This is a genomic window from Nitratireductor pacificus pht-3B (genome assembly GCF_000300335.1).
In the GTDB taxonomy this organism is placed as follows: domain Bacteria; phylum Pseudomonadota; class Alphaproteobacteria; order Rhizobiales; family Rhizobiaceae; genus Nitratireductor; species Nitratireductor pacificus.
Genome location: NZ_AMRM01000016.1, coordinates 55926 through 110287 on the forward strand (window position 1 = coordinate 55926; position 54362 = coordinate 110287).

Annotated in this window: 60 protein-coding genes (2 of these 60 cut by a window edge); 41 read left to right on the plus strand and 19 right to left on the minus strand. The window is 65.2% G+C overall.

Annotated features, from left to right (window positions below; all coding sequences use genetic code 11):
* On the minus strand, positions 1–542 hold the 5' portion of the coding sequence (locus NA2_RS14505) for a PDR/VanB family oxidoreductase (protein ID WP_008597738.1). 424 nt of this gene lie to the left of the window's left edge; only the first 542 of its 966 coding nucleotides appear in the window; the start codon lies at positions 540–542; its stop codon lies off the left edge, out of view.
* A 298-nt stretch (positions 543–840) separates the two neighbouring features.
* On the opposite strand from NA2_RS14505, the gene NA2_RS14510 reads away from it, so the two are divergent.
* From NA2_RS14510 to NA2_RS14565, 12 genes are all read left to right on the plus strand, one after another.
* Positions 841–1776 carry a TRAP transporter substrate-binding protein gene (locus NA2_RS14510; RefSeq protein WP_008597739.1) on the plus strand — a complete coding sequence of 312 codons (936 nt, stop codon included), beginning with the start codon at positions 841–843 and terminating at the stop codon, positions 1774–1776.
* Positions 1776–2285, plus strand: coding sequence for a TRAP transporter small permease (locus NA2_RS14515; RefSeq protein WP_008597740.1), 510 nt, complete (start codon positions 1776–1778; stop codon positions 2283–2285). Before NA2_RS14510 ends, NA2_RS14515 begins: the two co-directional genes overlap by 1 nt.
* The gene (locus NA2_RS14520) at positions 2285–3571 is read left to right on the plus strand and encodes a TRAP transporter large permease (RefSeq protein WP_008597741.1); all 1287 of its coding nucleotides are present in this window, start codon (positions 2285–2287) and stop codon (positions 3569–3571) included. Before NA2_RS14515 ends, NA2_RS14520 begins: the two co-directional genes overlap by 1 nt.
* Positions 3572–3581: 10 nt before the next feature.
* Positions 3582–4097 (plus strand): MarR family winged helix-turn-helix transcriptional regulator, encoded by a 516-nt coding sequence (locus NA2_RS14525; RefSeq protein ID WP_008597742.1) that lies wholly within the window; start codon positions 3582–3584, stop codon positions 4095–4097.
* A complete protein-coding gene (locus tag NA2_RS14530; protein ID WP_008597743.1) occupies positions 4094–4543 on the plus strand; it encodes a RidA family protein in 450 nt (149 codons plus the stop codon). Before NA2_RS14525 ends, NA2_RS14530 begins: the two co-directional genes overlap by 4 nt.
* 86 nt (positions 4544–4629) lie before the next feature.
* Positions 4630–5706 carry an NAD/NADP-dependent octopine/nopaline dehydrogenase family protein gene (locus tag NA2_RS14535; protein ID WP_008597744.1) on the plus strand — a complete coding sequence of 359 codons (1077 nt, stop codon included), beginning with the start codon at positions 4630–4632 and terminating at the stop codon, positions 5704–5706.
* On the plus strand, positions 5706–6689 hold the full coding sequence (locus NA2_RS14540; protein WP_008597745.1) for a 3-hydroxybutyryl-CoA dehydrogenase: 984 nt from the start codon (positions 5706–5708) through the stop codon (positions 6687–6689). Before NA2_RS14535 ends, NA2_RS14540 begins: the two co-directional genes overlap by 1 nt.
* Before the next feature lie 103 nt (positions 6690–6792).
* Positions 6793–7818: a TRAP transporter substrate-binding protein DctP gene (gene dctP / locus NA2_RS14545; protein WP_008597746.1), complete on the plus strand. Its 1026-nt coding sequence runs from the start codon at positions 6793–6795 to the stop codon at positions 7816–7818.
* 61 nt (positions 7819–7879) lie between these two features.
* On the plus strand, positions 7880–8377 hold the full coding sequence (locus tag NA2_RS14550) for a TRAP transporter small permease (RefSeq protein WP_008597747.1): 498 nt from the start codon (positions 7880–7882) through the stop codon (positions 8375–8377).
* Positions 8377–9693, plus strand: coding sequence for a TRAP transporter large permease (locus NA2_RS14555; protein ID WP_008597748.1), 1317 nt, complete (start codon positions 8377–8379; stop codon positions 9691–9693). The genes NA2_RS14550 and NA2_RS14555 overlap by 1 nt, the downstream gene beginning before the upstream one ends.
* 4 nt (positions 9694–9697) lie before the next feature.
* On the plus strand, positions 9698–10471 hold the full coding sequence (locus NA2_RS14560) for an aspartate/glutamate racemase family protein (RefSeq protein WP_008597749.1): 774 nt from the start codon (positions 9698–9700) through the stop codon (positions 10469–10471).
* A gap of 126 nt (positions 10472–10597) precedes the next feature.
* Positions 10598–11074 (plus strand): VOC family protein, encoded by a 477-nt coding sequence (locus NA2_RS14565; RefSeq protein WP_008597750.1) that lies wholly within the window; start codon positions 10598–10600, stop codon positions 11072–11074.
* A 46-nt stretch (positions 11075–11120) separates the two neighbouring features.
* On the opposite strand, the gene NA2_RS14570 is transcribed toward NA2_RS14565, so the two are convergent.
* Genes NA2_RS14570 through NA2_RS14600 form a run of 7 tightly spaced genes read right to left on the minus strand, consistent with a single transcriptional unit; the run spans position 11121 to position 19131 of the window.
* Positions 11121–12926: an ABC transporter ATP-binding protein gene (locus tag NA2_RS14570; RefSeq protein ID WP_008597751.1), complete on the minus strand. Its 1806-nt coding sequence runs from the start codon at positions 12924–12926 to the stop codon at positions 11121–11123.
* 10 nt (positions 12927–12936) lie between these two features.
* The gene (locus NA2_RS14575; protein ID WP_008597752.1) at positions 12937–13881 is read right to left on the minus strand and encodes an acetamidase/formamidase family protein; all 945 of its coding nucleotides are present in this window, start codon (positions 13879–13881) and stop codon (positions 12937–12939) included.
* Positions 13871–15499 carry an ABC transporter substrate-binding protein gene (locus NA2_RS14580; protein WP_008597753.1) on the minus strand — a complete coding sequence of 543 codons (1629 nt, stop codon included), beginning with the start codon at positions 15497–15499 and terminating at the stop codon, positions 13871–13873. The genes NA2_RS14575 and NA2_RS14580 overlap by 11 nt, the downstream gene beginning before the upstream one ends.
* 45 nt (positions 15500–15544) lie before the next feature.
* Positions 15545–16465: an ABC transporter permease gene (locus NA2_RS14585; RefSeq protein WP_008597754.1), complete on the minus strand. Its 921-nt coding sequence runs from the start codon at positions 16463–16465 to the stop codon at positions 15545–15547.
* A complete protein-coding gene (locus NA2_RS14590; RefSeq protein WP_008597755.1) occupies positions 16465–17370 on the minus strand; it encodes an ABC transporter permease in 906 nt (301 codons plus the stop codon). Before NA2_RS14590 ends, NA2_RS14585 begins: the two co-directional genes overlap by 1 nt.
* Entirely contained in the window at positions 17360–17977 is a 618-nt protein-coding gene (locus NA2_RS14595) for an ANTAR domain-containing response regulator (protein WP_008597756.1), read from the minus strand. Before NA2_RS14595 ends, NA2_RS14590 begins: the two co-directional genes overlap by 11 nt.
* Positions 17974–19131 (minus strand): transporter substrate-binding domain-containing protein, encoded by a 1158-nt coding sequence (locus NA2_RS14600; RefSeq protein ID WP_008597757.1) that lies wholly within the window; start codon positions 19129–19131, stop codon positions 17974–17976. The genes NA2_RS14595 and NA2_RS14600 overlap by 4 nt, the downstream gene beginning before the upstream one ends.
* A gap of 254 nt (positions 19132–19385) precedes the next feature.
* On the opposite strand from NA2_RS14600, the gene NA2_RS14605 reads away from it, so the two are divergent.
* The 7 genes from NA2_RS14605 (at position 19386) to NA2_RS14635 (ending at position 26864) form a co-directional block, all read left to right on the plus strand.
* Positions 19386–20144, plus strand: coding sequence for a FadR/GntR family transcriptional regulator (locus tag NA2_RS14605; protein WP_008597758.1), 759 nt, complete (start codon positions 19386–19388; stop codon positions 20142–20144).
* Positions 20137–21294 (plus strand): PLP-dependent transferase, encoded by a 1158-nt coding sequence (locus tag NA2_RS14610; RefSeq protein ID WP_008597759.1) that lies wholly within the window; start codon positions 20137–20139, stop codon positions 21292–21294. Before NA2_RS14605 ends, NA2_RS14610 begins: the two co-directional genes overlap by 8 nt.
* Before the next feature lie 41 nt (positions 21295–21335).
* On the plus strand, positions 21336–22598 hold the full coding sequence (locus NA2_RS14615) for an ABC transporter substrate-binding protein (protein WP_040678033.1): 1263 nt from the start codon (positions 21336–21338) through the stop codon (positions 22596–22598).
* Positions 22595–23530 (plus strand): carbohydrate ABC transporter permease, encoded by a 936-nt coding sequence (locus tag NA2_RS14620; RefSeq protein ID WP_008597761.1) that lies wholly within the window; start codon positions 22595–22597, stop codon positions 23528–23530. Before NA2_RS14615 ends, NA2_RS14620 begins: the two co-directional genes overlap by 4 nt.
* 10 nt (positions 23531–23540) lie before the next feature.
* A complete protein-coding gene (locus tag NA2_RS14625) occupies positions 23541–24377 on the plus strand; it encodes a carbohydrate ABC transporter permease (RefSeq protein ID WP_008597762.1) in 837 nt (278 codons plus the stop codon).
* Between the two features lie 8 nt (positions 24378–24385).
* Positions 24386–25462: an ABC transporter ATP-binding protein gene (locus NA2_RS14630; protein ID WP_008597763.1), complete on the plus strand. Its 1077-nt coding sequence runs from the start codon at positions 24386–24388 to the stop codon at positions 25460–25462.
* 148 nt (positions 25463–25610) lie between these two features.
* The gene (locus tag NA2_RS14635) at positions 25611–26864 is read left to right on the plus strand and encodes an AGE family epimerase/isomerase (RefSeq protein WP_008597764.1); all 1254 of its coding nucleotides are present in this window, start codon (positions 25611–25613) and stop codon (positions 26862–26864) included.
* Between the two features lie 138 nt (positions 26865–27002).
* On the opposite strand, the gene NA2_RS14640 is transcribed toward NA2_RS14635, so the two are convergent.
* Positions 27003–27746, minus strand: a complete 744-nt coding sequence (locus NA2_RS14640; protein ID WP_008597765.1) for an NAD(P)H-dependent oxidoreductase — start codon at positions 27744–27746, stop codon at positions 27003–27005.
* Positions 27747–27836: 90 nt separating this feature from the next.
* Between NA2_RS14640 and NA2_RS14645 the strand changes: the two genes are divergently transcribed.
* From NA2_RS14645 to NA2_RS14670, 6 genes are all read left to right on the plus strand, one after another.
* Positions 27837–28694: a LysR family transcriptional regulator gene (locus NA2_RS14645; protein ID WP_157188244.1), complete on the plus strand. Its 858-nt coding sequence runs from the start codon at positions 27837–27839 to the stop codon at positions 28692–28694.
* A gap of 762 nt (positions 28695–29456) precedes the next feature.
* A complete protein-coding gene (locus tag NA2_RS14650; RefSeq protein WP_008597767.1) occupies positions 29457–30059 on the plus strand; it encodes a DsbA family oxidoreductase in 603 nt (200 codons plus the stop codon).
* Between the two features lie 79 nt (positions 30060–30138).
* Complete coding sequence (locus NA2_RS14655; protein ID WP_008597768.1) at positions 30139–30459, plus strand: DMT family transporter; 321 nt, start codon at positions 30139–30141, stop codon at positions 30457–30459.
* 59 nt (positions 30460–30518) lie between these two features.
* Positions 30519–30890, plus strand: coding sequence for a DMT family transporter (locus NA2_RS14660; RefSeq protein ID WP_008597769.1), 372 nt, complete (start codon positions 30519–30521; stop codon positions 30888–30890).
* Complete coding sequence (locus NA2_RS14665; RefSeq protein ID WP_008597770.1) at positions 30890–31375, plus strand: nucleoside deaminase; 486 nt, start codon at positions 30890–30892, stop codon at positions 31373–31375. Before NA2_RS14660 ends, NA2_RS14665 begins: the two co-directional genes overlap by 1 nt.
* Before the next feature lie 145 nt (positions 31376–31520).
* Positions 31521–31964 carry a MarR family winged helix-turn-helix transcriptional regulator gene (locus NA2_RS14670; protein ID WP_008597771.1) on the plus strand — a complete coding sequence of 148 codons (444 nt, stop codon included), beginning with the start codon at positions 31521–31523 and terminating at the stop codon, positions 31962–31964.
* A 46-nt stretch (positions 31965–32010) separates the two neighbouring features.
* Here NA2_RS14670 and NA2_RS14675 read toward each other — a convergent pair whose 3' ends face one another.
* Positions 32011–32937, minus strand: coding sequence for a LysR family transcriptional regulator (locus tag NA2_RS14675; RefSeq protein WP_040678076.1), 927 nt, complete (start codon positions 32935–32937; stop codon positions 32011–32013).
* Between the two features lie 102 nt (positions 32938–33039).
* Between NA2_RS14675 and wrbA the strand changes: the two genes are divergently transcribed.
* The 6 genes from wrbA to NA2_RS14705 all read left to right on the plus strand — a co-directional run bounded on the left by wrbA (position 33040) and on the right by NA2_RS14705 (position 37356).
* Positions 33040–33666, plus strand: a complete 627-nt coding sequence (wrbA, locus tag NA2_RS14680) for an NAD(P)H:quinone oxidoreductase (protein ID WP_008597773.1) — start codon at positions 33040–33042, stop codon at positions 33664–33666.
* On the plus strand, positions 33663–34862 hold the full coding sequence (locus tag NA2_RS14685; protein WP_008597774.1) for an MFS transporter: 1200 nt from the start codon (positions 33663–33665) through the stop codon (positions 34860–34862). Before wrbA ends, NA2_RS14685 begins: the two co-directional genes overlap by 4 nt.
* A gap of 46 nt (positions 34863–34908) precedes the next feature.
* A complete protein-coding gene (locus NA2_RS14690; RefSeq protein ID WP_008597775.1) occupies positions 34909–35298 on the plus strand; it encodes a VOC family protein in 390 nt (129 codons plus the stop codon).
* A gap of 99 nt (positions 35299–35397) precedes the next feature.
* Entirely contained in the window at positions 35398–35826 is a 429-nt protein-coding gene (locus tag NA2_RS14695; protein WP_008597776.1) for a carboxymuconolactone decarboxylase family protein, read from the plus strand.
* Position 35827: 1 nt separating this feature from the next.
* Entirely contained in the window at positions 35828–36718 is an 891-nt protein-coding gene (gene sigJ / locus NA2_RS14700; RefSeq protein ID WP_040678039.1) for an RNA polymerase sigma factor SigJ, read from the plus strand.
* Between the two features lie 83 nt (positions 36719–36801).
* A complete protein-coding gene (locus NA2_RS14705; protein WP_008597778.1) occupies positions 36802–37356 on the plus strand; it encodes a GNAT family N-acetyltransferase in 555 nt (184 codons plus the stop codon).
* 48 nt (positions 37357–37404) lie between these two features.
* Here NA2_RS14705 and NA2_RS14710 read toward each other — a convergent pair whose 3' ends face one another.
* Complete coding sequence (locus tag NA2_RS14710; RefSeq protein ID WP_008597779.1) at positions 37405–38310, minus strand: LysR family transcriptional regulator; 906 nt, start codon at positions 38308–38310, stop codon at positions 37405–37407.
* A gap of 128 nt (positions 38311–38438) precedes the next feature.
* On the opposite strand from NA2_RS14710, the gene NA2_RS14715 reads away from it, so the two are divergent.
* From NA2_RS14715 to NA2_RS14725, 3 genes are all read left to right on the plus strand, one after another.
* Positions 38439–38984 (plus strand): carboxymuconolactone decarboxylase family protein, encoded by a 546-nt coding sequence (locus NA2_RS14715; RefSeq protein WP_008597780.1) that lies wholly within the window; start codon positions 38439–38441, stop codon positions 38982–38984.
* 78 nt (positions 38985–39062) lie between these two features.
* A complete protein-coding gene (locus NA2_RS14720) occupies positions 39063–39539 on the plus strand; it encodes a nuclear transport factor 2 family protein (RefSeq protein WP_008597781.1) in 477 nt (158 codons plus the stop codon).
* Positions 39540–39570: 31 nt separating this feature from the next.
* Positions 39571–40197 (plus strand): pyridoxamine 5'-phosphate oxidase family protein, encoded by a 627-nt coding sequence (locus NA2_RS14725; RefSeq protein WP_008597782.1) that lies wholly within the window; start codon positions 39571–39573, stop codon positions 40195–40197.
* Positions 40198–40366: 169 nt separating this feature from the next.
* On the opposite strand, the gene NA2_RS14730 is transcribed toward NA2_RS14725, so the two are convergent.
* The 7 genes from NA2_RS14730 to NA2_RS14760 all read right to left on the minus strand — a co-directional run bounded on the left by NA2_RS14730 (position 40367) and on the right by NA2_RS14760 (position 46904).
* Positions 40367–41158 (minus strand): aspartate dehydrogenase, encoded by a 792-nt coding sequence (locus tag NA2_RS14730; RefSeq protein WP_244423654.1) that lies wholly within the window; start codon positions 41156–41158, stop codon positions 40367–40369.
* 25 nt (positions 41159–41183) lie between these two features.
* Complete coding sequence (locus NA2_RS14735; protein WP_008597784.1) at positions 41184–41885, minus strand: ABC transporter ATP-binding protein; 702 nt, start codon at positions 41883–41885, stop codon at positions 41184–41186.
* On the minus strand, positions 41879–42637 hold the full coding sequence (locus NA2_RS14740) for an ABC transporter ATP-binding protein (protein WP_008597785.1): 759 nt from the start codon (positions 42635–42637) through the stop codon (positions 41879–41881). The genes NA2_RS14735 and NA2_RS14740 overlap by 7 nt, the downstream gene beginning before the upstream one ends.
* On the minus strand, positions 42634–43620 hold the full coding sequence (locus tag NA2_RS14745) for a branched-chain amino acid ABC transporter permease (RefSeq protein WP_008597786.1): 987 nt from the start codon (positions 43618–43620) through the stop codon (positions 42634–42636). Before NA2_RS14745 ends, NA2_RS14740 begins: the two co-directional genes overlap by 4 nt.
* Before the next feature lie 9 nt (positions 43621–43629).
* A complete protein-coding gene (locus NA2_RS14750; protein ID WP_008597787.1) occupies positions 43630–44544 on the minus strand; it encodes a branched-chain amino acid ABC transporter permease in 915 nt (304 codons plus the stop codon).
* 73 nt (positions 44545–44617) lie between these two features.
* Entirely contained in the window at positions 44618–45787 is a 1170-nt protein-coding gene (locus NA2_RS14755) for an ABC transporter substrate-binding protein (protein WP_008597788.1), read from the minus strand.
* Between the two features lie 172 nt (positions 45788–45959).
* Positions 45960–46904: a LysR family transcriptional regulator gene (locus NA2_RS14760; protein WP_008597789.1), complete on the minus strand. Its 945-nt coding sequence runs from the start codon at positions 46902–46904 to the stop codon at positions 45960–45962.
* Positions 46905–47063: 159 nt separating this feature from the next.
* On the opposite strand from NA2_RS14760, the gene NA2_RS14765 reads away from it, so the two are divergent.
* The 3 genes from NA2_RS14765 to NA2_RS14775 all read left to right on the plus strand — a co-directional run bounded on the left by NA2_RS14765 (position 47064) and on the right by NA2_RS14775 (position 49977).
* Positions 47064–48227, plus strand: a complete 1164-nt coding sequence (locus NA2_RS14765) for an FAD-dependent oxidoreductase (RefSeq protein ID WP_008597790.1) — start codon at positions 47064–47066, stop codon at positions 48225–48227.
* A gap of 47 nt (positions 48228–48274) precedes the next feature.
* Positions 48275–49063 carry an alpha/beta fold hydrolase gene (locus NA2_RS14770; RefSeq protein ID WP_008597791.1) on the plus strand — a complete coding sequence of 263 codons (789 nt, stop codon included), beginning with the start codon at positions 48275–48277 and terminating at the stop codon, positions 49061–49063.
* Between the two features lie 128 nt (positions 49064–49191).
* On the plus strand, positions 49192–49977 hold the full coding sequence (locus NA2_RS14775) for an alpha/beta hydrolase (protein ID WP_244423655.1): 786 nt from the start codon (positions 49192–49194) through the stop codon (positions 49975–49977).
* A 5-nt stretch (positions 49978–49982) separates the two neighbouring features.
* On the opposite strand, the gene NA2_RS14780 is transcribed toward NA2_RS14775, so the two are convergent.
* On the minus strand, positions 49983–50894 hold the full coding sequence (locus tag NA2_RS14780) for a LysR family transcriptional regulator (RefSeq protein ID WP_008597793.1): 912 nt from the start codon (positions 50892–50894) through the stop codon (positions 49983–49985).
* A 193-nt stretch (positions 50895–51087) separates the two neighbouring features.
* Between NA2_RS14780 and NA2_RS14785 the strand changes: the two genes are divergently transcribed.
* From NA2_RS14785 to NA2_RS14800, 4 genes are all read left to right on the plus strand, one after another.
* Entirely contained in the window at positions 51088–52521 is a 1434-nt protein-coding gene (locus tag NA2_RS14785) for an NAD-dependent succinate-semialdehyde dehydrogenase (RefSeq protein ID WP_157188245.1), read from the plus strand.
* A 144-nt stretch (positions 52522–52665) separates the two neighbouring features.
* Positions 52666–53619 (plus strand): dihydrodipicolinate synthase family protein, encoded by a 954-nt coding sequence (locus NA2_RS14790; RefSeq protein WP_008597795.1) that lies wholly within the window; start codon positions 52666–52668, stop codon positions 53617–53619.
* 42 nt (positions 53620–53661) lie between these two features.
* A complete protein-coding gene (locus NA2_RS14795; RefSeq protein WP_008597796.1) occupies positions 53662–54210 on the plus strand; it encodes a 3-hydroxyanthranilate 3,4-dioxygenase in 549 nt (182 codons plus the stop codon).
* A gap of 117 nt (positions 54211–54327) precedes the next feature.
* A protein-coding gene (locus NA2_RS14800; RefSeq protein ID WP_086005972.1) for an ABC transporter substrate-binding protein crosses the window boundary here: on the plus strand, positions 54328–54362 show its start. 1102 nt of this gene lie beyond the right edge of the window; only the first 35 of its 1137 coding nucleotides appear in the window; the start codon lies at positions 54328–54330; the stop codon falls past the right edge of the window.

Here is a 54362-nt window from a genome sequence, read left to right on the forward strand (position 1 = left end):
TTCAGGTCGATGCAGGTCTCTGGTTCGTCGTCGCAGTGAATGGTCAGCGCGCCCTCGTCGATGGCAGCGAGCTCGTCGACAAAGGCGAGCAGGACGCGCGAGCGGCCGGCATAGTGAAACGCGAACGGGCGGCCCTTCGCCTTCAGTTCCGAGGCCATCGAGATCAGCGGCGTCACGCCGATGCCGCCGGCGATCAGCAGCACGGGGGCGTCGGTGTCGGCCAGCGCGAAATCGTTGCGGGGCAGGGAGGCATCGATCACGTCGCCGGCGGCGAGGCCGTGCATGTGACGCGAGCCGCCCTTGCCGTCCTCCTCCAGGCGGATGCCCAGGCGATAGGTGGCGGGCTGCGCGGTGGCGGCCGTGTCGGGAAGCGTGTTGACGAGCGAATAGTGCCGGTCGGTGCCGTCGGGCAGGGTGACGCGGATATGCGCGCCGGCCGTGAAGCCGGGCAGCGTGCCGCCGTTCTCGGCAGCCAGCTCGAGGGTTCTGACCTGCGCCGTCAGCGCCGTCGTTTCAAGCACCCTGAGCCTGAGTTCACCCATCGTCGAAATCCTCCTCCCGCCATGGGGACTTCGTTCGGCCTGCACTCGCGTTGGCCATCCTCCATGGTCGGAAGAATATGAAATTGCATATTTCTCCCTGTCAAGCTTCAAACTTAAAAAAGTGAAATTTCATCTTTTTAAGCTTGAAGAGCGCTCGATCTTGTGGAAGCCTTCATGTTGAGGGAATGCCATCAGGGAGGAGAACACGATGGCCAGGATCATAAGAACGCTTGTATCTGCATCTATTCTATCGCTTGGGTTGAGTTTTGGCGCGACGGCGCAGGAGACGGTCCTGCGCATGTCGAACTGGCTTCCGCCGTCCCATCCCATCGTCAAGGACATGATGGTGCCGTGGGCGGAGCAACTGAAGGAAGCGAGCAACGGGCGCATCGAGGTCCAGATCCTCGACGCGCCTCTCGGCCCGCCGCCGGCGCATTTCGATCTCGCCGCCAACGGCGCGGTCGATCTCACCTTCGGCGTTCACGGCTATACGCCGGGCCGCTTCACGCTGACCGAGATCGCCGAGATGCCGTTCCTCGCCGACACGTCGGAAGCGCTGTCGGTCGCCTTCTGGCGTCTCTATGAGAGCGATTTGGCGGAGGCCGGTGAGCATCGCGGCACCAAGGTGCTCGGCGTGTTCGGCCACGGGCCGGGCCTGCTGTTCACCAAGGGCAAGCCGGTCGAGCCGCTGTCCGCCCTGTCGGGCGCCAAGGTGCGCGTCGCCGGCAACATCACCAACAAGCTGGCCGAGGCCATGGGCATGGTGTCGATCCAGGCGCCGTCGCCGCAATCCTACGAGATCCTGTCGGGCGGCATTGCCGACGGCATTTTCTTCCCCGTGGAATCGGTGCCCTTCTTCAAGCTGGAAAGTCTCGTCGACACGGCGCTGCGCGTGCCCGGCGGCCTCTACAACGTCTCCTTCTTCTTCGTCATGAACCAGGCCAAGTTCGACAGCCTTTCCGACGAGGACAAGGCGGCAATCGAGAAAGTCTCGGGCGAGGCATTCTCGCGCATGGCCGGCCAGGCCTGGGATGCGGCCGATGCCGCCGGCATGAAGGTCATCGCCGATACGGTGACGTTCCACGACGCCACCGAGGCGGAGATGGCCGAGCTGGAGGAAAAGACCAAGCCGATGTTCGACGACCTCGCCGCGGCCTACAAGGCGAAGGGCGCCGATTTCGACGCCATGCTCGCCAAGCTGAAGCAGGAAATCGCAACGGTGGCGGCTGAATAATGGCCGCGCCCTCCGGACAGATCGCTCTGCGGGTCCGGCGGTGGTTAAGACTGGCGACCGCGGTTCTCTGCGGCGCCTTTCTCGTCGCGCTGACACTCGTCACGGTGGTCGACGTGATCGGCCGTTACCTGCTTTCAAGCCCGCTGCCCGGCGCGGCCGAATATACGGAGATGCTGCTGATGGGAATCGTCTTCGTCGGGTTGCCTGCGGTCTGCCTGGATGACGGGCATATCAGCGTCGATCTCCTGACGGCGAGCCTGCGCGGTCTCGCCGCGAAGCTGCAGCTCATCGCAGCCCGGCTGATCGTCTCGGCTGTTCTGGGCGTCGTCGCATGGCAGCTCTGGAAGCACGGCACGCAGCTTGCGAGCTATGGCGAGGTGACCGTGTATCTGCGCACGCCGCTCGGGCCCTTCGCCCAGGTGACGGCGGTCATCGCCGGCATCTGCTCGATCGTGACCTTCGTCATGGCGCTGCTCAGCCTGCCCAAGGGCGATGGCGGGGGCGTCTGATGGCGTGGCCTTTCGGCATGGCGGCACTGCTCGCCCTGATCTTCGCGGGCGTTCCCATCGCCTTCGCCATGACGGCGGTGGGGCTCGTCGGCGTCGTCTCGATCATCGGCTGGCAGCCGGCGCTGGCCATGCTGGGCCAGGTCTATTTCGACAGCGGGCGCAGCTACACCCTGTCCGTGGTTCCGCTGTTCCTGCTGATGGGCAATCTCGTCGTCCAGTCGGGCGTCGCCGGCGATCTCTACGCCGCCGCCAATGCGTGGCTCCGCCACCGCAAGGGCGGGCTCGCCATGGCGACCATCGTCGCCTGCGGCGGCTTCTCGTCGGTCTGCGGCTCGTCGCTCGCCACCACGGCGACCATGGCACGCATCTCGCTGCCGGCCATGCGCAGATACGGCTATTCGGACCGGCTGGCCGCGTCGTCCATCGCCGCCGGCGGGACGCTCGGCATTCTCATTCCGCCCTCGGTGATCCTCGTCATCTACGGCATCCTGACCCAGCAGAACATCGGCAAGCTGTTCCTGGCGGGCGTCCTGCCGGGCATCGTCGGCATCATCGGCTACATGATCGCCGTGCGCCTTTCGCTGGTCATGTACAGCGAGCATCTGGAGACCGAGCCGAAGCTGCCGCTGATCGACCGCATCCGCGCGCTGCGCGGCGTGGTCTGGGCGCTGGCGCTGTTCGTCTTCGTGCTGGGCGGCATCTATCTCGGCGTGTTCACCGCGACGGAAGCGGCCGGCATGGGGGCGGGGGGCGCTTTCCTGCTGACCTTCCTGCGCGGCCGGCTCACCCTGCGCGCCACGCTGTCGACGCTGTTCGACACGGCCAAGACCACGGCGGTGATGTTCTTCATCCTGTTCGGCGCGCTGTATTTCCTGAACTACGTCAACTTCTCGGGGCTGACCGGCGATCTCAGGAACTGGATCAACGCGCTCGGCGTCGGGCCGTACCAGGTCATCTTCATGGTGGTCCTCGTCTATCTGGTGCTCGGCTGCCTGCTCGAAAGCATCTCGATGATCACGCTGACGGTGCCGATCCTGTTTCCCATCGTCACCGGCCTCGGCTTCGACCCGATCTGGTTCGGCATCTTCGTGGTGATCGCCACCGAGCTGAGCTTCATCACGCCGCCTATCGGGATGAACGTGTTCGTCATGCGCACGGTGGCGCCCGACATTCCGATCGAACGCATCTTCGCCGGCATCGTCCCTTTCGTGGCGATGGACATCGTACGGCTCGGGCTGCTCATCGCGATCCCCGCGATGGCGCTCCTGATCCCGAACTCCATGTGACAGGACGGTCATGAACACCATCGTCAAGAAAGAAAGCGGTATCGAGGTTTCGGGCAATGCCGGGTTCGTCGGCGAATACCTGCTCTACCTGCTCGCGTCCGCCAGCGACGTGGCGAGCGCCGCTTTCCACGCGCAGGTGCGGGCGAGGGGCCTCAGGGTGCCGGAGTGGCGGATCCTCGCCTGCCTCATCGACACGGACGGGCAGATGGTCACGGAACTCGCCCAGCTCTCGCTGTTCGAGCAGTCGCGCCTGACGAAGATCGTCGATCAGATGGCGATTAAGGGGCTGGTGAAGCGGCGCAGCGACGACCGCGACCGCCGGCGCGTCCGGGTCCATCTGACACCGGAGGGCCGCCGGCTTGGCGAAGAGCTGGTCGAGGCGGCGCGCCGGCACGAGCGGACGATCGTCGAGCAGATGCGGCCGGGCGAGGCGGCTCTGCTGAAACAGGCCCTGAAGCGCATTCATGCGCTGTGCGAGGGAGCCGCGCCGGCCGGCGCCACGGAACCGGGGGAACCCACGTCATGAGCGCGCCCGCGAAGCCCGCCGCCGGCGCGCCGGCGACGCTGCTCCACCGGGTCCTCCAGCCCGAGGGCTGGCCGACGCCGAAGGGCTACGCAAACGCCGTCATGACCGATGGCGGCATCATCTACACGGGCGGGCTGGTCGGATGGGATGCCGAGGGCCGCTTCCCGGAAGGGTTCGTCGCGCAGGCGCACCAGACCTTCCGCAACATCCGCGACGTGCTGGCCGTCGCCGGGGCGGGGCCGGAGCACCTGACACGGCTCACCTGGTACGTGCGCAGCGTGGAGGACTATCTGTCCGACCCGAAGGGACTGGGCCAGGCCTATCGCGACGTGTTCGGGCGCTGCTTCCCGGCCATGGCGACGGTCGAGGTGACGCGGCTGGTGGAGGTCGAGGCGCTGCTGGAGATCGAGGCGACGGCGGTCCTGCCGATCAGCCAGGGGAAATGACAACTGCCCTGTCGGGGCAATGGACAATTGCCCCGTGGGGGCAAGGGACAACCACCCCGTTTACGGGGCAAGGGAGAAGAGCGACGATGAAGGTAGTGGTACTGGGTGGCGGCAATGGATCCTATGCGGCGGCGGCCGATTTCGCTGAGGCCGGCCATGACGTGCGCTGGTGGCGGCGCGACCGGGCGGATTTCGCCGACATCGCCGCGGCCGGCGGCATCACGCTGACGGACCACAAGGGCAGCCGTCCCGTCGCCGTCGTGCCGACCGACGATCTGGCGGCGGCCCTCAAGGGCGCGGAACTGATCGTCGCGCCGACGCCGGCCTTCGCCCAGGAGGACATCGCGGCCCGCCTCGCGCCGCATCTGGAAGACGGGCAGGTGATCTACCTGCCGCCCGGCACGTTCGGCTCCTACATCATGATGAAGCGCATCCGCGACGCCGGCTCGAAGGCGGACATCGCCATCGCCGAGACCGGCACGCTTCCCTGGCTGACGCGCAAGCAGGGGCCGCTCGAGGTCCGCGTGACGACGCGCGCCTCGCGCCTGCCGACCGGCGTGCTGCCAGCGCGCCATACCGACCACGCGATCAAGGCCATCGCCGCCGTGTTCCCCGCGGCGATCGAGCCGGTGGAGGACGCGCTGTCCGGCGCGCTTATGAACGCCGGCCCGATCATCCATCCGCCGCTGATCCTCATGAATGCCGGTCCCATCGAGCATTTCGAGCGCTGGGACATTCACAATGAGGGAACGCAGCCGGCCATCCGCCGCACCCATACGGCGCTCGACAACGAGCGCATCGCCATCCGCGAGGCGCTGGGCTATGGCGCGCCGCATTTCCCGCTCGTCGATCATTACGAGACCAGCGACTGGATGTACGGCAATCTGGCGCATGACAAGCTGGTCGGCTCGGGCGACTGGCACGAGAATCTCGACCTGAAGACCCACCGCTACATGCTGGAGGATGTCGGCCTCGGCCTCGCCTTCCTCGTTTCGGTGGGCGAATGGGCGGGAGTTCCCTGTCCGGTGGCGGCGGGCCTCCTGTCCATCGCCGGCGCAGTCGCCGAACGCGATTTTCGCGCCGAAGGGCGGACCATGGAACAACTCGGCCTTGCCGGCGAAAGCCGCGAGACGGTGCAGACCATGCTGCGCGAGGGGCTGTGATGGCCGGCGATGCCGTCATCGCCTGCATCGGCGCGGGACGCATGGGCCGCGGCATCGCCCAGTGCGTCGCCTATGCCGGCCACGCCGTCCGCCTGATCGACGCCAAGGAGCGCGATGCAGCGGCATTCGCGACGCTGCGCGACGAGGCGCTGGGTGAGATCCGCACGGCGCTGGAGGCGATCGCCGCACTCGGCGCCTTCGATGCGAAAGCGGTCGCGCCGATCATGCAGCGGGTCAGCATCGTGCCGCGCGGCGAAGCGGCAGCCGGGCTTTCCGGCGCGCGCATCGTCTTCGAAGGCGTGCCCGAGGTGATGGAAGCCAAGCGCGACGCCTTCGCGCTGTTCGATGCGCATGCGGACGGCGACGCGGTGCTCGCCTCCACCACCTCGACCATGCTGTCGACCGAGCTTGCCGGGCTGACGGTTGCGCCGGAGCGGTTCCTCAACGCCCACTGGCTCAACCCGGCCTTCCTGATGCCGCTGGTCGAGCTCAGCCCCGCCGCGGAGACGGATGCGGCGACCACCGCCTTCCTGCGCGAATTCCTCGAGGGCATCGGCAAGGTGCCGATCGTCTGCAAGGCGTCTCCCGGCTACATCGTGCCGCGCATCCAGGCGCTGGCGATGAACGAGGCGGCGCGCATCGTCGAGGAGGGCGTGGCGAGCGCCGAGGATGTGGACAAGGCGGTGACCTACGGTTTCGGCCTGCGCTTCGGCGTGCTCGGCCTGCTCGAATTCATCGACTGGGGCGGCGGCGACATTCTCTACTACGCCAGCCGCTATCTCGCCGGGGCGTTCGACGACGAGCGCTATGCGGCGCCCGAAATCATCAGCAGGAACATGGAGGAGGGACGGATCGGCCTGAAGACCGGTTCGGGCTTCTTCGATTATGCCGGCGTCGATGTCGATGCCTATCGCCAGCGCCGGATGGCGGCCTTCCTGAAGGCGCTGGACCATGCCGGGCTCGTGCGGCCGCCAGTACTTTGAAGGGACAAGCGCTTTGAAGGGAAGGGCGCTTTGAAGGGACAAGCGAACGATATCTGAAACCGAACCGGGCGGAACAAGCCGGACAACCAGAGAGGACGTAGACATGCACCAAGCCAAGTCACACACCAACGCCAGGACGCTCAGGCGCGGCCTCATCGCAACAGCACTCGCGGCGCTCGCCTTCACGAGCGCCTTTACCGGTCAGGCCAATGCCGAGGAGACGCTCAGGGCTATCTCGGCCTTCCCGCAGTCGCTGGCCTTCTCGCAGAGCTTCAAGGGCTTTGTCGATCTCGTCAACGAGCGCGGCAAGGGCGTGATCCAGATCAACTATGCGGGCGGCCCCGAAATGTTCCCGCCGAACCAGCAGGTCGATGCGGTGCGCCGCGGCGTCATCGACATGCAGTACGGCCCGGCCTCCTACTATCTCGGCACCATGCCCGAGGCCGACGCGTGGGTCGGCTCGACGGTGACGGCGACGGCGGCGCGCGAGAATGGCGGCTTCGCCATCATGCAGGAGGCCTTCTCCAAGAAGCTCGGCGTGAACCTGCTCGCCCATCTCGACGCGGGCGTGAAATTCTACATCTACACGATCAACGAGCCGAAGCGCACCGATGACGGCGGGGTCGATCTCGACGGGCAGCGCATCCGCTCGCAGCCGATCTATAACGCCTTCTTCGAGGCGCTGGGGGCGATCCCGGTCTCCGTGCCGGTGCCGGACGTCTATACGGGCCTTGAGCGCAACACGTTCGACGGTTCGGGCTGGCCGATCGTCGGCATTCGCGATCTCTCCTGGGACAAGTTCCTGCGCTACCGCATCGACCCGGGCTTCTTCCAGACCGATCTCGCAGTGGTCATCAATCCGGCGAAATGGGAGGGGTTGAGCGACGATGCGAAGAAGGTGCTCAACGATGCGGCCGCCGACTACGAAAAGATCTCCTACGATAACTTCCAGAAGGTGATCGAGGAGACCGACAAGGCGGTGCGCGACAACGGCATGGAAGTCATCACGCTCGAAGGCGACGCGCAGGCGAAGTTCCTCGACCTCGCCTATGACAGCGCCTGGAAGCGGATGAAGGATTCCGGTTCGGAACATTACGACGCGCTGCGCAAGGCCTATTACGACCGCTGACATCAGGGCGGCGGCCACCCGGACGGGTGGCCGCCGCTCCCGCACCGGGGAACCGCGCTTCATGTTTCTGCTACGCATCTACAACTTGCTCATCCTCGGACTGGCGGCGCTAGGCGCGGCCAGCCTGATCTTCATCTCCGTGGCCATCATCATCGACGTCCTGCTGCGCAACACGGGCTACCGCCCCTTCCAGTCGACCAGCGCCATCGTCGAATATGTGATGCTGTTCTCCACCATGGCGGCCGCGCCCTGGCTGGTGCGCACGAACGGCCATGTGGCGATCTATTCCTTCGTCGGCGCGATGCCCGACCGCGCGCGGCTTCTGGCCGGGCGCGCCGTGCTCGTCCTCGCCATCCTGACGCTCGGCCTCCTGTGCTGGCGCTCTGCGGCGGTGGGCCTCGAGATGGTGCAGTCGCGCGCCGTGGACATGCGCTCCATCAACATCCCGTCCTGGGTGCTCTATGCGATGCTCTCGGGCGGGTTCGGCCTGATGGCGCTCGAATTCCTGCGCCTGCTCCTGCGCGGCGAAACCTATACCGGCAGCGGAGGAGCGCACTGATGGCCTGGTACGAAGCCGCGACGCTGATGATCTGCGGCCTGCTCTTCCTGATGTTCTTCGGCATGCCGGTGGCGATCGCCTTCCTCGCCATCAACATCGTCGGGGTCTACATCTTCATGGGCGGCATGATCGGCATCGATCAGCTCGTCGCCAACGCCAGCACCTCGGTGACCAGCTTCGCGCTGGTGCCCGTCCCGCTGTTCCTCATCATGGGCGAGCTTCTGTTCCACACCGGGCTCGCCATCCGCGTCTTCGACGCGCTCGACAAGTGTTTTGGCGGCATCAAGGGGCGGCTCTCCTACCTGACGGTGGGCGGCGGCACGATCTTCGCCACTCTGTCGGGGTCGTCCATGGCCAACACCGCCATGCTCGGCACGACGCTGATGCCGGACATGATCAAGCGCGGATACAAGCCGCACATGATCATGGGGCCGATCCTCGCCACCGGCGGCCTCGCGATGATCATCCCGCCCTCGTCTCTGGCGGTGCTGCTCGGCTCGCTGGCGCGCATCGATGTCGGCGCGCTGCTGATCGCCGGCCTCGTGCCGGGCCTGGTTCTGGCGCTGATGTTCATCGCCACGATCCGCGTCCAGATCGCGCTCGACCCGGACGCAGCGCCCGGCTATGCGGCCGAGCGCGCCAGCTTCCGCGAGATCGCCCGGGCGCTCGCCGTCGATGTTCTCCCCATGGGCATCGTCGTCTTCGCCGTGGTCGGCCTGATCCTGCTCGGCTGGGCGACGCCGACGGAATCGGCGGCCTTCGGCGCCCTCTCGGTGGTGGCGCTGTCGGCGCTCTATCGGACGCTGAGCTGGGAGGCGGTCGTCAGGTCGATGACCGGCACGCTGAAGGTCTCCGCCATGATGCTGATGATCATCGTCGGCTCGACCACCTTCTCGCAGATCCTCGCCTTCTCCGGCGCGTCGTCGGGGCTGATCGCCTTCGCCACGAGCTTCGAGCTGAACGCCTATCTGATCCTCGCGGTCATGTTCCTCGTCCTTTTGATCCTCGGCATGTTCATGGACCAGCTCTCGATCATGATGCTGACGCTGCCGATCTTCATGCCGCTCGTCGGCGTCTACGGCTTCGACCCGATCTGGTTCGGCGTCATCATGCTCCTGGCGCTGGAGCTTAGCCTCGCGACGCCGCCCTTCGGCCTACTTTTGTTCGTCATGGTCGGCGTCAGCCCGCCCGGCACGACCATCGGCAAGGTGGCGATGGCGGCACTGCCCTATATCGTCTGCACGCTGCTTCTGGTCGTGCTCCTCGCCTTCTTCCCGCAACTGGCCCTGTGGCTGCCGGGACTGATCAGGAACTGACGCGATGAAGATCTGGTATCAAAGCTATGTCGACTATGAGCACGGCGCGTCCTACTGGGACGAACTCAGGAAGCATCTCGACGCCATCGTCGATCCGGGGACGCAGATCGACATCAAGGGCATCACCCCGCATGACAGCTACGCGCATGCCATCGTCGAGTTCCGCTGCGCGCGCGAGGTCATCTGCAACGCGGTGAAGGCCGAGCGCGAGGGCTACGACGCCTTCATCATCGGCCATTTTCAGGATGCCGGTCTCTACGAGGCGCGCTCGGTGGTGGACATCCCGGTGCTCGGCATGGGCGAGGCGTCGATGCTCCATGCCTGCCAGCTCGGCCAGCGCACCGGGATCGTCACCATCAACCGTCGCTATATCCCCTGGTTCCATCACCAGATCGGCAAATACGGGCTGAAGGAACGCGTCACCGGCGTCCATGCGATGGATTTCGAGCCGGGCCAGATCCTTGCCGCCTTCGGCTCCGACGAACGGCTGGAGACCGTGCGCGCGCTGTTCGAGGCGCAGGCGAAACCGCTGGTCGCCGAGGGCGTCGACGTGCTCATTCCAGGCGGCGGCATCCCGATGCTGCTGTTCTCGCAACTCCAGGCGCACCGGGTAGACGGCGCGCCGGTCATCAACGGCATCCCGATCGTCGTCAAGCTGGCGGAAATGGCCGTCAAGCTGCGCCGCCTGACCGGTCTCGGCGTCAGCCGCACCTCGGACTACGTGAAGCCGCCGCTGGAGATCATCGAGGAATTCATGGCGCATCCCAAGGGGCTGTAAGCGCCCCGTTTTCGGCCGATCCGGCGGCGCTTGCGGGGGCGGGCCAAAAAAATCGCTTTCCGTTGTCGGGGCGCGCTCCAGTCATACGTCCTCTGGAGGTGGTTCAGCAAACGGAGGAGACCGATAATGACCGATCTCGTGACATGCCTGTGGTTCGACCACGGCGAAGCAGGCAAGGCCGCAGCATTTTACGCCGACACCTTTCCCGACAGCCATGTCGGACGGGCGAACGCCTCGGCCGCCGACTATCCGGGCGGCAAGGAGGGCAACGAGCTGACCGTCGAATTCACCGTGCTCGGTCGCCCGTTCCTCGGGCTGAACGGCGGTCCGACGTTCAAGGCGAACGAATCCGTCAGCTTCATGGTGATGACGGCGGACCAGGAGGAAACCGACCGCTACTGGAACGCGATCGTCGGAAACGGCGGACGCGAGAGCGAGTGCGGCTGGTGCAAGGACCGCTGGGGCTTCTCCTGGCAGATCACGCCGAAGCTCTTGATGGAGCTGACGACCAGTCCCGACCGGGCGACGGCCAAACGCGCCATGGAGGCCATGATGACGATGAAGAAGATCGACATCGCGGCCCTGGAAGCGGCCGTTCGTTAAACAAAAGGCGCGACCGGTTTGAGGGGCGTCGTCTCCGCAGAATGCGCTAACGCGCCTCCCAGACCAGATGCCCGCCGCCAATGTCCCGCGGCGCGTGCCGGGGAGGCGTGTAATCGAGCGCGTGGACCGGGCTCGGCAGGTCCTCCGCCTTCTCCATGAAGGCGCGGCGCGGGCGCGCCGGGTCGGCCACCGGCACCGCGGCCATCAGCTTTCTGGTGTAGTCGTGCTGCGGGTTCTCGAAGATCTGCGTCCGGCTCCCCATCTCCACGAAGCGGCCCATATACATCACCGCCACGCGATGGCTGATCTGCTCGACCACCGCCATGTCGTGCGAGATGAAGAGATAGGACATGCCCGTCTCGTTCTGGATGTCCTGCAGCAGGTCGAGCACCTGTGCCTGGATCGAGACGTCGAGCGCTGCCACGGATTCGTCGGCCACGATCAGTCTGGGAGACAGCGAGAGCGCGCGCGCGATGCAGATGCGCTGGCGCTGGCCACCCGAGAATTCGTGCGGATAGCGCCGCATCTGGTCGGTCGAAAGCCCGACGCGGTCGAACAGATATGCCACCCGGTCGGCAAGCTCGCTGCCGCTCGCCAGCCCGTGGATCTGCAAGGGTTCGGCCACCAGCTCGCCGACGCGCATGCGCGGATCGAGCGAGGCGTAGGGGTCCTGGAAGATCATCTGCACGTCGCGCAGGACCGGCCGCATGGCGCGGGCGCCCAGCCCGTGCGTCGCGCGGCCGCCGACGCTGATCTGGCCCTGCCAGGGGATCAGGTTGAGCAGCGCCTTGCCGGTGGTCGACTTGCCGCAGCCCGATTCCCCCACGAGAGAGAGCGTCTCGCCGGGCATGATGTCGAAGGAGACGCCCTCCACCGCATGCACCCGCTGCATGGGGCGCTGCAGGATGCCGCCCTTGATGTCGAAGCGCACCGTCAGGTCCTTCACCGCGACGAGCGGCTCGGCATGCGTCGGCTTCGCCGCGTCGGCGCTCTCGCCCGCGCGCTTCGGCGCGGTCGTCCCGGCCATCTCGCCGAGCCGCGGCACGGCGGCGAGCAGTTCGCGCGTATAGGGATGGCGAGGCTTCGAGAAGATCACGCCGGCGGGGCTGTGCTCCACCATCTGGCCGTGCTGCATCACCAGCACGTCGTCGGCCATTTCCGCCACCACGCCCATGTCGTGGGTGATCAGGATGACGGAGAGCCCGAGATCGGCCTGCAGCTTGCGGATCAGCGCCAGGATCTGCGCCTGAACGGTCACGTCGAGCGCCGTGGTCGGCTCGTCGGCGATGAGGATCTGCGGGTTCTGCGCCAGCGCCATGGCGATCACCACGCGCTGGCGCATGCCGCCGGAAAGCTCGTGCGGATACTGTTTCAGCCGCCGCGCCGGCTCGGGGATCTGCACCTGGTCGAGCAGTTCCAGCGCGCGGGCGCGGATGGCAGCGTCCGACAGGCCGCCATGGGCGGAGATGGCCCCGCCGAGCTGCCTGCCGACGGTCAGGACCGGGTTGAGCGAGGTCATCGGCTCCTGGAAGATCATGCCGATGCTGCGCCCGCGCACCGCGCGCATCGCGGCCTCGGGCAGGGCAAGGATGTCGCGCCCCGCGAGCATCGCGGTTCCGGCCGAAACCCGCGCCATGGGCTTCGGCAGGAGCTGCATCAGGGAGAGCGCGGTCATCGACTTGCCGGACCCGCTCTCGCCGGCGATGCAGAGCGTCTTCCCGCCTTCCAGCGTGAAGGAGAGACCGTCGACGACGGTGCGCGCGCCGGCCGGCGTCGCCACCTGCACGGTCAGGCCGGTGACCGCCAGCCGGCCGGTGGCCTGGTCCTGCTCCATGGCGCGCGCGCTGCTCATCGCTTCCCGCTCATGAAAACACGATGCGCGGGAAGTAGAAGGACACGACCCAGTTGGGCTGGTCGACGATCTCGCTGATGCGCAGGTCGCCGCAGACCGAGCACAGCATGTAGGCATCCTCCGGCGACAGTCCGCGCGTGGCGCACAGAAGGTCGATCATGCTGGAGAGCGCGGCGCGCGCGCCTTCCATCAGGTCGGAGCCGATGCCGGTCGTCACCTCGTAGCCATCCGCGTCCAGATGCCGCGTGACCGGCCCCGGCGTCGTGAAGCGCGGCATGGCGAGGTTGGCGTCCTTGACCACATCCAGCCTGACCGCCACGTCCATCCGGCTTTCGATGGCCGTGCCGCACACCTCGCCGTCGCCCTGCGCGGCGTGGGTGTCGCCGATGGAGAACAGCGCGCCTTCCACCTCGACCGGCAGGTAGAGCGTCGTGCCGGCCGCCAGGTCGCGGATGTCGAGATTGCCGCCCATACGGCGCGGCGGCACCACCGAGTGCAGACCGGGTTCGGCCGGCGCCAGGCCGATCGTGCCAGCGAACGGCTTCAGCGGCACCTTGCCGTGCTTGCCGAACGCCGCCGGCGCGAGGCTCGCCGCGTCGTAGGTCCACAGGGTCAGCGCCGGGTCCTTGAACTGGTCCGCCAGCAGGCCGAAGCCGGGGATGTTCGCCGTCCAGCCGAAGCCGGACGGCTTGAACGACAGGATCTCCACCTTGAGCGCGTCGCCCGGCTTGGCCCCATCCACATGGATGGGGCCGGTGACGGGGTTGACCTTGGCGAAATCCAGCGTGGCGATGTCGTCCACGGTGCTGTCGGGCGTGAAGTGGCCGGACCCCGAATCGAGGCATTCGAATTCCAGCGTCGCCCCCGGCGTCACCCTCTGCGCCGGCGGGATCGAACGATCCCACCCGAAATGATGGTGACGTCCGTGGATCGTGTAGTCGCAGTTACTGCACATCTTTGGCATAGACCTCGTCATAGTGGACGGGAATGTGCACCGGGTCGACGAACAGCTTGTCGTCGCCGCCGATGCGCTCGGAGCGGATGGTGAAGCGCTCCTCGTTGAAGATCGGCGCCCAGGGCGCATCCTCCATCACCTTCAGGTAGATGTCCCGCCACATGGCCTCGCGCTCGCCCGCCTTGGCCGGGTCGACCATCGAGTCGGCCTCGGTCGCCTTGGCGTCGAGGTCCTCGTTGCAGTACCAGGACCAGTTCCAGCCGCCCTTGACCGCGCCGCCGCAGCCGAGGATCGGGCCATAGAAGTTCGACGGATCGGGGAAGTCGGCGATCCAGGCCATGCCGCCCGACCAGATCATCGGCGCCTGGTCTTCCTCTCCGCCGGCGGCGATGACGTTGGCCTGGGCCAGCGACTTGATCGAGGCCTCGATGCCGATCGCCTTCAGGTCCTGCTGGATCGCCTGCGCGATACGCGGCTGCGGGTCGGTGTTCATCACGAAGAGCTCGGTCTCGAAACCGTCGCCGAGACCCGCCTCGGCGAGCAGCGCCTTGGCGGCTTCGGGATCGTATCTGTAGCCCTCGTGGTCCTTGGCGTAGCCCGGCATGGAGGGCGGCAGCGGCTGGTTGGCGGCTACCGCGCGGCCGTTGATGATGCGCAGGATGCGGTCCTTGTTGATCGCCATGTTGACGGCCTTGCGCACCTCGACCTTGTCGAAGGGCGCCATCTTCACGTTCATGGTCACGTAGCCGGTGTGCAGCTGGCCCCCCTGGATGATCAGTTCCTTGAACTTCGGATCGTCCTTCACCTCGATGAACTTGGCCGGCGGGATGCCGTCGCCCGGCACGTCCACTTCGCCGTTCTGCAGGCGCAGGAGCGCCACCACCGGTTCCTGGCCGACCTCGAAGACGATCTGGTCGAGCTTTGGCACGCCGGGGTTCCAGTAGTCCTCGAAACGCTCGAAGACGAGGCGCTGGCCGAGCGTCCATTCCGCCAGCCTGAACGCGCCGGAGCCGACCGGATTCTTGCCGAAGTCGGCGCCGTGCTTCTCCACTTCTTCCTTCGGCACCACATGGGCGAAGTTGAGCGCCAGCACGTGCAGGAAGGTCGCGTCGGGGCGCGACAGCTCGAACCTGATGGTATGGTCGTCGACCGCGGTGATGCCCGAAAGCCCTTCCGCGTTTCCGGCGGAGGCTTCCTCAAAACCCTTGATGGAGCCGAAGAAGCCGGCGCCGGGGCTCTGCGTCTTCGGGTTCACCGTCCGCTCGATGGAGTACTTTACGTCGCCGGCGGTCAGCGCGCGGCCGTTGTGGAATTTCACCCCGTCGCGCAGCTTGAAGGTGAAGACGGTGCCGTCTTCGGAAATCTCGTAGGATTCGGCGATCTCGGGACGCAGTTCCGTGGTGCCGGGCACATAGTCCATCAGCCCGTCGAACAGCGACTTGATCATCGACCAGTTCTGCCAGTCGTAGCCGATGGCCGGGTCGAGCGTCGAGACGTCGTCCTTGTAGGTCACGGTCATGGAGCCGCCCTGCTTGATGTCCTGCGCGAGGGCCGGGACGAGCATGGCGGAGGTGGAAAGGGCAGCGGCGGCGACGCCGGCCAGAAGCAGTTTTCTCATCTCAAGTGTTCCTTTCTCTGGTGCTACGCTTGTTGTTGGTACGCATCAGCGCAGCTTGATGCGCGGGTCGATCAAGGGGGTGATCAGGTCGGCGAGAAGATTGCCGAGCACGATGGCGCAGGCCGAGACCAGCGTGACACCCATGATGATGGGGATGTCGACGCGCTGGATCGCCTGCCAGGCGAGCTGGCCGATGCCGGGCCAGCCGAAAACGCTCTCCACCACCACGATGCCCGACATGAACAGGCCGATGTCGATGCCGATCATGGCGATGATCGGCAGGATGGCGTTGGGCAGCGCATGGCCGAACAGGATTTTGCCGCGGCCGGCGCCCGTGGCGCGCGCCGTACGGATGTAGTCCTGCCTGAGCACGTCGATCAGCGAGGAGCGCATCATGCGCGAATACCAGCCGGCGCCGAGAAAGCCGAGCGTGATGGAGGGGAGGACGAGGTGCGCGAAGGTGCCGTAGCCGCCGATGGGGAACCAGCCGAGCTTTACGGCGAAGACGTAGAGCAGCAGGATGCCGATGACGAATTGCGGTGCCGAGACGCCGACGAAGGAGGCGATCATCAGCGCGTCGTCGGTGCGCGAGCCGCGTTTCAGCGCGGCGATCACGCCCATGGTCAGGCCGAGCAGCAGCTCACAGAAGATCGCGCCGGCCATCAGGATGAGGCTGGCGGGGAGGCGCGAGGCGATCAGCGTCGAGACCTCCGTCTTCTGCAGGTAGGAGCGGCCGAGATCACCGTTCAGAAGCCCGCCCAGATAGCGCAGATACTGCTCGTGGAACGGCAGGTTGAGGCCGAGCTGCTCGCGGATGTTCTCCACCGTCGCCGCCGTCGCGCTGCGGCCGGCGATCTGCCGCGCCGGGTCGGCCGGCACCAGATAGAGCAGGATGAAGGTGACGAGGCTGATGCCGAGCAGGATCAGGGCGGTCTGGATCAGGCGGCGCGCGATGTAGGCCGGCATCAGTGGCGCCCCTGCTGGGTCGGGTCGAGAATGTCGCGCAGCGCGTCGCCGACCAGGTTGAAGGCGAGCGCCAGCGCCAGGATGGCCGCGCCCGGAATGAAGACGAGCCAGGGCGCGGAGCTGAAATAGGTCTGGTTCTCGAAGATGATGTTGCCCCAGGAGGGGATCGGCGGCTGGACGCCGATGCCGAGGAAGGAGAGGGTCGCCTCCAGCAGCACGGTCGTGGCGATGCCGAGCGTCGCCCAGACGATGATGGTCGAAAGGAGATGCGGCAGGATGTGGCGCAGGAGGATGCGGCCGGCGCCGGCGCCCATGGCGCGCTCGGCGACGACGAAGTCGCGCTCTGCGATGGAGCGCGTCTCGGTATAGGTCACGCGGGCGATCTGCACCCAGTTCACCATGGCGATCACCATCGCCACGATCCACAGGCTGGGGCGGAAGATGGCGGCGAGCACGATGGCGAGGAGCAGGGCCGGGAACGCCATCATCAAATCGGTGAAGCGCATCAGAACCGTGTCGGTCCAGCCGCGGAAATAGCCGGCCGAGATGCCGACGGCGGAGCCGATCACCACGGCGATGCCGTTGGCCGCCACGCCGATGACCAGCGAGGTCTGCGCGCCGTAGATCAGCCGGCTCAGGAGATCGCGCCCGACGAGGTCGGTGCCGAACCAGAACTGGGCGTTGGGCGGCAGGGGCGCGCCCTCGATCGTCAGCCCGTCGAAGAATTGCTCATAGGGATCGTAGGGGGCGAGCCAGGGCGCAAGTGCGGCGGCCAGCACCACCACGGCGATGATGACGAGGCCTGCGAGCGCCAGCGGCCGGCGCAGCAGGCGCGTCAGGACGGAAGGCGTTCCCGGGGACGTTTCTGGGGACGGGTCCCGGGCGGTTCCGGTCTCAGCGACCATGGGTGACGCTCTTGCCGGCCAGCGGGCCGAAGCCGGCGATGATGCCGGCGGCGGTCTTCTCGATGGAGCGCCGCTCGGCCATCGCCGTCTGGCGGAGATGGTTGAACGCGGTCTCCGCATCGCAATTGTGTTTCAGCATCAGGAGCGCTGTCGCTTCCGCCAGCGCCTGCCGCCCGGCAAGCTGTTCCTTCAGGCCGGCGATTTCCTCGGCCTGCGCGCGGCGGCGCAGGAAGGCCTGGCCCGCCACGACCAGCGCGCTGTAGAGCCCGGCGCTGCCGATCGGCTTCAGCAACTGGGCGTCCGCCCCCTGGCCGATGGTCCAGGCGATGCGCCCCGGCGCTTCCGAGCCGATCAGCGCGATGATCGGCATGGGCGCGAGGCCCGGCGCCCAGGGAAACTGCTCGTCATGCCCCATGTCGGCGTCGATCAGGAGCACGTTGTAGGAGCGCATCGCCTGCATGTCGTCGAGGGTCGGCCACGCCTGCTCGCCGGCGATGCCGATGCGCGCGCATTGCGCCAGAAGGGCGTCCACGTTCTGATGCGGCCGGTGCAGGATCAGCGCCTTCCAGCCTTCGAAGCTTGGGGTGTGGTGGGCGGTCGGGCTCATCGCACCACCCGCAAACGCTGCTTTTCCGCCGTCTTTTCGTAGGGCCGCTGGAGCGGCGTGGCGGTCAGGAACGGATCCGGCGCGATAGCGCGCTCGCAGAGATGAACGACATCGAAATCGCCGTCCCGCCGGGCGCGGCCGATATGGGCGGCGAGACGGACGTGATTGGTCGCCCTGTCCACCTGGACGGGTCCGAGCAGGGTCGGCGTTTCGTGGCCGCGCACATCCTCGAGCACGGCCTGCGCGTCGTCGGTGCCGGTGCGCCGGATCGCCTCGGCGATCAGCCGAACCGCTACATAGGCCTGCACGAAGAAGGCGTCGCTCACGCTCTGCGGCCGCTTTGCCCGCATGCGCTCGGTGAACCGCCTGTTGTCGTCGCCGGCGAGCGCGCGGAAATAGCTGGAGACGGTGTAGTGGCCGGCCACCGCCGGCCCCAGAAGGACGGCCTCGTTCTCGCACAGATTGCAGCTCACCACCGGGCGGTTTTCGGGCTTGAAGGCGGCGTCCTCCGCGCCGAGCAGGCGGTAGGCTTCCAGAAAGGCGTAGGAGGAGGGGCCGATCAGGTTGTTGAGGATGAAGTCCGGCCGTTTCTCGCGGATTTCCTCGATCAGGTGGCTGATGTCCTCGTCGCCGATGGGCACGTAGCGCTCGCCCAGAACGCCGCCGCCGGAGCGGGTGAGGATGTCGCGGGCGATGCGGTTCGTCTCCCAGCCCCAGATGTAGTTGGAGCCGGTCAGGAAGGCGTTGCCGCCGAAGCGCGGCACGATGTAGTCGAGCAGGGGCACCAGATGCTGGTTGGCGCTGGCGGCCACATAGACGAGGTTCTCGGAGACCTCGAAGCCCTCGTAGACGCACGGGTACCACAACAGCGCGTCGAGCTTCTCGACGACCGGGATCACCTCCTTGCGGCTCCACGAGGTGGTGCAGCCGACGATGTGCTGCGCGCCGGTGGTGCGGATGAGGTCGCGGCAGAGTTCGGCGTAGCGGTCGGCATTGCCCTGCGGGTCCGCGTGATGGGCGACGAGCTCGAACGGATAGGCCGGGTCGGCGTTGATGTCCTCGATCGCCGCCAGCGCGCCGAAGCAGCCCTGTTCCGCCGGCCGGATATAACCGCCGCTGCGCGAGAACAGGATTCCGACCGGATATGCCGACACGTGCGCCCTCCCAAAAACGCAAAAGGCCCCGACGGGAACGAGATCATTCCCGGCAGGGCCCAGATGCCACAAGCTTTGCGAACAAGTTTAACCGCCGGCGTGACCCTGTCAATACGGCCGCAGCCCGCTCGCCCGCCGGCCGGTCCCGCAGCGGGATCATTCGGGGCTTGAAAATTATGTCAGACAATGTTTCTGTTATGTCAGACATAGTTTTCCACGCAGGAAACATCTTTCATCGCCGGGGAGGCGGCCCATTGACCAAGCTCGATACCGACAGCGCCGCCAGCCACACCGACCTGCGGCCCGCCCAGGCCGGGATCGGTCCGGCGGGCAGCGGCAGCCGCAGGGTCCTCAACGCGTTGATTGACCTGATCGAACGCGAGGGGATCCGCGTCGGCGACCGCCTGCCGCCCGAGATCGACCTGGCGCAGCGGCTGAATGTCGGGCGCTCGACCATCCGCGAGGCGCTGAAGGCCTGGCAGAGCATGGGCATCGTCGTGCGCAACAAGGGTGCCGGAACGCGCCTGGCGGCGGAAGTTTCGGCAAACGCCATACACGTTCCGCTGACGCTCAAGCTGGAGGGCGAGAGCCTGCTGCGCACCCATTCGGTCCGCCGCCCGCTGGAGATCGAGGCGGTGCGCCACGCGACGCGCAACGCCACGCCGCAGCAGCGCCGCATCATCGTCGCGCGGGTGGCCGAACTGATCGCCGTCTACGAGGCGGGCGAGGACTGGCGCGACGCCGATCACCGCTTCCACGGCGCCATACACGAAGCGTCGGGCAATCCTTTGTTCGAGCAGCTCATTCACCAGATCCAGCGGGCCTTCCAGGACATCTACGAAGCCCCGTTCGGCCGGCCCCAGCTCGGCGCCGCGACGATCCCGCTGCATCTCGACCTGGCCGAGGCGATCGCCGCGGGCGACGAGGAGGCCGCCGTCCGTGTGACGACGAGGATCATGGACATGGTGGAGGTGGAAGTGCGCGAGCATATGGCGGGGCACGGGAATGTCTGAACGCGACGACCTCCATCTCGCGACATGGCTCAGCGCGGCCTTCGGCGGCGCCGACGGTTCCGTGACACCGCCGATCCACCAGACCTCGCTGTTCACCTTCGGCAGCTACCGGGAGTTCGAGGACCGCATGGCCGGCAGGACCGCCAATGCGATCTACACGCGGGTCCAGAACCCCACCGTCGCGGCATTCGAGGCGATGATGGCGCGCGCCGAGGGGGGAGAGGCAGCGGTCGGCTTCGCTTCCGGCATGGCGGCGATCTCCTCGACCGTTCTCGCCTTCCTCAAGCCGGGCGACCGGGTGGCCTGTGTCGAGCATGTCTATCCCGACAGTTACCGGCTGTTCGAGCGCCTGCTGCGCCCCTTCGGGATCGACGTCGCCTATCATCCCGTTTCTGCCTTCGAGGAGGATGCCGATCTGCTGCGCGGCGTGCGGCTCGCCTATCTGGAAAGCCCCAATTCGGTGATGTTCCAGCCGATGAACCTGCCGCGCGTCGCCGCGCATGCCCGGCGGCACGGAACGCTGACGGTGATCGACAATTCCTGGGCCTCGCCGGTGCTGCAGCGCCCGTTGGAACTCGGCATCGACATCGTCCTCCACTCGGCGTCGAAATACATATCCGGCCATTCCGACACGGTTGCCGGCGTCACCGTCGCCTCGCGGGAGCTGATCGGGCGGCTGCGCGATCTCACCCTGCCGCTGCTCGGCGCCAAGCTCGCCCCCTTCGAGGCATGGCTCCTGGTGCGCGGGCTGCGCACGCTGGAAGCGCGGATGCGCCAGCACCAGGCGACGGCGGACCTGTTCGTCGACCGGCTGTCCCGCCATCCGGAGGTGACCCGCATCCATTCGCCGGGGGCCAACACGGTGCCCGGCCTTACGGGGCGGTCGGGCCTTCTCTCCTTCGAACTCAGCGAGGCGGTCGACATCCCGCGCTTTGCCGACGCGCTGCGGCTGTTCAGGCTCGGCGTGAGCTGGGGCGGATTTGAAAGCCTGATCCTGCCCGCAAGCGCCGGCCTCGCCCAGGCGGGAGAGCAGAATTCCATGCAGCGCTTCGGCGTGCCGGCGCGGCTGGTCCGGATCAGCCTCGGGCTGGAGAACGCCGACGATCTCTGGGCCGATCTCGAAACGGCCCTGGGCAAGAGTGCCGCCTGAAGCGGCACACAACAACCGAGACGGAACCGAGTGGAGGACATATGAGACACTTATTGAGAGGACTTGGCCTCACGGCGATGCTGATGGCGTCGACCGCCCATGCGGAGACGACGCTGAAGCTGGTCGAGGTCATCACCAGTCCCGAGCGCACGGAGGTGCTCCAGGGCATCGTCGATGCCTACGAGGCTGCGAACGAGGGCGTGACGGTCGAGATCGTCTCCCTGCCCTGGGGGCAGGCATTCGAGAAGCTGGCGACCATGGTGGCGGGCGGCGACATTCCCGACGTCGTCGAGATGCCCGACACCTGGCTGGCGCTCTATGCCGGCTCCGGCAAGCTGGTCGATCTCGAGGAGCGCATCGCGGGCTGGGAGCACGGCGCGACGCTGACCGAGAAGACGCTTGCCATGGGGCGCCAGGCGGGCGGCAAGGCCCAGATGATCCCCTACGGCTTCTATCTGCGCGCGATGTTCTACAACAAGAAGCTCCTGGCGGAGGCCGGCGTCGAAACGCCGCCCGGCACCATGGAGGAGTTCATGGAGGCTTCGCGCAAGGTATCGGAACTGCCCGGCAAGTCCGGTTACTGCCTGCGCGGCGGGCCGGGCGGCACCAATGGCTGGGTGATGATGGCGGCGGCCATGAACGGCACCAACGCCTTCTTCACCGAGGATGGCAAGAGCCGGATGAACGAGGCCGGCTCTGTCGCCGGCATCCAGTTTATGATCGACATGTACCAGAAGGGCTACGCGCCCAAGGACTCCGTCAACTGGGGTTTCAACGAGATCGTCGCGGGCTTCTATTCGGGCACCTGCGCCTTCCTCGATCAGGATCCCGACGCGCTGATCGCCATCGCCGAGCGCATGCCGGCCGAGGATTTCGCCGTCATCCCGATGCCGGTCGGCCCGAGCGGCAAGGCGTTCCCCACCATCGGCTTCGCCGGCTGGTCGATCTTCAACACCACCGAGCATCAGGACGAGGCCTGGGAACTGGTGGCGGCGCTGTCGTCTCCCGAGGCGAACGCCACCTGGTCGAAGCGCGTCGGCGTGATCCCTATCCACAAGGGCGCCGACCAGGACCCGCATTTCAAGACCGAGCAGTTCAAGGGCTGGTTCGACGAGCTGAACGGCGCGCAATACGTGCCGACGGTGATGCCGAGCTATCTCGAGCAGTGGGGCTATTTCGGCAGCACCATGGTCGTCGAGACCTCGCAGGAGGCGTTGCTCGGCAAGCGGACCGCGCAGGACGTCGCCGACGAGTGGGCCGCCTTCCTGACGGCGGAATACGCGAAGTGGAAAGCCGCGCAATGAATGTGCGGACCCCGACGACGGTCGCGCCCGGGGAGACCCGGGCGCGATCCCCGCTCTACTGGCGCTATGCCGTGGAGCCGTTCGTCTACCTGTCGCCGGCGGTGATCCTGATCACGCTGGTGATGCTCGTGCCGCTCGTCGTCGGCATCTCCTATTCCTTCCAGTCCATCGCCATCCTGAACCCGCTGAAGACCGGCTGGGTCGGGTTCGACAATTACGCCGCGCTGTGGAGCGACGGAAAGTTCTGGACGGCGCTCGGCAACACGCTGTGGTGGACCGTCGCTTCCGTCACGCTGCAATTCGGCCTCGGGCTTGGCCTCGCGCTGCTGCTCAACCGGCATTTCCATTTCAGGCGGATCGTCCAGGCGCTGGTGTTCCTGCCCTGGGCGGTGCCGACCTTCCTGTCCGCGCTCACCTGGGCGTGGCTGTTCAATCCCGTCATCGGGCCGATCCCGCACTGGCTCGCCGCCCTCGGCATTCTGGCGGAGCCGGAGAACATTCTGGGCGATCCCGATCTCGCCATGTGGGGGCCGATCGCCGCCAATGTCTGGTTCGGCATTCCCTTCTTCGCCATCACGCTTCTGGCCGCGCTGCAATCGATCCCTGGCGATCTCTACGAAGCCGCCGAGATGGACGGCGCATCGGCCTGGCAGTGCTTCACCAAGATCACCCTGCCGTTTCTGGCGCCGATGATCGCCATCACCGTGATGCTGCGCACCATCTGGATCGCCAATTTCGCCGACCTGATCTTCGTCATGACCGGTGGCGGACCCGCCAATGCGACGCAAATCCTGTCCTCCTACGTCTTCACAACGGCCTTCAGGAAGCTCGATTTCGGCTACGCTTCGGCGATTGCCGTGGCGCTTCTCGGCCTGCTCCTGGTCTATGCCGCGATCCTTCTGAAGATCCGCCAGAAATTCGTGAAGATCTGAGGACGCGATCATGACCACACGATCCTCGCCCCTTCTCTCCGCCGCCAGATATCTGGCGCTTGCGCTCTACCTCGGCTTCGCGCTGTTCCCGCTCTACTGGCTCCTGAAGATCGCCCTGACGCCCGACCAGCTGATCTACACCGAGGGAACGCGGATGCTGCCGACGCTCACGACGCTGGAGAATTTCCGGACCGTCGTCTTCCAGACGCCGTTCCTATCCTATTTCCGGAACAGCCTGGTCGTCTCGCTGGGGACGGCGGCGGTCACGACCCTGATCGCGGCGGGGGCGGGCTACGCCTTCTCGCGCTTCCGCTTCCGCGGCAAGAAGCTGATCATCGGCCTGATGCTGGTCACCCAGATGTTTCCGCTGCTGATGATCATCGCGCCGATCTACAAGATGGTGGCCGCACTCGGCATGCTCAATTCGCTGACCAGCCTGATCATCGTCTACACCGCCTTCAACATTCCCTTCGCCACCTTCCTGATGCAGTCCTTCTTCGATGGAATCCCGCGCGATCTGGAGGAGGCGGCGATGATGGACGGCTGCACAAGGTTCCAGGCCCTGCGCAAGGTGGTCTTCCCGCTGACGCTGCCCGGCCTCGGGGCGACGCTCGGCTTCGTCTTCACCGCGGCCTGGTCGGAACTCCTGTTCGCGCTGATGCTGATCAATTCGAACGAGACGATGACATTCCCGGTCGGGCTTCTCACCTTCGTGTCGAAATTCTCCGTCGACTGGGGGCAGATGATGGCGGCGGGCGTTCTGGCGCTGATCCCGTCCTGCATCTTCTTCATCTTCATTCAACGTTACCTCGTGCAGGGCCTCACCTCCGGCGCGGTCAAGGGATAGGGGCCGTCATGGCGCGCATGGAACTGCGGAACGTCCGGAAAAGCTATGGCAGCGTCGAGGTGCTGCGCGACATCGATCTCGACATCGACGATGGCGAGTTCATCGTGCTGGTCGGCCCGTCCGGCTGCGGCAAGTCCACGCTGCTCCGCATGATCGCCGGGCTGGAGCCGATCTCCGGCGGCGATTTCCTGATCGACGGGGAGCGCATGAACGACGTGCGTCCGCGCGACCGCGACATCGCCATGGTGTTCCAGTCCTACGCGCTCTACCCGCATATGGACGTGGCACGGAACATGGGCTTCTCGATGGAGATCCGCGGCGCCCCGGCCGAGGAGCGCGCGCGCCGCGTGGCCGAGGCGGCAAGGACGCTCGGCCTCGACACGCTGCTGCAGCGCCTGCCGAAGGAACTGTCGGGCGGGCAGCGCCAGCGCGTCGCCATGGGTCGCGCGATCATCCGCGACCCGCGCGCCTTCCTGTTCGACGAGCCGTTGTCCAATCTCGACGCGGCCCTGCGCGTCGAGATGCGGCTGGAGATCGCCCGCCTGCACCAGAGGCTGGGCACCACGATGATCTATGTCACGCACGACCAGGTGGAGGCCTTGACGCTGGCGGACCGCATCGTGGTGCTGGATGGCGGCGACATCCAGCAGGTGGGCAGCCCGCTCGATCTCTACGAGCGGCCGGCGAACCGCTTCGTCGCCCGCTTCATCGGCTCGCCGACCATGAATGTCGTGCCCGCCACGGGGGCGGCGGGCGGCGTGCGGCTCGCCGATGGCGCGCGTATCGCCCTGCCGCATCTGGGCGATGCCGGAAACGCCGTCGAACTCGGCATCCGGCCCGAGCATATCGATGTGGTCGGCGCCGGCGCCGGCGACCTGGAGGCGACGGCGGAACTGGTCGAGCATCTCGGCTCCGACACCAATGTCTACGCGCAGGTCGACGGGCTGGGACCGATGATGGTGCGGGTCCATGGCAACATCGCTGCGCGCGCCGGCGACCGGCTGGGATTGAAGATCCAGGCGCGGAACGCCCATGTCTTCGCGGCCGACGGGACGGCGCTTCGTCGGGCCGAGAGGAGCGCATAAGCGCTGTGGCTTTCGTTCGCGCCGCGCTGAAATTTGGTTTGGCGCACGCGTTGCGGCCGGGCCATGTGGCGCGCTATGTGACGTATTGGCCGACCGATGTCCTGCCGCCGCCCGCCTCATTGCAGAGAACCGTCAAAGGAGTGGTCCCGTGTCCGACAGTCTGATACCGGCTTCCGCCGCGCCGGACGCTTTCTGGATCGACGATGCCGGCCACCGGGCCGGCCTTCTTGCCGAGGCGCACCGGCAGTTCGCCTTCTTCAGGGCCAGTCTGCGCCCGGACGCCGGCTTCCATACGCTCGACCATGCCGGCGCGCCGATGCCGGACGGGACGCAGGAACTGCACACGACGACGCGGCTGGTGCATTCCTATGCGCTCGGCCGGCTGGTCGGCGCGGAAGGCGCCGACGCCATGATCGACCAAGGCATGCGCTATCTGGCCTCGCATCATGGCGACCGGCAGCATGGCGGCTATCTCTGGGCGCTTAACGGCGAGCGGGTGGCGGACGGGCGCAAGCTCGCCTATGGGCATGTCTTCGTGCTGCTCGCCGGGGCAAGCGCCCTGCAGGCGGGGCATCCCGACGCAGCCGGGCTGATCGACGACGTCTGGAACGTGCTCGAGCGGCATTTCTGGGAGGAGGAGCGGGGGCTTTTCCGCGATGAATGGAACCGCGACTGGACGCCGTTTTCTACCTATCGCGGCATGAACGCCAACATGCATGGCGTCGAGGCGCTGCTCACCGCCCACGAGGCGACGGGCAGGGCGGTGTTCCTCGACCGGGCCGGGCGCATCCTCGACTTCTTCGTCGGCAGGATCGCGCCGCAGCATGGCTGGCGGCTGCCCGAGCACTACACCGCCGAATGGCGGGTCGATCCGGCTTATGCCGGCAATCCGATGTTCCGCCCGGCCGGCACCACGCCCGGCCATTCCTTTGAGCTTGGCCGGCTCCTGCTGCAATACTGGGATCTGCGCGGACGCCCGGCGGGCGACGCGCCGGCGCATGCGCGCCGGCTGATCGAGCAGGCGCTGAGCGACGCGTGGAACGCGGAGCGCGGCGGGTTCGCCTACACGCTCGACTTTTCGGGCCGGGTTGCGATCGGCGATCGCTACTGGTGGCCGGTGACCGAGGCGATCGGCGCGGTCGCCGCCCTGATCAAGCTGGAGCGTCGGGCGGAAGACGAGCGCTGGTATCGCCGGCTGTGGGACTTCGCCGAGCGGCACCTGATCGACCGGGAGCGGGGCGGCTGGTATCCCGAGATCGGTGCCGATGGCCGGCCCGTCGCCATCCAATTCAAGGGAAAGCCCGATATCTACCATTCGGTTCAGGCGGCGCTGTTTCCGCTGGCGGAAGGACTTTCGGGACATGCCGAGGAGTTGAAGTCTTTCGGCAAGGCAGCGGCGTAGACCCGTCAAGGTTTCACAGAAATGCTGAGCGGGTCTATCTCTTTGTTTTACCGCGTTTATGCGGGCGTCAGGTGATTTCACCTGACTGCAAAACGCACTAGGCGCGCCGGCGCGCTGTTGTCCCGGAGCGGTCGCCTGTTACGGGATCGGCTCCGCCCGGCGAATCGGCTGCCCGTCCGCGTCCCAATCGTCCCAGCCGGGAAAGGGCAGCGTCGGCAGTTCCGGGGCCCGGGTGACATGCCCGGCCCAGTCCCCAAGTGCGGCGCGCAGCCTTTGTTCCTGCATGCCCTGATCCTCATAGGCATAGCCGTGCCCCTGCACGCCGCAGACCTGGAAGGGCGGCAGGACCTCGAAACCCAGATAGTGCAGGGAGTAGTGGATCGGCCACAGCATGGTTTCGAAGTTTCCGCCGCGGGCTCCAGCGCCGAAGGCGCTTTCGGGCGCGCCCGTGGTGACGGACACCATGGCGCGACGCTCCCGGAAATACCCCGTGTCGTATCGCATGCGGCTGGTGTAGAGGCCGCTGTTGACGAACACGCGGTCGAACCAGCCCTTCAGGATCGCCGGCGGTCCATGCCACCAGAGCGGAAACTGGAGGATGAGGAGATCGGCCCGTTCCAGTTCGGCGATCTCTGCGCCGATCTGCGCCGGCACCGCTCCCGTCTGCCACGCGTGGCGCTGTTCGGCCAGCGGCGCGAACGAGCGGGCGTCGAGCCGGTTCCCGTAGTGCTCCGCCTTTTCGACCGGGTCGAAGCGTGACGCATACAGATCCTGGACGCTGACCGTGTGGCCCAAGCCGCCGAGCGCGTCGGCCGCCGCGCGCGACATGGCTGCATTGAAGGATGCCGGATCGGGGTGAGCCTGGACAATGCGGACATGCATGAGAGTCTCCCGGGAGAATGGATGCCTGCTTCAATTTAGTTTGCGTGAATGATATTGATATCGAAGATTCTGCTTATGGAGTTTGCAGATTTGCAAGGAAAGCTTGATTGGAACGACTATCAGGTCGTTCTGGACATCGCGCGCGCCGGCTCCCTGACGCTGGCGGGCCGGCAGTCGGGACGGAGCCATGCGACGCTGTTTCGGCGTCTCAACGCGATCGAGCAGCATCTGGGAACGCGGCTGTTCGACCGGCACCGCAGCGGTTATGCGCTGACCGGCGCAGGCGAGGCCATTGTCGCCGCCGCGAGGGACTTCGAGGCATTGGCCATCTCGACCGAACGCCAGCTCGCGGATCTGGACCGCCGGGCATCGGGCCTCGTCACGATCACGACGACCGACGCGCTGTTCCACGGGCTGATCGCGGAGGCCCTAGTCCGCTTTCACGAGAGGAACCCGGCGATTTCGGTGGAGGTCAGGCTGTCGAACAATCTGCATGATCTGTCGAGGCGCGAGGCCGACATTGCGCTCCGTCCGACCTCGGCTCCCGACGCGCATCTCTTCGGGCGCAGCCTCGGGACGGTTCGCCAGGCGATCTATGCACCTGCCGGCCGCGCGGACGATCCCGATCTCCCGTGGATCGGGCCGAGCGCCTCCATGAACTATGTCCAGTATGACCGCTGGTTGCAGCGGCGGGAGGACAGGGCAATGTGGATGCAGGTCGAGGGAACGCTCGGGATCCATGGCGCGGTCCGGGCCGGAGCGGGCAGGGCGATTCTGCCCTGCTATCTCGGCGATGCGGATGATGCCCTTCGCCGTTGCGGACCGGTCATCGATGATCTCGGAATCCCCCTGTGGATGCTGATCCACCCGGATCTCAAGGAAGTGGCGAGGGTGCGGCGGGTGCTGGAGTTCCTGGGCGGCAGCAGGCTGATCAGGGACCGACTCTAGACCCATTCAGCGTTTCAATGGACCGCTGAGTGATTCCGAAGCCTCTGCTTTTACGTTCTTGTGCGGGTGTCAGGTGATTCCACCCGACTGCACGCGCCATGGTTTCCGAACGGGAAACCGGGGCCGGGTGACGCGCGCGCGGACCGCGAGGCCTGTCAGGATGACACCGCGTCACTCCCGCATGATCATATGAAATGATCGAGACGATGAAGATTCCATCACTTCACCAGTTCGGGTTTTGCGTGCAGTTTCAGTTCCATCCGAACAGCCGAAACCGGAGCGTTGATGGCCGAAATCCCGAGATTCCGTGTGTCTTCCCGCGCCCGTCCGCAAATCTCCGCCTCGGCGGCAGAGGACGGGAAGGGGGACGAAATCTGCCTGGCCGACGGTCGGTCGCGGCTGTGATGCCGGCGCTGTCTTTCAGCGCGAAAGGCGAAGCGTCGCGGCTTTGCGGGTGATCGCCGGCTCTTCCCCGTAATCATCAGACGTGGCCTGCCGCAGTGCCGCGGTGCTGCACGAGGCGGTTCCCCAGCACGAAACTGCCTGATCCCGGGCGCTCGTCCGCTTCCCGCGAGCGGTACCGTCGCTTCGAAAGGGATGCGGGTCCATCGCCCCGGCCTCGGGGCCGCATCGATCTTGCGGACAAATTACGGCTTACCCACGCCGCGGCAAGAAAATAAGATGCTTGCACATACATGTATATTGACAGTGCTCCCTGCTTCGAGATATTGCATGTGCATACACATAATTTGGAGATCGCGAATGCGCACCGTCACCGTCTATTCCGACTATGTCTGTCCGTTCTGCCTGCTTGCCGAGCAGGTTCTGTCCGATGCCATCGGCGATCGGGACATCCGCATATCCTGGCGCGCTTTCGAGTTGCGGCCCGAGCCTGTGCCGACGCTGCGCCCCGAGGATCCCTACCTGCCCGCGATCTGGAAGAAGGCGGTCTATCCGCGCGCGGAAAGGCTGGGGGTTCCGATCAGGCTGCCGTCGATCTCGCCGCAGCCGCGGACGGACAAGGCGTTCGAGCTGTTGGCGCTGGCGCAGGACAGGGGGCTCGATCATCCGTACTCCATGCGGGTTTTGCGCGCCTTCTTTCAGGAGGATCGCGACATCGGGGATCCCGAAATCCTGATCGAACTGGCGGCCGAGGCGGGGATCGATCCCGGCGAGGCGCGTCGGGCGCTCGAAACCGGTGCCTATGCGGAACGCCATCGCGAGGCGCTGCGCCATGCGCGGGAAGACATGGCGATCACCTCGGTTCCCACGATCGTCGTCGGCGAGCAGGTCTTTCGGGGCACGCCGCCGGCGGACGAATTGCTCCAGGCGCTCGAACGGCTTGAAGGCGCCGCCGACCGGTAGCGTCGGACCAACAGGAAAAACCGCCGACACGGTCGGCACATGACCTCAGAAACGCACCACTCAAAAAAGGATAGTTGCAATGAGCTGGCTTTATCTCGGAATCGCCGTGATCTTTGAGATCGCGGTTGCAATCAGTGCAGGCAATGCAAAGGGGTTCACCCGTCTGTGGTGGACGATCGCGACGCTCGTCAGCGGGGCCATCGCCACCTTCTTCCTCAGCCTGGCGCTGCTCACCTTCGACGTCGGCGTCGGATACGCGATCTGGACCTCCGTCTCCGGCGTCGGGATCGTCATCCTCGGCGCGCTGTTCTTCGGCCAGCAACTGGGCTGGAAGAAGGCGCTGGGCATCCTCTTCGTCATCGGGGGCGTTGTCGGCCTGCGCCTCAGCGGCGCCGCCTGACGGCCGTCACCCTTACCCCAATCCTCCATATTCCATCCTGATCGAAAGGAACCCAAGACATGGACACAACCCACAAGACCCAGAGCAGCGGCGCGGCATGGGGCATGCTGCTTCTCGCCAGCATCTTCGAGATCGGCTACGCGCTCAGCGTAGGCGGCAGCCAGGCTTTCACCGTGCTGAGCTGGTCGGTCGCCGCGGTCGTTTTCTTCCTGCTCACACTCTACTTCCTGAGCGCCGCGCTCCGCACCATCGACGTCGGAATCGGCTATGCGGTATGGGCCGGCATCGGCTCGGTCGGCGCGGCCGTTCTCGGCAGCATGCTGCTCGACCAGCCCCTGACGCTGGTCCAGGCCTTCTGGCTTGGCGTCATCATCGCGGGCGTCGTCTGGCTGAAGCTCGCCGACAGCGCCAGGCTGCAGGGACAGGGCTGATGGCTGCCGGACCTTCGGCGCGGTTCGCACGGCTCATGGAGGAGGCGGTCGCCTTCTCCATGGACCATGTCCACGAAGGCGGCATTCCCTTCACCGCTTTCGTCGTCGACCACGACGGCACCATTCTGGGGCGTGGGGTCAACCGCGTCCGCGAGCACCACGACCCGACGGCGCATGCCGAAGTCGAGGCGATCCGGGATGCCTGCCATAAGCATGGGAGGACGGACCTGCGGGGCGCGACGCTTCTGGCGTCGGGAGAACCGTGCGCGATGTGCTACATGAGCGCGCTTTACGCTGGTATCGGGCAGGTGCTTTTTGCCGCCGACCGCGACGAGGCCGCCGAGCACGGCTTCGACTATCGCGGCACATACCGCCTCTTCGCCCAGGACCCGGCAGGATGGCAGTCCCCTTCCGCGCAGAAGCTTCCCGTGCCGGGCGCGGTGGGTCCATTCCTCGCGTACGGCGCGAAGCGCCGCTTTCCTTAGGTCGCTTGCCTTTCCGCATTCAGGCGGGGCCGGGCGGTTCCGCCTGATTGCACAAATCACTGTCGAGGATATCGACTTGCCTTGGTCCTTGCATGAACATACATGTTTCAGCGCAAGGATTGTTTTCCGCAAAGGGATGCCACTCATGTCCAAGAGAAGCGATTCCTGGCTGGCGCTGGTCCAGGCCGTGGCGAATGTCGAAGTCGAGCTTGGAAAAATACTCCAGGAGCAGCACGGCATCGGCCTTTCGGATTACCGTGCGCTCGATGTCCTCGCGCGGTCGCCTGACAGCGAACTGCGCATGCAGGAGCTGGCCGCCTATCTGCAGCTGAACCAGAGCTCCGTATCGCGCATGGTGGAGCGGCTGGAGCGCGGCGGTCTCACCAACCGGGACCTTTGCCCGGACGACAAGCGGGGCGTCTACACCGTGCTCACCGAGAAGGGCCGCGCGCGTCTGGAGGCGGCGCAGCCCGATTACGAACGGGCGCTTGGCGAGGTCTCGGACAGGCACCGGGGTTCGGACGTCCTGTCCGCAGCGTTCAACGCGGCCGGCGACCTGCCGCTGAAGTTCCGGCCGGCAGCGGGCTGACGCCCGGCAGGTCCGGAAGCACCGGCCGGGCGCAATGCCACGGGCCTCATCCAGGCCTGTCGGCGGAGCCTGCGCCGAGCGCCAGGAGGTTGTCCGCAAGCTGTCTCGCCGCCGGGCCCAAGGCTTCGTCTAGGCGGTGCGCGACATAGGCCTGGGAGGTGACCTCGCCATTCTTTCCGAGCGCGCCGACATTGAGCCTGACGAGCCGGCCCTGCTCGATGTCGCGTTCGACGAGCCACAGGGGCAGGCGGCCCCAGCCCACCCCGCCGAGGATGAGGCTGTGCTTGGCGTCCTGCGTGTTGACCCGGCAGGTCTGCGGGGAGATCACCCCGAAGTCGCGGCCGGCGGACATGTCGGAGGGGTCGGAGAGCACGATCTGAAGATGGTCGGCCAGATCCAGAGCCTCCAGGACTCGGCCGGGCGCGCCCTCGGCGAGCGGGTGGCTGGCGGCGACCACGGCAAGCTGCGTGATGGACGCCAGCGCATCGAACCTGATGCGCGGATCGCGGAAATCCTCGCCGACCATGACGGACAGCGCGCAGCGCTTCTGCTTCAGGGCCTCGAGCGGACCGCCGAGCGGCTCGACGCGGACGCGGACGGAAACGGACGGGAATGTCTGCCGCATTCGTGAAATGGCCCGGCCGACCCGTTGCAATGGATAGAGCGTGTCGACGGCGATGCCGATTTCGGTCTCGACGCCTTCCGCGAATCCACGCGCTTTCGCGCGCAGGAGATCGACGCGGAGGATGATGTCGCGGGCATTGCCGAGAAGCACCTGGCCCTGCGGCGTCAGGACCGGCCGGTGGCCGGAGCGGTCGAACAGCTCCACGCCGAGCTGTGCCTCGAGATTGGCGATCGCGACGCTCACGCCCGACTGGACGCGCGAGAGTTTCCTGGCGGCCGCCCGAAAGCTCCCGCTGTCTGCGATGGTGACGAAGGTGCGCACCTGGTCGAGGGTCAGGGCATCCAGCATGATCATTCCAAGTGATCAGTTTGATGAATATTATATCACTTAAAGCGTTCGCCATGCCGGTGCAACCTTGCTTCATCCATTCGCTGAAGCAAGGTTCATACGATGTCGAAGGTCCTCATCCTCTACTATTCCTCCTACGGCCATATCGAGACGATGGCCGGCGCGGTGGCCGAAGGCGTCCGCCAGGCCGGCGCTTCCGCCACACTGAGGCGCGTGCCGGAACTCGTGCCCGACAGCGTGGCGGCGGAGGCGGGATACAAGGTCGACCAGTCGGCGCCGGTGGCCACCGTGTCCGAGCTTGCCGATTACGATGCCATCATCGTCGGCACGCCGACGCGTTACGGCAACATGGCCTCGCAGATGAAGAATTTTCTCGACCAGACCGGGGCCCTCTGGTTCGAGGACAAGCTGGTCGGCAAGGTCGGCAGTGTCTTCACCTCCACCGGCAGCCAGCATGGCGGGCAGGAAACGACCATTCAGTCCACCCAGACCGTCCTCTTCCATCTCGGAATGATCATTGTCGGCCTGCCTTACAGCTTCAAGGGGCAGATGCGCATGGACGAAATCACGGGCTGCTCGCCCTATGGCGCGTCTACACTGGCCGATGACGGCGAGGGCGGCCATCGTCATCCGAGCGAAAACGAACTCGATGGCGCGCGCTTCCAGGGACGGCATGTCGCCGAGATCGCGTCGGCGCTGGCGGCCGGCCGGCAGGGCAGGGCGGCATGACCGGCGATCTTGCGCGAGCCGAGCCGTCGTCCACGCGCTGGGCGGCCGTCTTCCTCATCGTCGTCGCGGGCATCGTTGCCGCGCTGCAGGTCGGCAAGGCGTCCATCGCCGCGCCGATGCTGCAAGGCGATCTCGGCATCGGGCTGACGGCTCTCGGCTGGCTGACCGGCATTTTCGCGGTTCTCGGGCTGTTCGGCGGCATTCCCACAGGGGCGCTCGTCGCCAGTTTCGGCGCCCGACGCCTGCTCGTCGTCGGACTGCTGGTCACCACCGCCGGCGCTGCAATCGGGGCGCTCGTCACGAACCTTTCGGGGCTTCTCGTCTCGCGCGTCGTCGAGGGGGCCGGGTTTCTGCTGATCACCGTGGCCGCGCCTTCGATCCTGGGCCGTGTCGCACGGGCCGCCGACCGCGACCTGGCCTTCGCGCTCTGGAGTTGCTTCATGCCGGTCGGCATGGCGGTGGCGATGCTGGCGGGACCCGCGTTCGAGGACTGGCGCGTGATGTGGTGGGCGAGCGGCGCTCTTGCGCTCGCCGTCTGCCTGCTCGTGCCGCTCATCGTTCCGGCCGCCGGCGATCGAAGCGCGTGGTCGTGGAGCAGGCTGCGAACCGACACGGCTGCGGTTTTCAGCAGCGGAGGCGCAATCGGGCTTGCCGTCACCTTCGCGCTTTACAGCCTGATGTTCTTTGCACTGTTCAGCTTCCTGCCTGTCCTCTTGATGGAGCAGATGGGCGTTTCCCACCAGACCGCGGGCCTCCTGAGCGCGCTTGCCTCCGTGGTGAACGTGATCGGCAACCTGGCGGCGGGCTTCATGCTGTCCCGCGGGGTCGGCCGGCCGACGCTGCTGATCGGCGCCTGCCTGGTCATGGGGGTGGCGAGCCTCGGCATTTTTCTCCCTGTGCTGCCGGCCACGGCGACATTCCTTCTCTGCGTCCTGTTCTCCGCCGTCGGCGGCCTCATCCCGGCGACGCTTCTGTCATCGGCCCCGATCGTCGCGCCGACCGCGAGCCTGGTGCCGGTGGTCATCGGCCTGATCGTTCAGGGCAACAATCTGGGCCAGATCCTGGGGCCGACCGCGGTCGGCGGCGCGATCGACCGGTTCGGCTGGAGTTCCGCGGCCTTCATCGTCGCCAGCGCGGCCCTGGTGGCGGTTGCCGTTGTGGCCGCATTCGGCCGCCGGATCCGGCCGCAACCCTGAACTGATTCACTCGTGTTCGCAGTGCCAAAAGGAAAGGAGCGCTTCGATGAGCGTGGATTTCAATCACACAATTCTTCCGGCCAGGGATTCCCGGTCGTCGGCCGTCTTCCTGGCCGAAATGCTGTCGCTGCCGGAGCCGAGGAAATGGGGACCGTTCTGGATGGTCACCACCGACAATGGCGCCAACCTCGACTACATGGACGTCGATCGCCCGATCGCTCCCCAGCACTATGCGTTCCTGGTCGACGATGAGAGCTTCGACGCGATCCTCGCCCGCATCGAGAAGGCTGGTCTGGCGTACTGGGCGGACCCCGGCCGGTCGACGCCCGGTTTGAACCGGCACGATGGGGGCCGGGGGCTCTATTTCGACGATCTCGAGGGACATCTCCTCGAGGTCATCACGCGCCCCTATGGCAGTGGCGGCTGGCAGCCCTGAAACAGCGCGCCGGCGGCTGTGCCGGCTTTTTCGACGTGGCACGTCACAAACCGGCGGGCTGGATCGTCACGGTGATACAACCTCACCATGGAGCCTTCGATGACAACCACTCCCGTAAACCACCACAAGAACGTCCCCGCTGTTTTCGCCTCGCTGGAGAAGGTTCACGGCGCGATCGACGAGCACGGTCTCGACCGGATGCTGCATCATCTCGTGCAATTGCGTGCGTCGCAGATCAACGCCTGCGCCTATTGCGTCAAGATGCACACGAAGGAAGCGCGCGACGACGGGGAAACCAACGAACGCCTGGACCGCCTGACGGTGTGGGCGCATGTCGGCGATTTCACGCCCAGGGAACGCGCGGCGCTCGCCTGGACCGAGGCGCTCACGCAGCTTGACCGCAAGACCGACTACGGCTCCCTGCGCGCCGAGCTGCGCGAGCACTTCAGCGAAGCGGAGATCAGCGCGCTGACCGCGACAGTCGCGATGATCAATCTGTGGAACCGCGTCCAGATATCCGCCCACTGACATGCGGCAGCCCGAGACAGCCATGTTCGAGAACCGTCGTCCATTCCTGACCGGGCTGGCTTACCGCATCCTCGGCTCGCTGGCCGAGGCCGAGGATGCGGTTCAGGACACCTATCTCAAGTGGCAGGCGAGCGAGCGCGGGACCATCTCCAATCCGGCCGGCTGGCTGACCGCCGCCTGCACGCGCCGCTGCATCGACATGCTCAGATCGGCCCGCCGGACGCGGGTCGATTATGTCGGTGCGTGGCTGCCGGAGCCGATCCAGACGATGATCGAAGAGACCCCGGAGGGCGCGGCGGAGCTGTCGTCCACACTCTCGCTCGCCTTCATGCTCGTTCTCGAACGGCTCGCGCCGAAGGAACGGGCCGCCTATCTCCTGCGGGAGATTTTCGACCAGCCCTATGCGGATGTGGCGGCGGCACTGGACGTGACGGAGGCCACGTGCCGAAAGCTGGTCTCGCGCGCCCGCAACCGCATCGGACGCGAGGAGACGGGCGCGGTCGTTCCGAAGGAGCGGCAGGATGCGCTGCTCGCGGCGTTCCAGGCGGCGATCGCGACGGGAAGCACGGCGCGGCTCGCGAGGCTGATGCGGGAGGACATCGAGCTCAGGGCCGATGGCGGGGGCAAGGTGCTGGCGCTGCTGCATCCGCTGTCGGGGAAGGCCGATGTGCTCGGCTTCGTCGGCAAAATCCTCAACCGGTCCTGGTCCGGGTACAAATGGCAGCGGGTCGACATCAACGGCACCCGTGGCGCGCTTGTTTTCGACGGCCCCGATCTCGTCGCCTCCGTCAGCCTCGCCTCAGATGCGCAGGGCGCGCTCAGCGGCATCTACATCATGCGCAATCCCGACAAGCTGGCCCGTCTCGCCGACGCCGACAGAACGATACGATGACCGCCTCGTCGTCGGATCCGGCGCGTCTTTCGGGCGCTTCGCCGCGTCGGAGCCCACTGTTTGACAAGCAAGGAGACACACATATGCAGCTGGAGCAGGTGGCTTTCCGTGAGCCTGATGCGGACCTGTTCAATCGCCTTCTGCCGGTCGCGCGACGCGTGTTTGCCGACACGTTCTCGCACCGCTACGAGCCTGCGGCCTTCGAGCGCTTCTGCGAGGAGGTCTATCGACCCGGCGGGACCATGTCGCGGGACTTCGATGCGCCCGGAATTCGATGGCGTGTCGCGATGGCGGCGGGCGAACCGATCGGCTATGCCAAGCTTACGCCGCTTCGCGCGCCGGCCGCCGACCCGGACCCAGGGGCCCTGGAACTCCAACAGCTCTACGTCGTGCGGGAGTGGCACGGTTCGGGGGTTGCAGGCCATCTGATGGAGTGGGCCCTGGAAACCGCCCTGACCGAGAGCGTCGGTGAGGTTTACCTCACCGTCTTCGACCACAACGAGCGGGCCAAGCGCTTCTATGCCCGCTACGGCTTCGAGGAAGTGGGGCGATGCACGTTTCGGCTCGGCGACCGTGTCGATGACGATCGCATCTGGCGTGTGCGCCTGCAGTCCCGAGGTTCCGCGGGCAAGGCCTGATCCGATTGCCGGTGTCAGGCCCGGGCACGGCGTGTCGCTGCCGGCCAATCACGTTGCCAGCCGATCAAGGGCGCTCCGCAGCCGCGGGGCCGCATGATCGATGAACGCGCGGGTCTTGGGCGCGACGAGGCGCGCGTGGGGGTAGACGAGATGCACCGGGACCGCGGACGGCGTGAACGGATCGAGCACCGGCACGAGTTTCCCGGCACGGATCTGGTCGCTCACCATATAGGACAGCGCGATCGTGATGCCGTTGCCCATCTCTGCGGCCTGTATGGCGGCCACCGCATCGTTGATCTCGAATGTCGGGCGCAGGGCGACGCTGCCCGGCTTCTGGCCGTTCTGGAAGCGCCATTCGCGGTTCGGCATCAGGCCGGTGAAGGCGAGGATCGCGTGGAACCTGAGGTCCGCCGGTGTTTCAGGCATGCCGCGCCTTGCAAGATAGTCCGGGCTTGCCACCAGCATGCGGCGGACCGATCCGATCCGCTTGGCGATCAGATTCGAGTCCGGCAGATGGCCGATGCGTACCGCCACATCGATCCCTTCCTCGATGAGGTTGACCACCCGGTCGAGCAACAGGACCGACGCTGTGACGCGCGGATATCGGCTGAGGAAACTGCAGACGACCGGAGGCAGCGCGGATCGCCCGAACGTCACCGAAGCCGTGACGTTGAGATGACCCTGCGGCGAAGCGGTCTCGCCCACGGCCTCCTTCTCGGCGGTGTCGAGATCCGTCACGAGGCGTCGCCCGGCCTCGAGGAAGCGCTGCCCGACATCCGTGATCGAAAGGCTCCGCGTGGTGCGGTTGAAGACGCGGGCGCCGAGCCGCTCCTCGAGCGCCGCTATCGCCCGCGTCACGGCTGGAGGGGACAGGCGCAGCTGCCGGCCGGCCCTGGCGAAACTGCCCGCCTCCGCCACCGCGATGAACACTTCGATCTCGTGCAGTCGATCCATATATTATTCCCCTTTGCGAAATAATATATTTCATAGATCGGTTATTCTTTCAAATCCGTGATTGAAGCATCTTGCCCGCACTGGTGCCGCAGAGTACCGCAATCCCGACGTGAAAGGATCGACCTCCAATGGCCCGTGTTGACGTTATCGACCCGAAGACCGCCACAGGCGAAGCCAGGGAGCTTCTGGATGCCGTGCAGAGCGGTCTCGGTATGGTTCCGAACTTCATCCGCGTGCTGGCGAATTCGCCGGCCGCCCTGGCCGCATTCCTGGGTCTCCATGGCATTGCGGGAGCGGGTTCGCTCGACCCCCGGACGCGTGAGCGCATCGCGCTTGCCGTCGCGGAGCAGAATGCCTGCCAGTACTGCGTGTCCGCACACACCGCGATCGGCCTGAAGGCCGGCCTCGACAGTCAGGAGATGCTCGCCAATCGCGCCGGCCGGTCGTCGGATGCGAAGGCGCAGGCCGCGCTGGCCTTTGCCGGCGCGCTCGTGGAGCACACCGGCGAAGTGAGCAAGGCGGAGTTCGACGCGGTGCGCGCGGCCGGGCATTCCGACGCCGAGATCATCGAGATCATCACGCATGTGGCGATGAACATTTTCACCAACCTGCTCGGCAAGGCGACCCAGGTCGAAATCGACTTTCCCAGAATCGAGCTGAACCAGGTCGCCTGACCGGAAGCAATGCGTTCCGGCGGGGTTTCGACCGCGCCGCGCGCACATGGAAAAACGGAGAAGGACCTCATGAACGACATGACGCAGGCCGAAACCCGCCCGCCGCTGCCGCCTTTCACCCGCGAAACCGCGATCCGAAAAGTGCGGATGGCGGAGGACGCCTGGAACACGCGGGACCCGGAGCGGGTGTCGCGCGCCTACACGGAAGACTGCCGCTGGCGCAACAGGGCGGAGTTTCCGGCCGGTCGCGGCGAGATCGTCGCCTTCCTCGAGCGTAAATGGGCGCGCGAGCTGGAATATCGGCTGATCAAGGAGCTTTGGGCCTTTGCGGGGAACCGCATCTCGGTGCGCTTCGCCTATGAATATCGCGACGACACGGGGAACTGGTTCCGTGCTCACGGCAACGAGAACTGGGAATTCGACGAGCGCGGCCTGATGCGCCTGCGCCTGGCGAGCATCAACGACCAGCCGATTTCCGGGAACCAACGGCTGTTTCGCTGGCCGCAGGGGCCGCGCCCCGAGGGTCACCCGGGGCTTTCCGATCTGGGCCTTTGACGGTCAGACGCTCGATCCCGAAGGAGAAGCCATGCCGCATCATTTTGCCAGGATCGCTTTCACGCCGAACGTCAGGAAGATGCAGGAGGCGTTCGGCAGCCGGTCCTCCTACTCCCGCATGGAGGACAGGCCGGACGCGGTCAATCACCGCCTGACGGAAGCGGAGGCCGGCTTCATCGCGGCTCGAAACGCGTTCTACATGGCGACCGTCAGCGAGACGGGCTGGCCCTACATCCAGCACCGCGGCGGGCCGACGGGCTTTGTGCGGGTACTCGACGACAGCACGCTGGGATTTGCGGACTATCGGGGCAACCGCCAGTATATCAGCGTCGGGAACCTGATGACGGACGACCGGGTGTCCCTGTTCTTCATGGACTATCCGAACAGGACCCGTCTGAAGCTGTTCGGCCGTGCCAGGACCATCCCGCCTGATGATCAGGCGATGCTGTCGCGCCTCGAGGTGCCGGAATACCGGGCGCGGGTCGAGCGCGGCATTCTCATCGCTGTCGAGGGCTTCGACTGGAACTGCCCGCAGCACATTACCCGGCGCTATACGGACGAAGAGGCTGAGGGCGTGCTCTCCCGCCTGACGGCGCGGATCACGGAACTCGAAGCGCGACTGGCCCGCCAAGCAGGCAGGAACGGGGAGGAGCGATGAGGGGACGAACCCAAGAAGGGCAAAAACCTCAGGGGCGAGGCGAACAATCACTTCGAGGTCTTCGAGACCTTCGCTCATCCCCATGACGCCATCGGCGATCACGCGCTGCTTCAGATCGATCTTCAAGATTGCACAGCCGTCGGCGGGCGACGTGATGGCAATTCGCCCGCTAGCGTACCAGCGGAGAGACGCGATTCTCGAGGAGGCGTATCAGGCTGAGCGCGGTGAGTTCCGACGATTTCGGGTTGGTGGCCAGCGGCTCGTTCTCGATCGTCACATCCAGCTTTCCGAACGCACCTGACGCCACGATGCGGTGGCCGTTGCGCGTTGCATACGGATCGGCGACCATCGTCACCCGGGTCCGCTCGAACCCGACCCCCGCCATTGCAGATATGGCCGCTACATTGGCGTTCTGGGGAAACAGGTCGGCTGCCTGGCGCGCCGAACCGCTGAAAAAGGTGGTGACCTTATCGATGGCGTCGAGGTCGATCGATGCTTCCGCCGGCGTGCCGCGCCAGGCCGCCGGCGGCTTCACGATGAGATGCTCGACACTGTCCAGCGGCAGGACCGCGGCCGCCGCGAGCGCGTCGATGCCTCCAATCGCACCCGGCGGAACGATGATCTGGCAATCTCTTTCCTCGGCCAATGCCGTCAGTCGATCCCTCAACGCGTCGTCTCGGAACGCGCTGGTCGACGAGATCACGAAATCGCAGCCTTCCGTCAGCGCGACGGTGCCCCATGATTCGATACTGCAACGCCCGGCCGCTTCTATGACGATGTCGCAGTCGATGTTGCCAAGCTCTTCGGGGCGCGTGATCAGTAATGCGCCCTCGGGAAGACCGTCTCTCGGGGCTTCAATGTCGCGGACGGCGACGGCGACGATCACTATATCGCGCCGCATGCGCTCGCTTAGCAGCGCCACCACACGCCGGGAGATTGCCCCCCATCCGATCAGCGCCACGCGCAGGTGGCGCACGGTTTGTCGCTCAGATGCCGACATAGGAGTGAACCAGCTCCGCGTCGCGCTCGATGTCGGCGCTGCCGCCCGACCAGACCGTACGCCCTTTCTCAAGCACGAAGTGACGATCTGCGAGCCTTTTCAGGACCTGGATGTTCTTGTCGATCAGAAGGAGCGACTGGCCCTCGGCCTTCAGTCGCTCGACGCATGACCATATCTCTGCGCGGATCACAGGCGCCAGTCCTTCGGTCGCCTCGTCGAGGATGAGCAGCTGCGGATTGGTCATCAGAGCGCGCCCTATCACGAGCATCTGCTGCTCGCCACCCGAGAGTGTCGTCGCCGACTGGCGCGCGCGCTCACGCAGCCGCGGGAACATCTCGTAGACGCGTTCGAGCGTCCACGGGTCGCGCCGTCCCAACCGGTTGGCGGCTGTCGCGATCAGGTTCTCGCGAACAGTGAGTGTCGGGAAGACCTGCCTGCCTTCGGGCACGAGACCGACACCCATTCTGGCCACTGCTTCCGGAGTTGCCCGAACGACGGACCTGCCTCCGATTGTCACTTCACCACCCAGCGCCGGAAGCAGGCCCATGATCGTACGGATGGTTGTCGTCTTGCCCATGCCGTTGCGGCCGAGCAGCGTAACCACCTCGCCTTTGGCGACTTCCAGCGAAATATCGAAGAGTACCTGGCTCGCTCCATAGGCGGCCTTGAGGCCGTGGACGCTCAACATGCCTCGTCTCCATCACCGAGATACGCCTTGCGGACCTCCGGATCACGCCGAATCTCGTCGGCAGTGCCCGAGGCGATGACACGGCCGTAGACCAGAACGGAAATGCGATCAGCGAGCTGGAAAACGGCTTCCATGTCATGCTCGACGAGCAGCATCGCCACATCCTTCTTCAACGCGCGAAGCGTTTTGATCATCTGCTGGCTCTCGGCATGGCCAAGGCCCGCCATCGGTTCGTCAAGGAGCAGGATGCGCGGTCTTGTGGCCAGGGCCACAACCAGTTCGAGCTGCTTGCGCTCGCCATGCGACAGGTTGGCGACGATTTCGTCTGCGCGCCCGGCGAGCCCGGCCGCTGCCAGACGGGTTTCAGCCTCGCCGCGCAAACCCTCGTCACGGTGCGCATTTCTCAGGAAGCGAAAACTGTGCCCCTGCCGAATCTGCACGGCGATGGCGACATTGTCGCGAACCGAGCAGTCGGGCAGGAGGCATGTGATCTGGAAGGTGCGAGCAAGACCGCGCGCGACGCGTGCAGCGGCTGGCAAAGCATCGATCGTTCGCCCGTCGAGGGCGATCGAGCCGCCATTGGGTCGCAGTTCGCCGGCGAGCTGGGCGATCAGCGTCGTCTTGCCAGCTCCATTCGGGCCGATCAGCGCGTGTATCTGCCCCGGCAGCACATCGAGATCCACGGAGTCGGTGGCAATCAGGCCTCCGAAATGCTTGACCAGTCCGCGAACGGCGAGAATGGGGGCGTTCATGTCTGCCTCCCGACGAGCCGTTGCGCCAACGCCTGAACGCCTCCGTGTGTGTAGAGCACCACAAACAGCAGGATCATGCCGACGCCGAGCTGCCAATACTCGGTCCACGACGCCAGGATGGACTCGAGCGCGATATAGACGGCGGCGCCGGCCAAGGGCCCGAAGAGTGTTCCGACCCCACCCAATATAACCATCACCATAAGCTCGCCCGACTTTGTCCAGTGCAGCATGTCGGGGCTTGCAAAGCGCAGGAAGTTCGCCATCAGCGCGCCGGCGCAGCCGGCCCCCATGCCGGAGATGACAAATGCAGCAAGCTTGTAGCGATAGGCGGGCAAACCGATCGCGGCCATGCGTTTCTCGCTCTGGCGCAGCCCATTGAGCACATTGGCGAACCGTGAGTTCACGAACCGCCATAGAAGAATGAAAAAGACTGTCGTCACTGCAAGGCAGACGTAATAGACGGTCTGCTTGTCGCGCATGTTCAGCCATGGAACCTCGTTGGCGCGCCGGATGATAAGACCGTCATCACCGCCATAGGCCTTCAGCGAGACGAACAGGAAGAAGAGCATCTGGGCGAAAGCCAGGGTGATCATGATGAACTGTACGCCGCTGGTGCGCAGCGAGAGGGCGCCGATGACCAGCGCGGCCAATCCGCTCACCAGGATGGCCGCGGGGAGCGTGATCAGCAGCTGGTTCGTTCCGGGGATGAAACCGAGCAGTGGATCGCCGGACGCATGGTGCGCATAGAGAATGCCGACCACATAGCCGCCGATCCCGAAGAATGCGGCGTGACCGAAGGACACCATCCCGCCATAACCGAGCACGATGTTCAGGCTGGCTGCGGCGATGCCGTAGATCAGGATGCGGGCGACCATCGATGTCAGTGCTGGCTGGCCCATTGCCTCTGCAAGCAGCGGCAGCGCGATTAGCAGGGCCAGAACCGCGAGCGCGATGAGTGGCCTTCCGAGTTTGGAGATCGACATGTGGGTGCCTCAGCTATCGGCCACGAAAAGGCCCTTGGGCCTGGCGAGAAGGACGAGTGCCATCAGCAGATAGATTCCCATCGAGGAGATACCCGCACCCAGAGCGTCGGCTTCGGACCCCACCATGAACTGGCGCAGGAGTCCCGGCAGATAGGCCCGCAGCAGGGTATCGACGACGCCAATGATCAGGCTGGCGTAGAACGCTCCCTTGATCGAGCCGACACCGCCGATCACCACCACGACGAATGTCGTGATGAGGATCTGTTCGCCCATGCCTACCTGGACGGCAAGAACAGGCCCGGCCATCAGGCCTGCAAGGCCGGCAAGCAGTGCGCCCAGCGCGAAGACGACTGTGTAGAGCATTCGGATATCGACACCGAGCGCGCGCACCATGTCGCGGTTGGTGGAACCGGCGCGGACCAGCATGCCGATACGCGTGCGGTTGATCAGGATGTAGAGACCGGCGGCAACCGCGAGACCGACGAGGATGATGACGAGACGGTACACGGGATAGAACAGGCCGGGCAGCAACTCGACCGACCCGCTGAACGCATCCGGCATCGGCGCGAATAGCGGCTGGCGTCCGAAAAAAATGGTGATCGCCTGATTGAGGATCAGGATGATCGCGAAGGTGGCCAGCACCTGATCGAGGTGATCCCGCCTGTAAAGGCGGCGGATGACGGCGACCTCCATCACGATCCCGGTGATCGCGGCCACCGCCAGGGCTGCCGGTACACCGAGCAGGAACGATCCTGTCTCGGTGATGACGAGCGTGCCCGCATAGGCGCCGACCATGTAGATCGATCCGTGCGCCAAATTTATAATGCCCATGATGCCGAAAATGAGCGTCAGCCCGGCGGCCATCAGGAACAGCATGACGCCGAACTGAAGCCCGTTGAGCGTCTGTTCGAAAAACAAGGTCATCGTGTCGACCGTAGTCCAGATCGTGGAAAAGACAGTCCTGCGCGGCAAGCCGTCCGCGCAGGGGAATGAAAGATCAGAGGGAACATTCCGCCACGTAGGCGTCGGAGTGATCGTCCAGAATCTTCTCGCCGGTCTTCAGCACCGGCTTGCCGTCCTCGCCCGCAACGACCTTGAGTGCGTACCAGTCCTGTACCGGGTGCTGGTTTGGTCCGAACGCGAAATCGCCGCGCACGGACTGGAAATCGGCCTTGCGCAGCGCTTCACGGAAAGCGTCGAGCTCGTGGAGATTGCCGCCGGTGGCTCTCAGGGCCGACGCGATGGCAAGTGCCGTGTCGTAGCCCTGGCTTGCGTAGTAGGTGATCGGGCGGTCGTATGCCTTGTTCCAGGCCGCGACGAACTGCTTGTTCGCCGGGTTGTCGAAGTCGGCGTTCCAATGGCTGGATACGTTGATGCCTATTGCGGCGTCGCCGACAGCGTTCAGGATGACGCCGTCCATCGAGGGCTCGGCCACCACCATCGGAACGGTCTCCAGAAGCCCCGCCTGCTGATACTGGCGCAGAAATGAAATGCCCAGGCCACCCGGATGGAACTGGAACACGACGTCCGGCTTGGCGTCACGGATCTGCGCCATCTCGGCCGCGAAGTCGGTCTGGTCGAGGCGGGTGTAGACTTCACCCACGATCTCGCCCTTGAAGAAGCGCTTGAACCCTGCAATCGCGTCCTTGCCGGCCTGGTAGTTGGGCGCCAGCACAAAGGCGTTGCTGTAGCTGAGGTTGCTGGCATTCTGGCCTGCGCTTTCATGCAGGCTGTCGTTCTGCCAGGACACGACGAAATAGTTCTCGTGGCATTCTTTGCCGGCAAAGTTGGATGGTGCCGCATTGGGACTGACATAGATAGCGCCGTTGTCGACGATATCGGGAACGGTTGCGCCGGCAACGTTGGAAAATACGATGCCGGTGAAGAGCTTGACGCCGTCATTGTTGAGGAACCGGTCGGCGATCTGGCGGCCATTGCCGGGCTTCAGTGCGTCATCTTCCACCATGACCGTTACCGGCACGCCGCCCAGCGTACCGCCCTCGGCGTCGATCGCCAGCTGGAAACCGTCTCGGATATCCTGGCCGAGATAGCCTGCAGGCCCCGACAGGGTGGTAATCATGCCGATCTTCACCGGCTCATTGGCCTGCGCGGCGCTGGCGGCAGCCAGCGCGATCGCCGAGGCGGCGGCAAATCTTATCAAACTCATCGATTTCTCCCCTGAAATGAGGTTCCCCAGCCGGCTGAAGATGGCGCTTCTCCTTGCACCTCTCTTGCGGCCTTCCCATCAGGCTTGGCGGAATCACGCTGGTGGTAAAGGGAAAACTCTTCAAGCGGATATGAGTTCAGTGAATAGCGGAGCGCTTTGTATTGCCAAACATTCAATCATGTGTCGGCCGACCGAAGCTCAGCTCGGAAGCGACGTCCCGCAGGGTCTCGATCAGGCCCTTGGCGGCCGGCGAGAGCCGCGCGTTGGCGCGTGTGGTGATGCCAAGCGAACGCCGGGTGGCGCCCAGCGACACCGGCAGAATCGTCATGATACCGGACGCCGCTTCCTGCCGGGCTGCCTGGATGGGCAGCACGCCGAGATAGTTGGCGTTGACCAGCAACCCCCTGTTCGTCAGCAGGGAGACCGATTCCACGGCATGCATTGGCGGCTCAAGGCCGTGCTGGCGAAAGGCCAGGTCGACTTGCCGCCTGAGGCTGGTTTCCTGCGGGGGAAGGATCCAGTCCCATTCCACAAGATCCCGTAACACCAGGGTTTCGCGTTGAGCCAGCGGGTGGCCGCTTCTGGCGACGACGCAGGCAAGGTCGTCCATCAGCGTTTCCTGTTCGACATCCTGCCGTTCACGATGCTCCGACAACCGGCCGACCACCAGATCGATTTCGCCGCTGCGCAGGGCGGGAACGAGAACGTCGCTGGTTCCTTCGACGATACGCACCACGATGCGCGGGCGTTGGCGGCGAAGGCGGGCGATGGCGCCGGGAAGCAGTTCGGCCGAGGCGGAAAGCAGCGTTCCGATGGCGATGCGCCCTCCAGTGCCATCACGCAGATCGGCAAGATGTTCCTCGGCATGGTCGAGCTGGGTGATGATGAAGCGGGCGTGCTCGGCGAGCGTTTCGCCGAATATGGTTGGCACCACCCCGCGGTTCGTGCGGTCGAACAGTGTCGCGTGGGTGAGCGCCTCGACCTCCTGAAGTGCCTTGGTTACGGCCGACTGGGTCATGTTCAGGCGCTTCGCCGCACCGACGAGATTGCCCTCCTCCAGGATGGCCACCACCATGCGCAGATGGCGGATCGTCAGTCGGCTGGCGAGAAGTTTCATGTTGTGCCGTACCCCCAAATACTCTCTGGATATTCACATGGCTCATAGCAAATTGGCAACTATTCATTTGTCTGAATAGCACGGACACGGAATCCTCGTCCCGGATTTGATGGAGCCTTGCGCCTGGACGGCCGGGGCTGGCGGAACCGGAGTGGAGCAGTGGCAGGACTGAATGGAGGCGGCGCGCAACGCAGGGCCGAAATCGCCGGAGCGGGAATCGGCGGTTTAACCGTTGCCGCTGCGCTGGCGCAGCGCGGCTGGCGGGTGACCGTTCATGAGCGCGCTGCGGACCTGCGGACCTTTGGCGCGGGCATCTATATCTGGAGCAACGGCCTTCGCGTTCTGAAAGCTCTCGGCGCCTATGACGAGGCGACGGCTGGGGCGCATGCCGGTCCGTTGTTCGAGACGCGCGACCATGAGAACCGCGTCATGGAGGAAATTCCGATCAACCGTCCCGGTTCGGCGCGCCTGATCACCATCCTGCGGGAGACGCTGACCCGGTCGCTGATCGACATTTGCAGGGCGAACGGGGTGGAAATTCGCACCTCGTCCGAAGTCGTCGGAGCGACCCCTGAGGGCGAGCTGCTGCTGGCTGACGGCAAGCGGCAAGCGGCCGATCTTGTCGTCGGGGCCGATGGGATCAACTCCGCCGTCCGCGATTCCCTGGACCTGCTCCTCTATCGCAAACATCTCGGCTACGGCGCCGTCCGGATGTTGATCGACAGGGTCGACGGTGACGTCGCCGAGGCGGATAAGGACAAGTATATCGAACACTTCTCCGGCAGCCGGCGCATTCTCTATACGCCGGCAAGCGCCCGGCATCTGTATATTGCTTTGTGCTGCACTTCGGACGACGAGGCCGCCTTGCGGGTGCCTTCCGACCGTGCCTTGTGGAGTGAAGCCTTTCCGCACCTGTCGCACCTTGTCGGCCGCTTCGGCAATGCCGGGCGCTGGGATGCATTCGAGGTGGTGAAACTGAAACGCTGGAGCAGCGGCGCAGCTGCCGTTCTGGGCGATGGCGCCCACGCCATGCCTCCCTATCTCGGGCAGGGTGGGGGCTGTGCCTTGATGAATGGTCTGGGGCTTGCCGTTGCGGTGGCCGACGCGGACGATATTCCTGCCGCACTCGATGCATGGGAAGCGCGGGAGCGTCCGCTCACCGAACATACCCAGGAGCAGTCCGAGCGCCAGGGCGACATGAACCTCTGGCCGGATGCGCTGCGCTCCCAGGTGCTGACCATCACCGGACGGTCCCGTGAACTGGCAATGCTGCGCCTGCGCACCGCCATGCACGTCCCCACCGGTGCTGTGGAGGCCGTCTGACGCCCGGTACCCGAAACTCATCGCATGACGACCCTTGGGAGGAACCCGTGAAGACAATACGCATCGGCGCCAATCCGTTCACCTATGACGAGGCGGGATCCGGTGATGCCGTGCTGCTCCTGTCCGGCTGGTGCCAGGATCACCGGCTGTTCAAGCATCTGGCGCCGGAACTGGCGCGTACGCACCGGGTGATCCGGCTGGATTGGCGCGGACATGGCGAAGACCGGAGCCATGACGGCGATTTCACGACGGCCGACCAGGCTTCCGATATTGTCGCTTTCGTCGATGCGCTCGGGCTGGAAAAGGTCGTTCCGGTGTCGACGTCGCACGGTGGCTGGGCCAACATCGAGGCCACGGACCGCCTTGGCGTCGGGCGCGTGCCGCGTTCTGTCGTCATCGACTGGATCATGGTGACGCCGAACGAATCCTTCTTCACCATGATCGATGAGCTCCAGGATCGCACGAACTGGGAGAACGGGCGTAGCGACTTCTTTGGCTACTGGATCGGCGATACCGACAATCGCGACATCGTCGATCACGTCAACAACGAGATGGCCGGGTTCGACTATGAAATGTGGGCGCGCTCGGGTCGCGAGATCGCCAGGGCCTATCGGAAATGGGGCAATCCCATGGCGCGCATGAAGGCCATAGCCGAGACGCGGCCCGTCACACACATCTTCTCCCAGCCCTTCGAGCAGGAGTATCTCGCCGCGCAACAGGAATTCGCTGTGTCAAACCCCTGGTTCCAGCCAACCAAGCTCAAGGGCACGACGCATTTCCCGACGCTCGAACAGCCACGCGCAGTCGCAGACACGATTCGCGCTTTCCTGAAATGACGGCCCCATCCGGTTCGGCAGCGGAACTGCTCGGCGCGCTTCGCGGCGAGGGCAGGCTTTCGCGCGAAGCGCTGGACCGCGACTACAATGCCCGTGCGACCGTGACATCCGCGCGTTTCGATGAGGAGATGCAGCGCTATCGCCAACTCTCCCAGCCGGCGCGCGCGATGCCTGGCGCAACACTGGATGTCGTCTATGACGAGATCAGCGGACAGACACTTGATATTTTTGGCGCTGCAGCACCCGGCGAGCGCCTCAAGCCTGTCTTTCTCTTCGTTCATGGCGGCTACTGGCGTGCGTTGTCGAAACTGGATTCCGCCTTCATGGCGCCGGCGCTTGCTGAGCGTGGGATCGCGACAGCCGTTCTCGACTACCGTTTGGCGCCGGCCGTTTCGCTGGCGGAAATCGTTCGCGAGGTTCGCCAGGCAGTGTCTTTCCTCTGGCGGCGCGGTGCGAATTACGGGGTCGATCCACAGCGCATCTTTGCGGGCGGAAGTTCGGCGGGAGGTCACCTCACCGGGACGCTGCTCGCAAACGGATGGCAGGCGGCAGCCCAGGTGCCGGAGAACGTCGTCAAGGGCGCGCTCACGATCAGCGGCCTTTTTCATCTGGCGCCGATCGCCGCTTCCTTCGTGCAGGAATGGATAGGCCTGACCCCGCGCGAGGTTGCCGAACTGAGCCCGGCCGAGCACATTTCGGGCATCGGCTGCCCGCTCATCGTCGCCTTTGCGTCGGGGGAACCCGCAGGCTTCGGCAGGCAATCCCGCGCCTATCACCAACTTTGGCGCGAAGCCGGACATGAATGCGGATTCATGGAGATCCCCGACCGTAATCATTTCGACGTCGTTCTCGACCTTGCCGACCCCGAGACAATGCTTTCACACGCATTGACCGAACTGGTGAGGCGCGGCTGATGCGTTCACGTCATCTCCTGGGGCGACAGTTTCTGCGCATAACGGCGCACGACGGCGCTGAAGGCCGAGACGGCCGGCGAGACCGAGCGTCCGCTGGCGTGGATAAGCACAACCTCGCGCGAGATCGTCGGCGCTTCCAGAAGCCGCCCCGATACCCTGTGGTGGCGGGCAGTGGCGAGTGCATAGGTTGGAAGCACGGAGACGCCCAGCCCGGCTTCGACCAGCGCCAGCGCCGTGGCGATGTGCGACACCTCGAATGTCGGGCGCAGCGGCAGTTGAACGGTTTCGAAACCAACCTCGACGAGCAGACGGATACCGCTGTCCCGGGTGAGCGCGATCAGCGGCTGGCCGGCCAGTTCGCTCCAGGCGATGGACGTCTTCTCCCTAAAGGGGCTCTGATCGTCGCAGAACAGCATCAGGTTGTCCCGCATAAGCACCACTCTTTCGATCCCTTCTTCGCCGGATGGAAAGGTGCCGAGCCCGCAATCCGCCTTGCCGCTGCGAACGCTTTCGACGATCTGCTCCGTGCTGATGTCTGCGACCTGAACGCTGATGCCCGGATAGCGGCTCTGGAAGTCGGCGATCGCTTGCGGCAGCACGACGGCGGCAAGGAGTGGCGGAGCGGCGATGCGCAGGCGTCCCCGCCGCCGCTCGGCCAGCTGATGGACGCTTTCCACCGCGTGTTCCAGTTCCTCAATTGCCTTCGAGGCCGAGTCGCGGAATTCACGGCCTGCGTCGGTGAGTTCGACGCGCCGTGTCGTGCGGTCGAACAACCGCACGCCGAGCTCTGCTTCGAGATCCTTGATCGCCTGCGACAGCGCGGGTTGCGCGATGTTGAGCCGCTTCGAAGCGCGCGAGAAGTTGCCGAGTTCGGCGACTGCCAGAAATCCGTCGATCTGCTTGATCGTTATCTTCATCAGGCGCGTCCTTTGTCCACGCGGCATCGTTTGCGATATCGGCGTGCGATTTATACAGAAATCAATATCAATTTATCAAACAAATCCATCTTGTCGATAAATGCAAATCGACGATCCTTTCCACACGGGCGACACGCAGGCTGCGCCGTGCTGCCCCATTTCATTGATCCTGTCCGAAAGTGCCGAGGCATATATGTCAAACTATCCTGATCTTCAGCTCTACATTGGCGGTGCCTGGCGCAAGACGGCGGACACGCTGCCGGTCGTGAACCCGGTCGATGAAAGCCTGATCGGTGCATTGCCTGTGGCCACGGAGCGGGATCTCGACGACGCGCTGTCCGCCGCTGCCGATGGGCTGAAGGTGTGGAGCCGCGCGGCGCCGGCGCGCCGTGCAGAGATCATCCGCAGGGCGGCGGCTTTGATGCGCGAGCGGATCGAGGAGATTGCGCTCGACATCACCTGCGAGCATGGCAAGCCTCTGACGCAGGCGCGCCTGGAGGTTATTCGCGGCTGCGAGTTCTTCGAATGGGACGCAGGCGAAGCACAGCGTCTCTACGGCCGTGTGATCCCCAGCGAACCCGGCATCCGCTACGTTGTGCATCATCAGCCGATCGGAACCGTTGCTGCTTTTTCACCTTGGAACTTTCCCATGAGCCAGCCGTCGCGCAAGGTGGCTGGCGCACTGGCCGCCGGGTGCTCGATCATCCTCAAGGCGGCCGAAGAGACTCCGGCGGGTGCGCTTCACATCGCGCGCGCCTTTCATGACGCCGGCCTGCCCGCTGGCGTGCTCAATCTCGTTTTCGGCGTTCCGGCTCGCATCTCCGAGTATCTGATCCCCCAGGATCAGGTGCGGCTGATTGCTTTCACCGGCTCCACCGCGGTGGGCAAGCATCTGGCGGGGCTTGCTGCCCGGCATATCAAGCCCGTTCTTATGGAACTGGGCGGTCATGCGCCGGTCATCGTCTGTGACGATGCCGATGCACATCAGGCCGGCATCGTTTCCGCGGTGCGCAAGGCCCGCAATGCCGGGCAGGTCTGCACCTCGCCCACCCGGTTTTTCGTCCATGAGCGGTCCTTCGACACTTTTACGGCGTCCTTCGTGGAAAGGGCCCGGTCGGTGAAGATCGGCGACGGGCTGGATGCCGCGACCGAGATGGGACCGCTGGCTAATCATCGGCGGATCGAGGCGATGGAAGGCCTCGTCGCGGATGCGGTTTCCGCCGGGGCCCGCCTGCTCGCCGGAGGCGAGCGGATCGGCAATCGCGGCTATTTTTTCCCCGTCACGGTGCTGGCCAATGTTCCCGACACTGCCCGCATCATGCGCGAGGAGCCGTTCGGTCCGCTTGCCGTTATCAATCCGGTGGCCTCGCTGGATGAGGCGATCGCGAAGGCGAATTCGGTTCCTTTCGGTCTCGCAGCCTACGCGTTCACCAATGCCGCCGCCAATGCGGACAGGCTCACAGACGAGATCGAGGCCGGCAATCTGTCGATCAACACACTCGAAGCTTCTGTCGCAGAGACACCGTTCGGAGGCGTGAAGGAAAGCGGTTACGGCCGGGAAGGCGGAGCGGAGGGCATCACCCACTACACGGTGGTGAAGAACGTCTCGCATCGCATGGCGATCTGACCGCGCGCCGCACCGAAGCACACAAGGAGCACCCCGCGCAACGGAGAACTCATAAGGAAAAGCGATGAATTAATACGGAAAATCACGATTGCCTTATAGGCACTCGGCGCGTTCCCTCGAAAGATCTGTAAAGGTTCTCGATCCATGAACTACGACAGGAAGTCCGCCAAGTCCCACGCCCGCGAAACCATGCAGGGCATATGGGCAGCAGCGCTGATGCCCTTCACTCCATCTCTCGAACTCGATGAAGAGGGTTTTCGGCGCAACATCGATCACTGGATCGAAGACCTTGGCATCGATGGCTTCTTCATCGCCGGCAAGCAAGGCGAATTCTTCTCGATGTCCGTCGATGAGCGCAAGCGCTGCTTCGATCTTGCGATCGATGCATGTGCAGGGCGGGCCCAGACAATCATGTCCTGCTCTGACCAGAACATGGATGTCGTCATTGATCTGGCACGGCACGCACAGAAAGCCGGCGCGGACTACATCGTTGTCCATGCGCCCGTCCTGCACTTTTTCAAGGCGCAGGACGAGACGCTGCTGAACTACTACCGGATGATTGCCGACAAGGTCGATATCGGCATGGCCTTGTGGAGCCATCCCGACAGCGGCTATCTGATGAGCCCGGAACTCTGCAACCGGCTGGCCGACATCGAGACTGTCGTCGCGATCAAATACTCCGTGCCGCGCCCGATGTATGCAGAGCTGACCCGGCTCGCCGGCGACCGGATCATCGTCTCGACCGCCTCCGAGGAAGAGTGGTTGGACAACGTCCTTGAACTTGGATGGCGGCTCTATCTCTGCTCATCCCCGCCCTATCTTCTGCAGACGAAGCATGATCGGCGGATGCGCGAATACACCGATCTGGCCTTCGCGGGGCGCGGTGATGAGGCGCGCGCCATCCGGGACAGTCTCGATCCGGTCCGCAATGCACTGCGCAGCACGCGTCCGACCGAGAAACCGCACGCTCACCAGAAATACTGGCAGGACCTGCTCGGTCAGACGGGCGGAGCCGTGAGGGCGCCGCTGCTCGACTTGAGCGAGGATGAGAAAGCCAGGACACGCGCCGCCTTCGAGGCGTGCGGATTGCAACTCTAACCGCACGCCGACAGGGGGCTGCGCAGATTTGAGGAGGACAACATGACGGAAAGAAGACTCGCAGCGTTCAACTTCTCCAAGTGGATCGACGAGCACAAGCATCTGCTCAAGCCACCGGTCGGTAACCAGCAGATCTGGGAGGATGCCGACATGATGGTGACGGTCGTCGGTGGACCCAACAAGCGAACCGACTATCACGACGATCCGGTCGAGGAGTTCTTCTACCAGCTGAAGGGCGACATGGTGTTGAAGGTGGTCGATAACGGCGCCTTCTACGATGTGCCGATCCGCGAAGGTGACATCTTCATGTTGCCGCCGCATGTGCGTCATTCGCCGCAGCGTCCGCAGGAGGGGTCGATCGGCCTGGTGATCGAGCCGAAGCGCCAGCCCGACCAGATGGACGCATTCGAATGGTACTGCTTCGAATGCAGCGCGCTCGTGCAGCGCGTCGAGGTATCCCTCAAGAGCATCGTGCGCGACCTGCCGCCGATCTACCAGGCATTTTACACGGACGAGAAGGCGCGTACCTGCCCGAACTGCGGCGTGGTGCATCCCGGCAAGGTGCCACCGGACGGATGGGTGAAGCTCTAGCCGAACAAGCAATCAACAAACACGAAAATCGTCACAATGGACGCCCGACCGGGGCAAATGGGAGGCAATACATTGACAGTCAGAAAATATCTGCTCACCGCGGGCCTTTTGTCGGCGATGGTTGGGGTTGGCCAAGCCCAGGAACTGGTCAA

What these genes read in the sequence shown, in the direction of transcription:
- NA2_RS14520 (WP_008597741.1), top strand. Translation starts at nt 2,285, where the DNA reads ATGGCGTGGCCTTTCGGCATGGCGGCACTGCTCGCCCTGATCTTCGCG.
- NA2_RS14720 (WP_008597781.1), top strand. Translation starts at nt 39,063, where the DNA reads ATGACGCAGGCCGAAACCCGCCCGCCGCTGCCGCCTTTCACCCGCGAA.
- NA2_RS14630 (WP_008597763.1), top strand. Translation starts at nt 24,386, where the DNA reads ATGGCGCGCATGGAACTGCGGAACGTCCGGAAAAGCTATGGCAGCGTC.
- NA2_RS14510 (WP_008597739.1), top strand. Translation starts at nt 841, where the DNA reads ATGTCGAACTGGCTTCCGCCGTCCCATCCCATCGTCAAGGACATGATG.
- NA2_RS14760 (WP_008597789.1), bottom strand. Translation starts at nt 46,904, where the DNA reads ATGAAACTTCTCGCCAGCCGACTGACGATCCGCCATCTGCGCATGGTG.
- NA2_RS14540 (WP_008597745.1), top strand. Translation starts at nt 5,706, where the DNA reads ATGGCCGGCGATGCCGTCATCGCCTGCATCGGCGCGGGACGCATGGGC.
- NA2_RS14710 (WP_008597779.1), bottom strand. Translation starts at nt 38,310, where the DNA reads ATGGATCGACTGCACGAGATCGAAGTGTTCATCGCGGTGGCGGAGGCG.
- NA2_RS14595 (WP_008597756.1), bottom strand. Translation starts at nt 17,977, where the DNA reads ATGAGCCCGACCGCCCACCACACCCCAAGCTTCGAAGGCTGGAAGGCG.
- NA2_RS14515 (WP_008597740.1), top strand. Translation starts at nt 1,776, where the DNA reads ATGGCCGCGCCCTCCGGACAGATCGCTCTGCGGGTCCGGCGGTGGTTA.
- NA2_RS14565 (WP_008597750.1), top strand. Translation starts at nt 10,598, where the DNA reads ATGACCGATCTCGTGACATGCCTGTGGTTCGACCACGGCGAAGCAGGC.
- NA2_RS14625 (WP_008597762.1), top strand. Translation starts at nt 23,541, where the DNA reads ATGACCACACGATCCTCGCCCCTTCTCTCCGCCGCCAGATATCTGGCG.
- NA2_RS14715 (WP_008597780.1), top strand. Translation starts at nt 38,439, where the DNA reads ATGGCCCGTGTTGACGTTATCGACCCGAAGACCGCCACAGGCGAAGCC.
- NA2_RS14735 (WP_008597784.1), bottom strand. Translation starts at nt 41,885, where the DNA reads ATGTTGAGCGTCCACGGCCTCAAGGCCGCCTATGGAGCGAGCCAGGTA.
- NA2_RS14755 (WP_008597788.1), bottom strand. Translation starts at nt 45,787, where the DNA reads ATGAGTTTGATAAGATTTGCCGCCGCCTCGGCGATCGCGCTGGCTGCC.
- NA2_RS14690 (WP_008597775.1), top strand. Translation starts at nt 34,909, where the DNA reads ATGAGCGTGGATTTCAATCACACAATTCTTCCGGCCAGGGATTCCCGG.
- NA2_RS14535 (WP_008597744.1), top strand. Translation starts at nt 4,630, where the DNA reads ATGAAGGTAGTGGTACTGGGTGGCGGCAATGGATCCTATGCGGCGGCG.
- NA2_RS14550 (WP_008597747.1), top strand. Translation starts at nt 7,880, where the DNA reads ATGTTTCTGCTACGCATCTACAACTTGCTCATCCTCGGACTGGCGGCG.
- NA2_RS14575 (WP_008597752.1), bottom strand. Translation starts at nt 13,881, where the DNA reads ATGTGCAGTAACTGCGACTACACGATCCACGGACGTCACCATCATTTC.
- NA2_RS14655 (WP_008597768.1), top strand. Translation starts at nt 30,139, where the DNA reads ATGAGCTGGCTTTATCTCGGAATCGCCGTGATCTTTGAGATCGCGGTT.
- NA2_RS14790 (WP_008597795.1), top strand. Translation starts at nt 52,666, where the DNA reads ATGAACTACGACAGGAAGTCCGCCAAGTCCCACGCCCGCGAAACCATG.
- NA2_RS14705 (WP_008597778.1), top strand. Translation starts at nt 36,802, where the DNA reads ATGCAGCTGGAGCAGGTGGCTTTCCGTGAGCCTGATGCGGACCTGTTC.
- NA2_RS14640 (WP_008597765.1), bottom strand. Translation starts at nt 27,746, where the DNA reads ATGCATGTCCGCATTGTCCAGGCTCACCCCGATCCGGCATCCTTCAAT.
- NA2_RS14750 (WP_008597787.1), bottom strand. Translation starts at nt 44,544, where the DNA reads ATGACCTTGTTTTTCGAACAGACGCTCAACGGGCTTCAGTTCGGCGTC.
- sigJ (WP_040678039.1), top strand. Translation starts at nt 35,828, where the DNA reads ATGCGGCAGCCCGAGACAGCCATGTTCGAGAACCGTCGTCCATTCCTG.
- NA2_RS14610 (WP_008597759.1), top strand. Translation starts at nt 20,137, where the DNA reads ATGTCTGAACGCGACGACCTCCATCTCGCGACATGGCTCAGCGCGGCC.
- NA2_RS14740 (WP_008597785.1), bottom strand. Translation starts at nt 42,637, where the DNA reads ATGAACGCCCCCATTCTCGCCGTTCGCGGACTGGTCAAGCATTTCGGA.
- NA2_RS14620 (WP_008597761.1), top strand. Translation starts at nt 22,595, where the DNA reads ATGAATGTGCGGACCCCGACGACGGTCGCGCCCGGGGAGACCCGGGCG.
- NA2_RS14685 (WP_008597774.1), top strand. Translation starts at nt 33,663, where the DNA reads ATGACCGGCGATCTTGCGCGAGCCGAGCCGTCGTCCACGCGCTGGGCG.
- NA2_RS14725 (WP_008597782.1), top strand. Translation starts at nt 39,571, where the DNA reads ATGCCGCATCATTTTGCCAGGATCGCTTTCACGCCGAACGTCAGGAAG.
- NA2_RS14675 (WP_040678076.1), bottom strand. Translation starts at nt 32,937, where the DNA reads ATGCTGGATGCCCTGACCCTCGACCAGGTGCGCACCTTCGTCACCATC.
- NA2_RS14580 (WP_008597753.1), bottom strand. Translation starts at nt 15,499, where the DNA reads ATGAGAAAACTGCTTCTGGCCGGCGTCGCCGCCGCTGCCCTTTCCACC.
- NA2_RS14530 (WP_008597743.1), top strand. Translation starts at nt 4,094, where the DNA reads ATGAGCGCGCCCGCGAAGCCCGCCGCCGGCGCGCCGGCGACGCTGCTC.
- NA2_RS14785 (WP_157188245.1), top strand. Translation starts at nt 51,088, where the DNA reads ATGTCAAACTATCCTGATCTTCAGCTCTACATTGGCGGTGCCTGGCGC.
- NA2_RS14570 (WP_008597751.1), bottom strand. Translation starts at nt 12,926, where the DNA reads ATGAGCAGCGCGCGCGCCATGGAGCAGGACCAGGCCACCGGCCGGCTG.
- wrbA (WP_008597773.1), top strand. Translation starts at nt 33,040, where the DNA reads ATGTCGAAGGTCCTCATCCTCTACTATTCCTCCTACGGCCATATCGAG.
- NA2_RS14590 (WP_008597755.1), bottom strand. Translation starts at nt 17,370, where the DNA reads ATGGTCGCTGAGACCGGAACCGCCCGGGACCCGTCCCCAGAAACGTCC.
- NA2_RS14560 (WP_008597749.1), top strand. Translation starts at nt 9,698, where the DNA reads ATGAAGATCTGGTATCAAAGCTATGTCGACTATGAGCACGGCGCGTCC.
- NA2_RS14695 (WP_008597776.1), top strand. Translation starts at nt 35,398, where the DNA reads ATGACAACCACTCCCGTAAACCACCACAAGAACGTCCCCGCTGTTTTC.
- NA2_RS14650 (WP_008597767.1), top strand. Translation starts at nt 29,457, where the DNA reads ATGCGCACCGTCACCGTCTATTCCGACTATGTCTGTCCGTTCTGCCTG.
- NA2_RS14615 (WP_040678033.1), top strand. Translation starts at nt 21,336, where the DNA reads ATGAGACACTTATTGAGAGGACTTGGCCTCACGGCGATGCTGATGGCG.
- NA2_RS14665 (WP_008597770.1), top strand. Translation starts at nt 30,890, where the DNA reads ATGGCTGCCGGACCTTCGGCGCGGTTCGCACGGCTCATGGAGGAGGCG.
- NA2_RS14795 (WP_008597796.1), top strand. Translation starts at nt 53,662, where the DNA reads ATGACGGAAAGAAGACTCGCAGCGTTCAACTTCTCCAAGTGGATCGAC.
- NA2_RS14780 (WP_008597793.1), bottom strand. Translation starts at nt 50,894, where the DNA reads ATGAAGATAACGATCAAGCAGATCGACGGATTTCTGGCAGTCGCCGAA.
- NA2_RS14585 (WP_008597754.1), bottom strand. Translation starts at nt 16,465, where the DNA reads ATGCCGGCCTACATCGCGCGCCGCCTGATCCAGACCGCCCTGATCCTG.
- NA2_RS14775 (WP_244423655.1), top strand. Translation starts at nt 49,192, where the DNA reads ATGCAGCGCTATCGCCAACTCTCCCAGCCGGCGCGCGCGATGCCTGGC.
- NA2_RS14525 (WP_008597742.1), top strand. Translation starts at nt 3,582, where the DNA reads ATGAACACCATCGTCAAGAAAGAAAGCGGTATCGAGGTTTCGGGCAAT.
- NA2_RS14670 (WP_008597771.1), top strand. Translation starts at nt 31,521, where the DNA reads ATGTCCAAGAGAAGCGATTCCTGGCTGGCGCTGGTCCAGGCCGTGGCG.
- NA2_RS14660 (WP_008597769.1), top strand. Translation starts at nt 30,519, where the DNA reads ATGGACACAACCCACAAGACCCAGAGCAGCGGCGCGGCATGGGGCATG.
- NA2_RS14745 (WP_008597786.1), bottom strand. Translation starts at nt 43,620, where the DNA reads ATGTCGATCTCCAAACTCGGAAGGCCACTCATCGCGCTCGCGGTTCTG.
- dctP (WP_008597746.1), top strand. Translation starts at nt 6,793, where the DNA reads ATGCACCAAGCCAAGTCACACACCAACGCCAGGACGCTCAGGCGCGGC.
- NA2_RS14555 (WP_008597748.1), top strand. Translation starts at nt 8,377, where the DNA reads ATGGCCTGGTACGAAGCCGCGACGCTGATGATCTGCGGCCTGCTCTTC.